Raw genomic sequence first — 57,047 nt, 5'->3', positions numbered from 1 at the left:
AAACTAGAACTTGCGTTTGATAGTCCAAAATTTAAAGAAGCAGTGGGTGATTTGGTAAAAGAAGTTTATAGTGAGAGAAAAAAAGTCAAAAGTGGAATTGATGATATAGAAAAAGAACGCTCAAATTATGCAAAATTAAGAACAACATACGAAAAAGAAAAAAATAAAGGACTTGATATCAAAGGCTACTATAAGATAAAAGACATGATGGAAACAATAGATAAAGAAACTCCAAATTTTAAAAACGCATATCCAAAAATGTATAAAGAAGTAAATCAAACATTGGAAAAAACAAAAGAAAAAATACTTGATAAAACAAAAAATAAAGAAAATGATAGATCAAGGGAGTTATAAATATATGATTGAAAATAAAGAAAGAATAAATCAAGAGCATATAAAAATAGCAAAAGAAGTTGGTTTAAAAGTTGTAGATGGAGAATATATTAACATTGGAAAAAAAGAAAATATTTTCGTTGGAGTAAGTGACGATAAAAACCCAAAAAAAGGTTTTTGGTGGAATATTGACTACAACGGAATAAAGGATTTTGATATTGTTATGGAAAATATATGGCTTAAAGCCGATAAAGAATATTCTATAAAAACAAATGCACCATACGAAAAAAGGTGTGAATTTGTAGAAAAAATGTCTAAATTAAAACACAGAGTAATGGAACTTGAAAAAACAAAGGAAAACGAAATGAACCCAGTAGATAAAAGAAAAATGCTTGAAAAAGAAATAAATAACTATAAACAATCAAATGATAATGATTTTTTACAGCAAAAAGATGCCTATGTAGGACTAAATTATGCATTAGCAAAAGCACATGATTATGACGCCACAAAAGAAAACAAATATATGAATAAAATAAAAGAAATCGAAGAACCACTAAAAAGCATAAGTCAAAGAACAGAGTTTAGTGAAGATGATCCAACTAAAAAGATTTTAACACCAAACAAAGAAGATGAAAAGCTAATGAACTTATTTAAAGAAAACAACTATTCTCTCTATAAGGAAGCAAATCAAGAACTAAAAATGATGAATAAAGAAAAAGATTTTTTTCAAATGGTTCAAAACACTAGCAACATAAATCAACTAGTAAGCTCTTATCATCAATTAGAAAATGGATCAGGCGACACAAGAATGAATCATGCAATAAAAGAAGGTAATGAAATCAATACGCAAAGATTTAAAAAGCACTATCCAAAAGCAACAAAAAAGCTAGAAGAAGCTTACTTAAAATTTCAAAAACAAGAAAAAAATAATGACAAAGGTATAGAATTATGAAAAAAACAGCTATATCAGTAATTGCATCAATTACAATTTTTTTAGGCAATGCAAATGCAAGTGGAATACCAACAATTGATGTTGCTGCAATTGCCCAAGCAGTATTGGGATATACACAAACGCTAAAAGACTATGCAGAGCAGATAAAACAATACGAGCAAATGGTAAAAGATACTCTAAATTTTGAAAAGCAAATGAAAGAATTTGGTGTAGATATGAATGATGTATATGAAATATTAGGCGATGCACAAGAAATGATAAATCAAATGCAAAGCATTTACGATGATGTAAATAATATACCACAAGATGTTATGAAAAATATTGCGAGAGTACAAACTGCTTGTTCCTTTTTGGAAAAAAATAGTAGTTTTTTTGGAATATCTATTAAAAAAAGCTCAGTTACAATAAAAGACAAAGTCAATCGTTGTACATATGCACTAAGAGATGGGGCAAATATAAGCAAAACAATAGAAGAAATTACAACAAAAATGGAAAAAACAATAGATCCAATAGAAAGAGCAAATTTACAAACTCAAATTGATAATATTAAAAACGCTGAAAGATTTTTGCAAGAGCGAGACAATATAAAAAGAACAAATATGCTTCTAAGCTTTGAAGATACATTTAACAATGCAGATAAAACAAATCCATACTCAAGAGCTAAAATGAAAGATGATTTAAAAAAGCTTTCAAAACAGCTAGGAAAGGCAAATAATCAAAAACAAGCCCAAGCACTTACAAACTCAATTTTAATTAAAATTTTAGAGAATTTACAGCAACAATATGAACTAAATATAAATTATACAAGCACCATAGCATCAGGCAGACAAATGAGTAATGATGCAAATTTTAAAAATTTAGATGAAAACAGTTTTAAACAAAAAGTAGTTGAATATAAAAGAAATGATGATTTATTTCAACCTGAAAAAAGAAAATTGCCAAAAGATGAGCTAGGACTACCTAAATTTATGTTTATGAATAAGTAGAAATTTTAAATAATGAAAACGCTTAATTATGAAAAAGCAATAAAAGAAGTAGAAGAGTTAAAAAAACTATCACCCCTTTTAACGCCAATTCAAAAAAAGAAAAATGCTTGAAAATTCCAAAAAAGAATATGAAAACTATATAAACTCAAACAAAACAACAAAACAAAAAGATAAAGAGATGAATTATAAACTAGGCAAAACCTTAGCTGATGTTTTTAATTTTAACGAACAAGAAAGAAATAAATATTTAAATTTAATAATAAAAAACAAAGACGCAGAAGAAAAAGATATAAAATTCTTAAATAAACTTTTTAATGTATCCATAACAACAAATTTAAAGCAAATGGATGCAGAAAAAGAACTTTACGAAGATATTAGAAAAAAATATAACTTTGTAAAAGCATATAACAAAATTAAAAATGCAGATATAAATCATGATAGATTTATACACAGCTATCCAAAACTGCATAAAAAAATAGAAAAAGATTTTATTAAAACTTGGGAACAGCAATCAAATAAAAATAAAACATCTCAAAAGGAGTTAGAAAGATGAAAAAAAATATAATTTTAAAGGCTTTAATGGGCAGTATTGCCCTAGTAAGCTTTACAAATGCTGGAGAATTAACAGGAGATGTAAAACTATCTTGTGAAGCAATTTTATGCTTGAGCAGTAGTGTAAAACCTGGAGAATGTCAGCCATCGCTGGATAGATTTTTTTCAATAAAAGAAAGAAAATGGGAAGATACAATAAATGCAAGAAAATCATTTTTAAAATTATGTCCAACAGATGGTGCGGATCAAAAAGATACTGAATTTAAAAGATTAAGAGATGATATATTAGTCTATATTTCTGAGCCTTGCAATATTGAGTATTTAAATACAAGGGTAGAATATAAGTATAAAATAGAATATGTTGGTGAAAGAATGAGAAAAAGAAAAATTGCAACTCATGCAAGAATTAATCCAAATTTGCCAGAGAGTTGCAAATTACTCAAAACAAGTAAATATACAGATATTAAAGTTAAATATACATGCCCTACAAATTTTTATAATATAGAAGATTGGAATCAAGGCATTACAATGACTATGATAGATAAAAAAACATATGATAATTTGTATACAAAAAATCCAAATTCAGTACAAATGCAAAAAAGTAATTATAAATTTTGTAAACAAAACACATCGAATTTTTGCAAACCAAAATATTATAAAAATGATAAAATAAACAAAAATTGCTGGGTATATGATGAATAATGGAAAATTTAGTAGAACTTCCACTAGATGAAATTTTAAGAAATAATGGCTACTTTGAAAAAAGAGAGAAAAGTAGCCAAAATTACAAAACACTTACAAATGAAAACTCAGATACAATAGTTATATCACGCCAACAAAATGGGCATTATTTATATTTTAATCCAAATGATGATAAGGACAAAGGAAATATTTATAATTTTGCCAAAAATCGTGGAATTAAAGCCTCAGATTTAATAGATACAAATAACATAAATAAAATAAAAGAATTAAAAAGCAGTATTAAACCAATAATAAATTTAAATCGAAATAGTAATAAAATCATAGATAAATATAAGAAAATGAATAATGTAGATAAAAATTCATTTTTTGTAAGTAAAAGAAAATTAAATATTGAACTATTATCAAGGTTTAGCTTTTTAAGACAAGATGAAAAATATAAAAATGTAGTAGTTCCAACTTATACATTAGCATCAATACAAACAAAAAATGGAAATAAAGAGTATTTAAGACAAACTGGGACAATTAGCTATCTTTCTAGCCCAATTACACAAGATCCACAAGGAAAACCATATAATAAGCCAATTAAACAGCTTTGCAATGGAAATAAAGGCTTAGAAGTTTTAAAAGCTGATGATGCAAATAAAAATCCAAAAGAGTTTAAAAATATAGTAGTTTGTGAAAGCATGATAGATACTTTATCATACGCACAAATTAATAACATCAACTTAAAAGAAACCTTGCTTTGTTCAACAAACGGTCAAATTTCACAATCGCAGAAAATAGCCTTAAAAGCACTTCAAAAACTAGCTCCAAATGCTGAATTTTTGCTTGGCTTTGATAATGATGATCGTGGAAAAGAATTTTGCAAAATAGTAGAAGAAATTATACCAAATACAAAAAGAATAACACCAATTTTAAAAGATTTTAGCGATGATTTAGTTATAGGCAAAGAACTAGGACTAGATAATAAAGATATCAATAAAGAAAGCCTTTTAAAGCCAATAAATGACTTTAAAAAAAATGTTGAATATTTACAAAAGAAATATGACATTTTAGAACCATACGCAAAGGATAAAAAAGTAAAAGAATTATTTAGCCAAAATATAGCCAAATTTAAAGAAATAGAGCCAAAAGTAAGATGCATTCAAGGAATGAGAGAATGTTATAAGAGATTAAATATATTAGAAAACAAAATATCAAGAGATTATTCGAAATCAAGATAGGAGAAAAAATAACTAATCAAATAATACTATAAGTGGTTTTTGGACTTTAAGCTCTAATTAAGTTTATAGTATCCTTTGTTTTTCCCCTTTTTGTCGTGGTTTGTAGCTATTTGCAAAATGTCAAAAAATTACAAAATGTGCCGTATCCAAACGGCTTCGGTGTTTCTTTTAAAAGGGAGAAAAAGCAGATTTTAGCTTAATATATGCTTAAATATTATTGTTATTTTTATGTTTTTTATTGTTTTTATATTTATATTTTTTAGTTTATTTAGTTATTTTAATATTGTTTTATTTTAATATTTATTATTTTTTAAGTTTAAAAACGGTATAATTAACTCATAAAAAGAGCGATACACTGCTCAAAATTTTTAAAAAGGATAAAAGATGGGTTACATGAAATACTGCGAACATCAAATGATAAAAAGAGACTTAAATAGTTGTCGCTGGTCGGATGACTTAAATGAAACAAATGCAAACGAAGACATCGTATGTGATTGTGTTGACTTACAAAAATATATCATAGAGTTAGCAGAGCAATTTGGATGCGAAATTAGTAATAAAGAAGAAGTATTAAACAATCTAGACGAATACAAAGAAGAAACAGTATTGGAAATTAGACGATTAGATAATCCTAAATTTTAAAAATAAAAGGATAAAAAAATGAAAAGTATAAAACTGGGAAATAGAAGAATGCGAGTACTAGAACAAAATGGTAATCTAGCCTTTGTTATAGATCAAAGAAGTTGCCAATATATGGTTGTTGAAATCATGCCAAGATTGCATATGAAGTCGTACACACATAAGCCATATTGCAAACATGATGGTTATTCGCCGTGGTATGTAGGTAAGGTAGAAGAAAGAGATGAAGTTAAAGGCTGGCTCGATAGAGCGGTTAAGAATCATTTCATGGGTGATTATCTAAAACAAAAAGAAAAGATAGATTTAATTATTAAAAAACCATTATAAGGATAGCAAAATGCAAATATTACAGGCAAAAGATATAAATTATATAGTTTGTTTTCAAAAATATAGAGACGGGCAATATATAAAAAAAATTTTAGAAATATTAATAGAAGCAACAGATGAAGAATGCTCGGAAAGAGAAATGTATTGGAGAGAAAAGCTTTATGACATATGTGGTAATTTTGAAATTTATACAGAAAATTTAGAATACTATGAATATGAAAAAGGAAAATTAGAATGAGTAGCCCAGACAAAGAAAAAGAACAAAAAGTTTTAAATGAAATAATTAAATTTAGCACAAGGAAGCCCATGATAGATAAAAGCTATAATAAATTTCAAAGAACACATGAAATAATGCAAGAGTTAATCAATTCTCCGTTACCACTTGAAGTGACGGAGCTATCAAATATCAGCAACAAAGAGCTTGTATTTTTAAAAAGCAGTATTGAACTTATGGCTGATTATTTAAATTCTTTAGGCTTTGATTTTATTAATCATAAAGATGAAATTTTAATGCCAATTTATGAAGAGTTTGAAAAAAGACGGAAAAATTATGATTAGATAAATATGTTATAATGCCAAAAGATAACTCAAAAGAAATTTTAAAAGGAGTATAAATGCCGATTTTATCACAAAGACAAATACTTGAATATTTATCTGAAATAAAACCTCAGTTAAAAAAAGATGGAATAAATGGAATTGGTCTTTTTGGAAGTTATGCTGACGGCTATGCAGATGAAAATTCAGATATTGATATAGTGGTTTTAGCAGATAAAGAAAAATTTTTATATAGACTACACGCATTTAAAGCACTTGACTATTTAGACCAATTAAAAAATAAAATTTCAAAACATTTTAATAAGCCAGTTGACATATGTGATTTTTATTCAAAACAAGAAATAGAAAAAAGCAAAATAGTAAAAGGAGCAATATATGTCTAATAAAGTCATTAGAAGATTAAAACTAGCTATTGAAAAAATAGATCAAATAAATGAAATTTGCAAAACAAAGGGCATTTCAGAAGCATTAGAAGATGAGTTACTCACAAAACCAGCCATTATGAAACATTTTGATGTAATACATCAGCAATTTAAGAAAATAGAAGAAGAGGGCAACAAAGAAGCATTAAATGGACTTAAAGAAAAAGATTTAAAAGGAATTAGAGATATTAGAAATTTTTCATCGCACGATTATGATAATATCAATAAAAATATTGTTAAAGATGCCATAGAAAAAGAGCTTCCAAGCCTCAAAGAAGATTTACAAAAAATCGTAAAAGAAAAAGAAAAAACAATATGCAAAGATTTAGAAAAGAAAATAGATTATTTAAACAAGAAACAAAATATTTTAATTTCACAAGCCAAAAGAGATCTTGTTAATAGTATTAAAAAACAATATGCTGAATTGCAAAAAAATGGAATCAATTTAGATAAAAGCTATGTTGAAAAATTTAAAAAAATATCCAAAGATAATTTAATAGAGAGATCAAGGTAATAGCAATTTGCTACAATAAATTTAATATAATCTCAAATTTAAACTCAAGATCCGTTTTTGAACTTTAAGCATTAATTAAGTTTATGATACATTCTGTTTTTCCCCTTTCTGTGGTGCTTTGTGAGTGGTTACCAAGCATCAAAAAATTACAAAATGTCGGTAATGATAATATCTTAACTGTTTTTCTTTAAAAGGGGGAGAGAAAGCGGATTTTAACTTAGAATATGCTTAAATATTATTGTTATATTTATGTTATCTTATCTATTTTATATTTATATTTTTTAGTTTATTTAGTATATTTAATTTTGTTTTATTTTAATATTTATTATTTTTTAAGCTATAAAATAGTATAATTACAATGTAAAAGAAAAAAAGATTACGAATTAAAATAGCATTAAAAATATGCTATAATTTTATAAATTAACTAGAAAGGTTTTTAAAATGCGTAAAATTTTAACATTGAGTTTAATTGCTGTGTTCTTTACGGCTTGTAGCGAAATTAAGATGCCACAGCTTCCGAAAGTACAACAAACACAAAAAAATTCAGAGCCTACAGAAGCAGAGTGTAAAAAAATAATGGCAAAATACAAGAAATTAAGAAACCAAGGATATGTTGGAAATGAGCCGTCTCTCGGAAGAGATTATTCACTTGATGCGAAATATTGCGAAAAGAAATATACATATAGTCCATCAGTTGATGATATGATAGAAAACATTGAAAGACTTGGCAATTAAAAACTAATACAAATAAAAAAGGGTAAACATGCAAACTATAACAATAAATGCGAACATTAATTCAAAAGTGATTGAATCAATAAAAAATATAGTAAGAGCTATAGATCCAAATTCAGAGATATTTTACTCAAAAAATGAACCAAATAGCGAATATGAACTCTCAGAAGCCGATAAGGATGACTTAAGAGAAATCTTAGCACAAAGAGAGCGTGGAGAATTAGAATTTATAAGTCATGATGAATTCAAACAACACAAAAAAGAATTATTTGCAAGGCTTGGTGAGTATGCAAATTAAGTATAATAAAAAATTTGAAAAGAGAACTGATGAAATAGTAAGCTTCATATGGAAAGATAGTCCAGCAAATGCTGTTAAATTCTATGATGGCTTATTAGAAGCCATAGAAAAAATAACTTTCATGCCATACAAACATAGAAAAAGCACAGCCTTTAATAATCAACAAATCCGTGATTTAATTTTTAAAAATTATGTAATACCATTTTATATAGATGAAAAAAGTAACTCAATAGAAATTTTATCAATTTATGGCAGAAATTTACCCTAAAATTTAAAAAAATACACTATAATCAGACGGAGCTTGTATTTAAAGTAGCCTCAAATACAAGCTTCAATCCATTTTTAAACTTTAAGTTTTAATTAATATTTTAAAACAATTAGTTTTATCCCTTTTTATCGTATTTTACTCATATTTATAAAATATCAAAAAATTACAAAATGTCGGATATGGCAAAGGTATTGACTTTTAAATTTTTTAAAAGGGAAAAGTATTTTTTAAAATTAACAATTACTTAAATATTATTTTTATTTTTATATTTTTTTATGCTTTTTATTTTGATATTTTTTAGTATATTTCGTTTATTTAATTTAGTTTTATTTTAATATTTATTGTTTTTTAAATAAAATACAGACAAATGCAAAAGAAAAACTATTCTCTACCACCTCTGCTTTTTTCAATACTATTAAATTTATCTTTTTTAATTGTGTTATTATTTCTATGGTATGAGTTATCTTTTAAAATATCTTTCATAAGGACTTGCTTATTTCTTATCTTTAAAAGCTCATCATCAGGCGTTACATTAAGCACAGCCACACCTTTAAAATACTCTTTAAATAAAAAATTATTTCTATCAATTTTATCAGCCTTTAAAAGCTTATTTTGCACGAAATTAAAGCGGTCTTTAGCAATATCAATAATAAACTCCTTATTATCATTTAAACGCTTTTTATAGCCCTTTTTGTCATCATCACTCAAATTTGAATGCTCCAGCAAATATAAGCTTTTATCTAAAATTTCAAGTTTTTTACCAAGTTTAAAAAGACTATTATTTTTACCAATCATCCTAGAAGCCATCAAACTATCATCAAAGTATTTTATAGCATCATCACCTTGCCTTTTACGGTAAATTGCAATTGCCCTACATGCTTTTTTATAATTTTCAAAGTCAGATTTTGTAGCATTCTTGCCCTTTGGATAGAGTTTATGATAGTTGTATTTAAAATTTTCAAGCAATACAAGAGCCTGTGATCTGTCTTTATAATTAGCCATTTTCATCTCATTAATTTGATTAGTTTTATATGAAATTTTATCAAGTTTATTAATTTCATTTAAAAGAGCTTTATTCTTTTTATAAATTATTTGATTATTTTCTTTTAATTGTTTAGCTAGTTTATAAGATCTTTTATTTTTCTTTTTTACATATTGTAAGAATAACGCCAAAAGCTCGGCATTTTGCTTTTTAAGGATATTTAATTCATCATTCATAGTCTCAATTTTATTTTTAGTAGTTTTATAAATTTCTTTATTTTTATCCTCCATGTTGAAATAATAATCTTGCAATTTATCCTTAGCAGTATAATCATCAACTTCAAGCCTAACACTTGATTTTATCTTTGAAAACTCTAATTTTAAATCTTTTGAAAGTGAGTTTTTATTTTCATATTTAAGTCCTCTAGCTCCCAAAGAAAAAGCAAAATTTGTTCTAGCTTCATCAAAGAAATCTTTAATCTCAGCTTTGGAATTAAAGTGAATTTTTTTATTTGTAAAAATATTTCTCTTATTTAAAACAACATGGACATGTGGATTGTTTTGATGAGTGTGTAAAACAAAAGCGTATTTATGACCTGTAAAATTTGTTCCCAAAGTATCCTTAACAGCATCACATAAAGCATTTAATTTTTTCTCATCATTGCATGGCTCATTAATTGAAAAAATCAAATGCCATGCATCTTTTGAGTTTAAATTTTTGCCAAAATCTTTGCTCCAACCTTTCATTATCTCATCACTGCTTACCTTGTCGCCATTCTCATCAATAGCAAGTCCATCAATAGAATTTTTTAAAGTATAATCAATACATCTTTTAATGGAAGTTTGTGGCAAATTTGAAATCATTTTTATAACTGATTGCTTTGAAAAATTATTTTTTGAAAAAGAAGTCCCAGCTTTTGAAAATCCACCACCACTAAAAGAAACATACTTGTGTTGACTTTTTGTGTATTTAGTTCGTCCAGCTCTAACTAGATGAAAAAAGTAACTCAATAGAAATTTTATCAATTTATGGCAGAAATTTACCCTAAAATTTAAAAAAATAAGCAAAAAAATAAATTTTTTTAATCGGAACATTTTGTCAAAGATATTTTTTTAAAAAAATAAACTCAAACAGCGACACTATAAGCAAAGTAAAAAAATTAAAAAGTAAATGAAAACTTATTTTAAAATTAAATCAAAAATTATAAGTGCGAATACACCGAACTTTTAAAAATTCGTTTTACAAAATGTCGCTTTTGAAAATTTAGTATAGTGCTTGAAATATTAAATTTTTTAAAAAACAAGGACAAAAAATGAAAAAATTTTTTTTACTTTTAACTCTTTTTTTAACAGGTTCATTTGCTGCAGGTGGAGGAGATAATATAGCTAAAAAATTATCAGATGCTGCAAACACTCAAATCACAGAAGTTGGAAAAAGCGTAGCCTCTATTGTTAATACGATTTCAATTACGTTCGGTGGACTTTGGATAGTCATTATGCTTTTAATTGCTTATTTTAATATTGAAGCTTTTAAAAACAATGCAAAACTTTTATTTGGTGCATTGGCAATTATCGGAATAGTTTATGCATTATCTTCATCAATGATGTGAGTTAAAAAATGATTGTGACAGATTGCTATATGGATCTTACCAAAAAAACAAAAATCTTAGGTTTAACTACAACAAGCCTAGGATTAACAATCATTATAGGATTTATTTTTTGGTTCATTATGATTTTATATTCTTTAATCGTAGTTGTATTTTTATATTGCTTTTTTTTCACAATTGAATACTTAGACGAAGATATATATGACATCATTGGCTCAAAAATGAAAATATCTCAAAACAAATTTTATGCTTAGGAAATAAAATGACTCTATTTAAAAATTTTAAAAAACCAAAGCAAGAAAAAAACATCGAGAACAAAAAAGATAAAAAACAAAAGAAAAATAAAAATAGTTTTTTATCTGGAATTAATAAAAAAGCCGATGAAATAATAATGCTAAAAGAACCACAAATTTATACTCTTGCAAAGGAAAATAATATCGCTTGTAAATATGATGAAAATTTTATTATTACAAAAGATGGTAATGTTTGTATTGGAGTAGAATTAAAAGGGACAAGCTATGCAGGAATTAGCTTAGACGATGAGACTGATTATTTGTTAAGCCGTGTAATGTTTTTTACAACACTAAAAAACGATGTGGAAATTAATTTAATTATCAAAAAAAGAAAACAAGAAAATAAAAGCTATGTAGAAAAAGATATAAATCCATATGCAAACGAAATCATAAAAAAATGGGAAATTAATCAAGATATTTATGAAATTAGATATTTTTTATTTATTTCAACAGTCACAAAAAATATAACAGGTATGCTCGAAAGCTTTAAAACGGGCGTAACAAGTGAAAAAAGGGAAGAAAATAAAGATAGTGTAAATTTAACTCAAAAAATGGAGCTTTTAAAAGAAACTCTTCTAAACATAAAAAATCATTTATCAATTTATCAGCCAAGACAAATGGATGGTGATGAAATTTTAAACTTTTATGCAACTTACTCGAATGCACAAGAAACAAATTTGAAATACACAAATGAGTTAATTACAGATTGTTATATTAGTTCAGATGTTGAGTTTAAAAAAGATTATATAGAATTTCATTTAAATGATGGAAGAACGAAGTATGGTAGATTTGTAAGCGTAAAAGCATATGAGACAGAGCAAATAAAATCAATTATTACATCAAATTTAATTAAAAGTAATTACGAATTTATGGTAATGATATATTTAAAGCCATATGAAAAAAGAAAAGCTCTTAAAAAAATTAAAGACACAAAAACATTTTCGGTTGATTTAGTTAAAGCAGAACTTGATCAATTAATGGAGTTAGTCCAAGCAGATAGAGAAAACCTAGTAGAGACAAGCTTTTCAATTTATGCTTTAGCATACGACTTGGATGAATTAGACGAGAAATCAAATAAATTAAAAAATATACTTGAAAATCAAGGCTTAAATGTAGTTAGAGAAACAATTAACCAAAAAGCTTTATATTTTAGCTTTTTTCCAAGTCGTGGAAATTTAAACGCAAGAAAAAAGACATTAAACATAAGCAACCTTGCAACAATTGCTAGTTTTGAAAATGAAGTAACTGGCTTTAATCAAAACGATTGGGGAAATGAAGCAGTAACTACATTTAAACACTTAAACGGAACACCTTTTTTATTTAATTTTCACTGCCAACCAGCAGGTGATCGTCCAAGTGGACACACAATGATCATGGGTGGAACAAGTAGCGGAAAAACAACACTTGCTCAATTTTTAATGACAAATTTATTTAAATATCCAATAGACATATTTGCAATGGATAAGCTTCGTGGTATGCATAATTTTACAAATTATATGGATGGAGAATACCACGACAGTGAAAGTAGCGATTTTAAATTAAATCCATTTAGCTTATCCAATACAAACGAAAATAAAGACTTTTTAAAAATGTGGCTAAGATTTATGGCTGAAGTTAAAAATGATGAACACAAAGCAATAGAAGATATAAGTAGCACAGTAGAAAGAATTTACAACAACAAAGAAGATGATCAAGTAATGTCGTTGAGTGATTTTATAACATCACTTCCAGCAGAAGATGAAGCAAAACTAAAAACTAGATTTGGAAATTTTAAAGACTCAATATTTGATAACAAAGAAGATGCTTTAAATTTTACAAAACAACTATCAGTTTTAAATATGGATGGAATATTAAGTGACAAAAAAGCGTCTGGATTAACAGCCATGTATATATTTCATAAACTCAAAAATCAAGCAAAAAATAACACCCAAAAGCGTGGCTTTTTTTGTTTTATAGATGAATTAAAAGATTACTTACAAGATCCTACAATGCAAGAAAAAATACTAGAAGCCATCCTTGAAGTAAGAAAAATAGGTGGTGTAATGTGCATGGGTTTTCAAAATATTAATTTGTTTAGTGGAATTGAAAGGGGATCATCATTTTTAGATAATATTGCAAATTTTATAATTTATCCAACAAGTAACGATGAAACAATACAACAACTTAATAATTCAATCGGAATAACACCAACAGAAGCTAAATTCTTAAAAGAGACAAACTCAAATGCAAGGCAAGTTCTTTTAATGATGAAACAAAGAAACGAAAGTGCAAAATTAGATATAAATTTATCAAGACTTGGCGATTATATGAAAGTATTTTCATCAAGCTCAGATAAGGTAATGCTTTTAAAACAACTAAAAAAAGATAGTCCAAAACATTGGCGTAAATTTTATATAGAAGATAAAGGAGCTAATAAATGAAAAAAATAGCAGTAATTATGGGAGTTTTAATGATTTTTTTAACTGGATGTGCAGATAAGCCAAAAAAAATAGAAAAAATCAGCCCTTGTGCTTTTAGTAGTTTAATTAAGGTTGGGTAAATGGCATTTGAAGATAAAAAAGTAGATCCAAATTTCATCTTTAAAACAGAAAGAACGATAAAAGCTTATATGTTTTACATAATAATAGTACTTTCAGTGGTTAGTATAAGCTTATCAGTAGCATTGATTTTTTTAACACCTTTAAAAGAAACAAAACCTGTGCTTTTAAAATTTTCAGAAGCTGATGCAAGATTTGTGACGATAGATGATACGGATTTAAATGTTAGAAATAGTGAAGAGCTTTTAAAAAGCATTCTTGCAGGTTATGTAAAAAATAGAGAAATGATAAATAGAATTGATGATATAGAAAGATACAACGAAATAAGAACGCAAAGCAGTCGTCAAGTATGGGAAGCATTTCAAAATTTAGTAGCAAATCCAAATTCAATCTACACAGCAAAAAATTACTTCAGAGATATACAGATTTTAAATGTCTCTCTTTTGAGTAGTAGTGTCGCAACAATTGACTTTCAAGCAGAAATCACAAATGCAGGAAGAACAGAAGTAAGTTATAAAAAATATAGAAGTGCATTGGAATATGACTTTATAACAGATGGAAACACATATGCAGATGTAATGAAAAATCCAACTGGCTTCATTGTAAATAAATATCAAGTTACACAAATACTTGATGAAAAGGTAAAAAATGAAAAATTTAATTAAATTTTCACTAATTGCAATGTTTGCTTTAAATTTAAATGCAAACAATAACGATGCTGGATTAAGCCAAGCACAAATGGATGAAATAAGAGCCATTATGAAGCAAACCCAAGAATTAGCAAACGAGCAACAAGGAATGGGCGAAAGCATATTTAACGATAAAGAAAAAGATATAAACAAAAATATAAGATCGAATTTTAAAATAAATCCACTTGGGATGCGTGGAGAAGAAACACAACCAAATATAGAAAGTTTTCACAATTCACAAGATAGCTTTAATGCAAATATGGAAGTAATAGATTTTAGCAAAGAAGAGCTAGAGCTAATGCAAGGAGCTATGAGAAATCAAGATTTAAAAGCATTACAGAAAAAATTTCACTCAAAAAAATATAGTGGTTATGAAAACACTAAAACAATACCCTACACCCCAAATAAAACACATAAAATAAGAACTCGTCAAGCAATGGCTACAACTTTAATATTTGAAAGCGATATAGATAATTTTATACTAGGAGACCAAAAAGGCTTTAAAATAGCACAAATTCCAAGCAAGGCAAATGCTATAGCCATAATTCCACAATTAATTGGAATAGATACAAGCTTAACCATTTTTACAAATGATGGAAAAATTCATACTTTTTATCTTTTTTCAACAGACTATAAAAATGTAAATGATCCAAGTTTTGTGATAAAAATAGAAGATGAAGAAGCAAAAAAAATAAAACTAGCAAAACAAGAAGCAATCAATAAAGAATATAAAATAATAAAAGATGGCATTGCAGAAGTAAAAGTCAAAAAAAGCGATATTTATAGTGGATACACTCAAAAAGCAAAAGAAGAAAATGAATGGCTTTTATCAGCTGAAATATTTGACGATAAAAAATTTACATATTTTAAATACTCAAAAGATGAAATGCCACAAATTCCAGCAATTTTTGCAGTAATTGATAAACAAGATAGTCCAGTAGAAACAAGAATAGTAGGAGATTACATCATAGCAGAAACTACAAATCCAAAATTTACAATTAAAAGTGGAAATAGTTATGTGTGTGTAAATAGGCAACCAAAACAAGCTGAAATTCAAAGAAGAGAAGAAAGAAAGAATTTAAATATAGAAAACAAAAAAGAAACAATAAAAAACAATAATAAAATAATAAAAAATAAAAAAGAAAAACAAGAACACGAAGCTGTAAAAAAATTAAGGGGAATATAAATGAAAAAAAGGGAAAAAACGCTGATTTTTAGCCTTATTGTATTTTTATCATCTCCCCTTTTTGGTGGTGATATTTTCACAGACGAAGAAATGAAAAATTTACAAAATCAGTCAAATTTGGATCATCTGTTTAATAATTCTAAATTTCCAGTTGATGATTATATTTATAAAGCTGGTAAAAAAGAACCAAAACAAGATGGAGCTAGTATGGTTGAAGTTATTAAAAAACTTGATGAATTTGAAGAAAAAACCAAACCAAATGAGCAAACAAGTAGCCCAGAAGATACTTTAAAAGAACAAGAAAATTTAAAACAAAAAGCAATAGAAAAACAAGAAGTTTTAAAAACACAACAAATAGAATTAAAAAATGAAATTCAAATGGATAATCAAAGAGCTTATGAATATAAAATGAAAAAACTAATCAGAGCTCAAATTTTATCAGATCGTGGAAGTGAAATATCAAGCATTAATCAAAGCTCAAAATTTGGTGTTGATGGCTTTTCAAATCAAAAAAGTATAGATATAAGCACAAATGAACATAGGCTTTATAGAACAATCAGAGCTGGAAGAATGATACCTGCAATTTTAACAACTGCAATCAGTTCAGATTTAAATGGGGTCGTAACAGCTCAAATAGAACAAGATATATACGCAACAATGGGAAAAGCAGTATTAATACCAAGGGGAAGCAAAGCAATAGGATTTTATACAAACGATACAGAAATTGGTCATGAAAGATTGGAAATTATGTGGAGAGAAATTATCACTCCACAAGGTATTAACATAATGCTAACTGATGCTATTGTTGCTGATAATATGGGAATGAATGGGGCAGTTGGTGCAGTCAATAATAAATACTGGGAAAGATACGGCATAGCTTATTCAATATCAACCGTTACAAATGCTTTACTTCTAACAATTGCATCAAAAATGAAAAATTCAAACCAATATGCAACGGAAGTGTATTCAAATGCAAAAAGCGATATAAGTAGCGTAGTTCAAGACATAATCCAACAACAAAGCCAAATAAAACCAACAATTGAAATTCAAAGTGGTAGTAGGATATTTTTAGTGCCAACAAATCATATGTGGTTTGCAAAACCAAAAAATGGCGAAGTGTTAATGCAATATTTTAATGATTAAAAAGGATAAAAAATGGAATATGAAAATATAAAAAATCAAATTAAAGCTGAAATCGAAAATAAAAAAGCAAATGATAAATTACTTGTAAAGATTTCAAACCAGATAAAAATTACAGAAAAAGCACAAGCAAATGTAGACAAGGAAAAAGAAAAACTAGAAAAACTAATGGAAGAAAAGCAAAACTTAGCTAATCAAATCCAAGCAAATTTTACGAAAGAAAACGGTAATGAGTGAAAGTGTAATATTAAATAATATTTTAGGTGTTTTAAAGCCATATTTAACACTAAAAGCAAATGAGATTATTTTTAATAAGCCTTGTGAAATTCACATTGATTATGGAGATCACTGGGAAATAATGCATGACCCAAAACTAGACATTACCTTTTTAAATAACTTTTTAATTGAATTAGCAACAAGAAGAAATCAAAGATTTGATGAAATGCATTGCAGTTTATCGTGTGAGTTACCAAGTCCATATTTAAGATATAGAGTTCAAGCACAGCATAAATCTAGCCTTTTTAACAGTGATATATCTATTTGTATAAGAATACCAAGTAAAGAAATTTTTAAATTAGAAAGTTTTATTTTAAGCGATAAAGTAAAAAATGATGGTTGGAATTATGAAAAGATAAAAGAGCTAATCAGAAAAAAGAAAAATATATTATTAAGCGGTGGAACAGGTAGCGGAAAAACAAGCTTTTTAAACTCTTTAATGGGCGAAATTGACCAAAACGAAAGAGTCGTAACAATTGAAGATAGTCAAGAATTACGAGTAGAAAACATTAATAAAACACAACTTGCAGTTCCAAAAATTGCAACTGAAATTTATAGTTATCAAATAGCAATAGACAATGCTATGAGATTAAGACCTGATAGATTATTCTTAGGAGAAATTGACATCAGAAACACTTTTTCATTTTTAAGAGTAAATAACACAGGACACGCTGGAAATTTAAGCACACTTCATGCAAATAGTCCAAAAGATGCTATTAAAGCTATTAAAACAAATGTGATACTAGGTGGTGGATTAACAAGCGTGGATGATAAAATGTTAAATAGCTTAATTGTAACAGCAATTGATTACATAATTCAAATTGAAAGAGTTAAAAACAAAAGAGTAGTCACTGATATTTTAAATTTAAAAGCACTTGATATGCAAAAGGTTGGATTATGAAGAGAAGACAACATATATATTTAAATGAAACTGACATAAGAGTATTAAACCGAATTGCTAAACAGAAAAAAGAAAGTAAATCATCAGTTGTTAGAAAATTAATAAGCGTAGAGAAATATACAAACACTCTTAAAGAAATTGAAATAAGAAATAGATTAATTGGTGAATTGGTACAAGAACTAAATCATGTAGGAACAAATTTAAATCAAATAGCATATCACTTAAATGCAGATATTACAAACATTAAAGAAGCTAAAAACGATTTAAAAAAAAATATGTGTAAATTACAAACTCAAATTAACGATTTAAAAAAAGAAATAAAAAAATTAGAAATAGACATAGGAGTAAATCATACTAAAACACCAAGTGAGTTTTTAAACAAGGAAGAAAATGGATAAGGAATTTAGTAAAAAAGAGTGGTTGGCAATGTTTATCATCTCTATACTTATGGGTGTAATATTGTATTTGATTATGATTAAAGTAATTTTTAATCCAATTTTAGTCAAAGTTCCAGTAGTAGCACTTCAAATATTGCAAAACATTGGAGAGCCAACACTTAAATTAAAGGCTTATGTTGCTATATTTTTATTAATTGCTCCATTTTTAGTAGTTTTGGCTTGGTGGCTATTTCCATTTTTAAAAGATAATGGAGAATACGGCTCAGCTAGATTTGCAACACCAAGTGATTTTAAAAAAATGAAAATAAATTATGACACAGGTCTAGTTCTAGGATGTTTAGATATTGAGAGCGAAAATCCTAAATTTATAAGAGCTACCCAACCTTTATCAACACTAGTAGTCGCACCCCCTGGTTCAGGTAAAACAGCAGGTATGATTATTCCTAATTTGCTAAGTGTTTCAAATTCATGCTTAGTACTTGATATAAAAGGTGAACTATATCAAAAAACAGCTGGATATAGAGAGAAAAATTTCAATAATGAAGTTCAATTATTCTCCCCTTTTAGCTGGGATAATACACTGTTTTTTAATCCATTTGATAACTCAATTGTAAAAGATATGCAATACATTCATATTAAAAAATTGGCAGAACAAATAGCCTCTACAATTTTTGTAGGCGAAAAAGGGAAAGAAAATGATCACTGGATAATATCAGCAAAAACAATGTTTGTATTCTTTGCCGAATATTTTATGCAAAAAGATAAACATGCAACACTCTCTCAACTTGCAGAAGCTCCAAAAATGGATTACTTTGAATATTTAGATGAAAAATTTGGAGAAGAAGCAATGCTTCCTGAAAACGAAGATGACCCAAGTGAGCCTAGAAAAAGAGATTATGATGCAGACACATTTAAAATTTGGCTAAAACAAACCAGCTTTGATGAAAGTATTGATCCAAGCACAAGAAATCAGGCAAGAGCCTATTCAAAAGCAGCCGAAAATGAGTTTGCAAGTATAAAATCAACTTATGATACATTTATGAAAGTTTTTAGTAATCCGCAAGTAGCAAATGCAACAAGTAAAATGAGCTTTGCATTTGAAGACTTAAGAGAAAAGCGACTCTCAATGTATGTAGTAGTTCAAACAGAAGATATGGAAATTTTAGCTCCTTTAATTAGAATTTTTATAGAAACATTATTTAAAAAGTTAATGAGTGGACAAGAAAACTCAGACCCTGATAAATTTATATATTGCTATTTAGATGAATTTGTAAGATTTGGAAAAATGCCATTTTTATTAGAAGCACCAGCACTATGTAGAAGTTACGGACTATTACCAGTATTTGTGACTCAAAGCTATGAGCAAATTAAAAAATACTACGGAGATGACGACACAAATATAGTTAAAAATAATAGTGGATATCAAATAATTTTTAATATGAATAGTGATAAAGACGCAAAAGATACGAGTGAGCTAATAGGAGATTATACACATATTAAAATCAGTAAAAGTCAAGGAAATATGGACTTATTAAAAAGCAATATTTCAAAAAGTAAAGAAGGTAAAAAATTAGTAACCTCACAAGATCTTAAAAATCAAGATAGTAGCGATGTAATAATTCTAGTAAAAGGCTTTTATAAAATGCCAATTAAAGCAAAAGTTCCTTATTGGTTTAAGATGAAACAATGGGCTGGAGCAGATAAAATAAAATTAGAAGATAAAGAAAAAACTGATGAAAACAAAACAAACAATAAGACAGAAAATACAAATATAAAAGATAGAAATAAAGAAAAAGAAATAAATCAAGAAAAAGATGAAAATTTAAAGCAAGTTCAAACAGAAATAAAAAATGAAGAAGAATTAAAAAAGACAGAGGAAAGGAATCAAAAATATGAGTTATTAAAATCATTAAAAATCAAAGTTGAAAGGGATTAAAAATTATTGTTTTATTATATTAATTTTAGTAAAAAATTATATATTTTATTTCTTATTTTATTAATAAAATTAGTGAATATATAATTTATTTATTTTATATTTTATTATTTTTTAAAGATTTTAATCTAAATTTTAAGAAAAAAATAAGATTTAGATTAGAGTCTTAAAAAGCTCTAAATCTATCCTAAGGAGTAAAAAATGACTTATGCAGAAAAATTAGCACAAGATAAAGCATATAAAGAATATGAAAAACATCTTGCCGAACAATTTGAAACAAGCGAAGATGGTGAGTTTGAAATCAGCGATGAAGAAAGCAAGGAGTGGGATTATTTAAATAAATCCAATCAAAGCTTAGAAGATTTTGATGAAAACGAACCCAACACAGACTCATAGCCCAAAAGTTATGAGTAAACAACAGATATAAGGAATACAAAATGCCAAGAAAAAAAGAAGTTAATGCAGAAATAAAGCAAGAACAAAAAGCAGAAGTAAGAAAAAGCTGGAATGAAATGAGTAATGTGGAGAAAAAAGAGAGTTTTGATAAACATGTCAAATACAAGCTTTTTGAAGCACATAAAACAGCAAAGGCAGACTGGCAAAAGGATATGACCAAAGAACAAGTAGATAATACAATGCCATATAACGCCTCAACTGGAAAAACATACTCAAGAGAAACCAGCATGATGCTAAGAGCTGAAATGGCAATCAAAGGTTATGATAAAGCTCAATTTGTAACAATGGAGCAAGGTAATGCGATGGGTGGAGTTTTAAAGCTTAAACACGACGAAAAAACTGGTGAAGTTCTAAAAACAAAAAGTGGTAAAGATGCAAGAGTTGATGGTGTAAAAATGTTATATATCGCAACTCATGAAATAAGACCAAAACTTGATCAAAACGGCAATGAAGTTAAAGCAGTTGCCAAAGACAAGGATGGAAACGATAGGCTTGATAAAGACGGAAAACCAATCACTTATACAGTAAAAGAAAAAATTCCAATCAAGCCAAGACTTGAAACTAAGACACTTTACCATGTAAGTCAGTTTAATGGGCTTGATGAAAGTAAAATAAAAGAACGAGACCTAACTGCAATACAGAACTACCGGGAAAAAGCAAAAAGTCAACCTTTTGAAATAGAAGTAAATTACGGAAAAACTCTTGGAATTGGTGGAAATTTAGCAAAACAACTAGATAATTTAAGCATTGCACAAATTAAAGGAGTTGATTATTACAATCCAGCACAAAAGCTTGATATGAGCAAAGAACAAGACAAAGCTAAAAAGCAAACCAAAGACAGGGGCATGGAAAGGTAAATTTATGAAACTTAGGATAGATGGGGCGAAAGCCCCAAATTATAAGGATAAAAAATGTTATTTGAATTTTTAAATTTTTTAGGCTTATCAGATAATAAAATAAATAATAAAACAAAAATAAATAGCAAAAATAGTGAAGATACAGAAATAATAAATAGCAATGAAAAATATAATATAGATATAAAAGAATTTACAAATTCAAAGAACGAAAGAATACAAGAAGCAACAGAAATTATACCATTGGGAAATGGTAAAGCCTTAAAAAGAGTAAAAACAAAAATTATAGGCAGGATATAGAAATGGCAAATGAAAAACAAGTAGCAAAAGAGCTTTTACAAGATAGTAATTGGCTAGACAAAATTCAAGGGGTAATGCAAGATAATGTGTTTAGTTTATTTGAAAAATTTTATAATGGAGCTCACGATTTAGTTTATTCATCAGCATCGCTTACAGTAATTTCAATAATTGTAATGTTTTGGCTACTTGATAAATTAAAAAATGGATACCCAACAAATCAAGAACTTTTTAAAGCCATAAAATACATAATTATATTATGCTTTATTTTTGCAACACTTAGCTCATATGGTGCATATGAAGGTGCTTTGTATGTGTTAAATATTCCAGTAAATATGGTTAAAGGTATAGTTGGATCAATGTTTCAAGGTCAAGATTTTGGGGCAATGATAACAGATGCTCTAAATCAAGTCGAAAATATAAGAAAGATGATGTGGGAGTATGGAAAAAATGAATTCTCAAGTGGTGTAAATTTCCTTGGTTTTACAATTAAAAATCCTATAGATGCCCTAACATCAAGAATATTTACTATTTTTGCAATGATACCATTTTGGATATTTTACATAATATTTTTTATTTTACTAGTAGGAATTACAGCAGTTATACTCATATCAACATTTATGGCATATTTGATTTTAAGCACAATGCCTATCATTATCCCTTTTTTAATTTATAGGGGATTTTTACCATATTTATGGAGTTGGTATAAGCTTTATTTATCATATGCTCTTATTGCACCATTATCATTTATAGCTTTAAATTTAGCAATTAATCCAATTATGAAACTTGCAAATTATGAAAACAATATAGGCGATTTATTCGTAAAACAATTCGAATATTTATTAACTGGAACAATTACTTGCATTACAGCATATTACATTATAAAGAAAATTCCAAATTGGATAAATGCAGTTTTAGGAACACAAATGGAAAGTGGAGCAGGTGGAGTAGGTGGAGCATTAATGACAGGAGCTATAGCTGGAAAAACATTCCTTGGTGGACTTACTGCAAAATCAATGGGTAAAAGTTTCTTAGGTGGAGCTATGAGTGGATTAGGAAGAGCAACTGGTGGTTCAGCTGGGGCTAGAATTGCAAGTATTAGTGCAGGAGCAACAGCAAATGCAATGAAAGACATGGGAAAAGGAGTTGGCAAGATTTATGATACATATAAAAAATTTAGAGGTGGGTATGCAGTACCATGAAAAGGAACAGCAAAATGAAAAATAATGGAGATAGATGGATTTTTGAAATTTTAGAAGCTTCAAAGTTCAAAGATATAGAAAGACAAAGAGAAATTCTTGGCGATATAGCACTATATTGCATTAAAAGATTTAAAATTTATATATCGCACCATAAAAGAAATATAAAACATAGTAAACACTTTAAACATGAAATTAAATTTTTCTATGATCTTTGTATTGAAAATATAAAATGTGAAGAATTGCTAAGAAAAATATTTAATAAAGATTTAGAAATTTTAAAAAATATAGATATAAAGGATTAAAAATGACAAATACAATAATCATAATTGAAAGCCCAAACAAATGCGATAAAATCGCAAAAATTACAGGTGCAAAAGTTTATGCAACACAAGGACATTTTAAAGAATTAAGTAAAGAAATTGTAAAAGATTATGAAAATTATGAACCGATATTTGAATTTAAAGAAGCAAAAAAAGGAAAAATTAATGCAATATTTAATGATTGCAAAGGTAAAGATGTAATTGTAGCAACAGACCCTGACCGAGAGGGCTATGGAATCGGTTACATGGTGTATGACACAATCAAAAATATAGCAAATAGTGTAAAAAGGGCAGAATTCCACGAAATAACAGAAAGTGGAATTAAAAAAGGGCTTGAAAAAGCTGTACCATTTGCAAACTCAAATTTAAAAGAATTTGATAGCTTCAAAGCAAGAGCAGTTGGCGATAAGTTGGTGGGCTTTATAATGTCGCCAACTTATATCAATAAATTAAATGATAAAAATTTAAGCGTAGGAAGAGTTCAAACTCCAGCACTTGCCTTGATCGTAAAAAGAGAGTTAGAAATAAAGGAATTTTTAGAAAATCCAGCCTCAAAACAAGTAAGCTACAAATTAAAAGCAAATTTAAAGACAAAAGATGGCGTAGAATTTAGTGCAATTAATGACAATATTTTTACACAAAAAGATGAAGCAGAAGCAAAAATAAAAGATTTAAATGGATCATTAGCAAAAGTTTATCAAATAGAGACAAAACAAAGCGAAATTAAACCATCAGCACCACTAAGAACAAGTCAATTACAAGAAAGTGCAAATAAAAAGCTAGGATTTTCAAGTGATAAAACAATGAGCCTAGCTCAGAAGTTATTTGAAAAAGGATTAATAACATATCATAGAACAGATAGTAATGCATTATCAAACGAATTTATAAACGAAGTAGAGTCAAAATTCAAAGAAAATGAGTGGTATCAAAAAAGAGAATATAAAGCAGGAGCTCAAAGCCAAGCCGAAGCTCACGAAGCTATAAGAATATCGCATGTGCATGAATATAGTAAAATTGATGAAATAGCAAAAAATGAAAATTTATCAGATGATGAAAAAGCATTATATGAGTTAATCTTTTTAAATTCAATTCTAAGTCAAGCCAAAAATGCTATCAATGAAAATACTACATACGACATAGATATTAAAACTCTTAGCTTTAAAACCAAAACAAGTAAATGCGTTTATAAAGGTTTTAAAGGGGCTTTAAAGCAAGAAGATGAAGATAATGAAGATAAAGACAAAGACTTATTAGAAATAACGCTAAATTTACAACAAAACGACGAGTTGCAAATAATAGGATTTGAATTGCAAGAAGTTAAAAAACAAGCTCCACAACACTATAAAGAAAGCAATTTTATCTCCCTTTTAGAAAAAGAAGGTATCGGAAGACCAAGTACATACGCTTCATTTTTACCGATTTTACTAAAAAGAGATTTTATAGAAATACAAACAAAAGGTAAAAATAACAATATTGTAGCCACAAATAAAGGTATGAATTTCATTGAAACAATAAAAAATGATGATGAATGGATCACGCAAAGTGAATTCACAAAACAGATGGAAAGTGTGCTAGATGAAATAAGCAGTGGTAAAGTAAATTATTTAGATTTTATAAAGCCACTACACGAAAAAATGAGTTTTAAAAAGATAAATAGCGGAGAGACTAAACCACCAAGCGAAAAACAGCTTGAATGGGCTAGAAATTTATCAAAAAATTTAAATATAGAACTGCCAAAAGATATTGAAAAAAGCTGGAAAATTTGCTCGGAATTTATAGAAAAGAATAAAGATAAAGATATCAGACCACCAAGTGAAAAGCAAATCGCATTAGCAAAAAAGTTGGCACAAAGTAACAATGTAGAGCTTCCAAAAGATATAGAAAAAAATGTCAAAGTGTGTTCTAAATTTATAGATAAATACATAAAGAAAAAATAAGGAAATAAAATGTCTAATACCAAAGAAACAAAAAATTATACAATGAAAGATATATATTGCGTTCAAGACTATGAAAAGTTAAAAGATGAAAAATTTTTAACACCTTACAGTCCAAAATATCTATTTGACATTATAAATCTAAAAGAAGAAATTAAAAATAAATTAAGCGAGTTAGAAAAAACATTGGACAGATTAAAAAACTTAGAAAAAGGGGGTGTAGAAAAACTATCTGACAATGTAAAAAACTATTTAAGTGATGAAAAAAAAGAATTATTGTTTTATATAGAAATAATAGCACAAAGAACATTGATGAAATAAAGAAATAATATGAAACATAGAACACCAAAAGAAATTTTTAATTTTAGAAGCGTGGAAGATGACAAAGAGTTTTATGATAAAAAATTAAAAAAAATACATAATAATTTTGAAAAAATGCTTACTGAAATTTTTAGAAATAATTTTGAAAATATTCCTAATATAATAAACAACATAGTAACAAAAGAACACAATAATGTAGTTGAAGCACTTATAGAGACAATGAAATATCATGTAGAGTATGAATTGGAATTAAAAGAAAGAATATTTTTTCTCGCTGATTTAACCGAGCTTACTTATGAAAAATATGAAAAACTAGAAAATTTAATAGAAAAATATTTGTACGAAAAAAAACAAGAAAGGAAATAAAATGGGGGTGTTTAAAGATTTTTATAGAGTCTCTGAAGCCAATGACTATTTTATAAACATGTCTATACCTATAATGCAAGAAAAAATATTAAATTTAAAAAATAGTATTCACGAAGAAAATTTAGAAAAATTTATACCAGAAATAAAAAACCACTTATCATTTCAATTAAAGAAAATAAAAAATGAAATAGAAAATGCTGAAAAGCTAATAGAAAAATTAGACTGCATAGAAGAACGCAAATATGAAGAGTGGGAATTATAAAGCATTGAATGAAAAAAGGGAAGAAATGAGTCAAATTTTCAATATTCAAAGCAATAACAACGAAAAGCAAAGCTGGATGGATGACAAAGAAAAAAAGCCAAATATCTATCTCATGAGAGCAAAATACGAAGTTGATGATGAATTTTATACAAGCTTTGATGAAATAAGAGAAGAACTTGAAGACTATAAAATTCACTTTAAAAATAAAATTATGGTATGTCCCTGCAATGATGGAAAGAAAAGCAATTTTTACAGATATTTTGCTCTAAATTTTAAAACTTTAAAATTGAAAAAATTAATCACAACCACATTTAATATAAACGATCCAAAGGCAAAAGGAACGAAGATAGAAATAACAGCTGACAGCATAGAAGAGACAATACTTGAAGGTAGTGGTGATTTTAGAAGCCAAGAAGTAAAAGAAATAATAGCAAATGCAGATGTAATTGTTACAAATCCGCCTTTTTCCCTTTTTAGAGATTTAATAGACATTGTACAAGAAAAAAATAAGAAATTTTTAATAGTTGGAGCAACATACTCAATAACATATAAAAAGATTTTTGAACTTTATAAAAAAGGTAAAATTTGGCTAGGAAATAATCAAGTAAATATATTTACACGACCTGATGGAAGTAAAAAAAGATTTTCAAATGTATCATGGTTTACAAATTTAAAAAGTATGAAAAATTTTGAAGGTATAAGGCTAACTAAAAAATATAAAGGAAATGAGTGTAAGTACCCAGAATATGATAATTATAAAATAATTGAAGTAACAAATTTAAAAAATATTCCAGTTGATTATGACGGAGTAATGGGCATTCCACTAACACTTTTTATAAAACATAATCCAGCCCAATTTAACATACTAGGGTGTGATTTTGAAATTAAAGAAAAATATCCTGAGCTAGTAAAATGGGACTATACAAAAAACAATACAAAATCAGCAATTTTAAATGGAAAAGAACTATTTACAAGAATTATAGTTCAAAAAGCAAACAATATAAAACCAAGAATCGTTTTAAAAAACCAAATTTAAAGGAGAAACAATGAACAATGCAATTTTATGTGGAAATTTAGGAAGTGATTGGGAGATACTACAAAGCCAATATGGAATAGTGGCAAAAAATAGTATAGCAATAACTAAAAAATATACACCAAAAGATAGCAATACTCAAGTAACAAGAACTCAGTGGCTTAAATTAGTTGCTTTCAACAAACAAGGCGAAATATTGGCACAATATACAAAAAAAGGAGATAAGTTACTCGTTCGTGGCGAAATTCAAACAAATGATTATGAAAACAATCAAGGAGAGCCTAGAACAAGCGTAAATATAAAAATAGAAGAATTCACACTTCTAGGATCAAAGAACCAAGAAGAAAAAGAAACAAATTTTAATAATTATTCAGATGGTAATATTGAGAAGATGTATGAAGATGTTTTTTTAGAGCAATCAAATAACTACACCCAAGCTTATCAAAACCAAAACAAAAATAACAAACAACACAATACAACAAAAAATAATCAACAAAATAGCAATAAAATGCAAGGGCAAGGAAATTGGAATAATCAAACACAAGTACAAAACAGCCAAACAAATGGCAACACATCAAACTTCAACAACATCCAATCACAACATCAAAACATAGGTCAAACAGACAATGAAAAAAAGAGAAATTAAGCTATTTAACAGCCCACTTAAAGTATTTATGTGGGTATTTTTTGTAGTAAACTTATTAGGTTTTGGGGTAAATTTTATACTTTATTTTTTTAATAAGCCAAATAGAGTAGAAACTTTGCTAAATGCTGATTTTTTCTTTATAGCTATGGCAATAATATGCTATATAGCTTTTAATCTAATTTTATATCTAATCATAAAAATACATTTTTTATTATCAAAAAAAGAGTAATCAATATGGGGCTAAAATTTAATTTTAATTTTAGCCCATTTTTGAACTTTAAGCTTTAACTAAGATTTTACTATCCTTTGTTTTTCCCCTTTTTGTCGTGGTTTGTAGTTATTTGCAAAATGTCAAAAAATTACAAAATGTGCCGTTACCCATAGGGCTTTTGTATTTTCTTTAAAAAAGGGAGAGAAAGCAGATTTTAGCTTAAAATAAGCTTAAATATTATTGTTATTTTTATGTTTTTTTATTATTTTTATATTTGTATTTTTTATTTTATTTAGTTATTTTAATTTTGTTTTATTTTAATATTTATTATTTTTTAAGTTATAAAATGGTATAATTTGAATTATAAAAAGGATGTTAAACATCCAAAAATAAAAAAGCAAAAGGTGTTGAAATGAACAAATTTAAAAAATACTGCCCAAATGTATGGATAGCAGAATGTGAAGCAGAACATACCAAAGGAGAAATAATAGAATTAACCACCAAATATGGCAAATGTGTAGAATGTGAAGTATATAATTTACTTTATAAAAAAGATAATAAATTTTATTATTCAATTATAAGACTAGATGAAAGTTATGCACAAAGAAGATTAAATAAACACCAAAATGCACAAGTAAGACATGAAAAACTAAGTAAAAAATGGTATGAAAAATCACAAGAAGATAAAGAATTTTTAAGCCTAGGAGAGCCGATCAAAGTAGGACACCACAGCGAACATAGGCATCGCAAATTACTAGAAAGAAATTGGAATAGACTTGAAAATTCAATTAAACACTCAGATATAGCAGAAGCAAGGCAAACAAAAATAGATTACTGGGAAAATAAACTAAAAGAGATAAATCTATCTATGCCAGAGAGCTTGGAGTATTTTACATTAAAACTTGAAAATGCAATAAAGGAACATAATGGGCTAAAAGATGGTTCAATACCAAAAGAGCATAATTACAGCGTAACTTACGCAAATAATGCAGTTAAGGATTTTAGAAAGAAAGTAGAAATAGCAAATAAATTATGGGCTTAGAAACAAATAAAAATAAAAAGGATTAAAAATGGAAAAAATAAATAACATCATAATGGAAAACCCAACAGTTACTTTATTAAATATAGTTATGCTTATTCTTTATACTATAGCTATATCGAAATTAAATAAAGAAATGGAAAATTCTAAAAATGAAGGAATATTTATATTTATGGGAATAATATTAACTATAATATATGGACTAACTGTCTATGTTTCAATTCAATTATAATGAAACACAAATCATAAAAGTGAAAAAGGGGATAAAAAATGACACTAGAGCAAGAGCAACATATAGAAAAACTATTGAAAGAGTGGAGAGATGAAAGACATTTATCCATAGAAAGTCAAAGAGATGGCTTAATGGGTAATTTATGTGAAGAGATGGCTGAATACTATAGAGCAAATGGCACTTATGAGCAGATAGACGCTCTGTGTGATATCTATGTGTTTTGTATGAACTCATTAAATATTAGTTTTATAGATTTAAAAAATATGTTAGAACCTCATTTAAAGGCTCTCACAATAAATGTTGAACATAGATTTTTTATTTTAAGTCAAATTGACAAATATTATAAAGTAAGTAAGAACATTGGAATAAAAAACTCTTATAGTGAAACTGAGTTTAATAAAAATCTATACATATTAATGAGAAGTGTAGAAAATGAAGCCGTAAAATTAGGCTATAACTTTCATGAATGCATGTTAGAAACTGTTAAAGAAATTAGCAGCAGGACAGGTCATTTTGATGAAAACATACACAAATTTGTAAAGTCGAAGAATAAATAAAAGGGAGACAAAATGATTATATCAATTTGTAACGAAAAAGGTGGAAGTGGAAAAAGCACATTAGCTACAAATATAGCCATAAATCAAGGAATAGTTAAAAACAAATTTATGCTATTAATTGATACGGATCCACAAAAATCAATAGCTACATTTCTAAATATAAGAAATGAAGAAAACCATAATAAAGCTTTTGATTTTGCATATAAATACGGCGAAAATTTAAAAGAATTTTTGCAAAACGATAAAGGGGAAAAAGATATATTAATAGACACAGGTGGAAGAGATAGCAGAGAAATGCGAATAGCAATTGCATTAAGCGATATAGTGATAATTCCAACAATTCCAAGCCAGTTTGATGTAAGTGTTTTAGATAAAATGATAAATGTCGTAAAAATGGCAAAAGAGCAAAACAACAAACTCATAGCATATATTGTTATTAACAGGGCATCTCCAAATCCAGTTTTATATAAAAAAATTGAAAGTCTCATAAGCTATATAAACGACATAGAAGAAGATTATATAAAATTAGCAGATACGATTATTTATGAAAGAGAAAGATATAAAATTGCAACACAACTTGGACTTGGAGTAGTTGAAATTAATGATGGCAACAAAGCAGAAAATGAAATAAAAAATTTATGTAATGAAATTTTATAAAATTATGCTTTTATTTTTTAAATTTTAGTATTTTTTTATATTATTTATTATATTTTTAGTTATAATAATTCTATAAAATACTTTTTAAATATTTTTTATTTCATTATTTATTAAGACAAAAGGGAGAAAAAATGAATTTTAAAAAAACAACAAATTCAATTGAAAATTTAGATAGTTTTATTGATGGAGCAGAAACACAAAAAGAATTATCATCTAAAAAAGGAAAAGAGTCATTTGGGGCAAAATTTTCAAAAGAGCTTGGAGTAAAAATAAGAAAAAAATACACAACATACACCTTAGCTAAATTTATAGAAAATTCACTTGTGTCACAAATTCCTTATATTAAAGACGAAGTTTTAGTTTGGATATTCGATCAAGCAAAATGGTACAACACAAGCATGAGTGAGTTTGTAAAATTTAAAATGGGATTAATAGAAGCACCACAGCCAAATGATGAAAAAATAAAAGAACGTATGACAAATTATATTATTTATATAAGCCATGAAAACAAAGAATTAATCCGCAAAATAGCTGACAATTTAGGAGTAAGTATGGCTACATATTCAGAAATTAAGCTCACAGCAACATATGAGTTAAAAGATATTTTTACATTTGATCAAATAATGCAATTCAGAGCAGAAGCTATGAATTTTGATTTAGATTTAGAAGAATACATAGCAATGAGAATAAAGGGATAGAAAATAAATAAAGATTGAAATATTTAAGATTAATTTAAGTTGCCACAAGCCCTAGAAAGCAAAAACTAAATTTAAGTTGATGTAGTATAGGGCTAAATGGCTTTAAACGGCTTGTTCGTTAAGTATAAATTTAAACGAATATCCAGTGATTTCTTTTTTATTGTTTTTTGAAAATTCTTTTTCAAACATAAGCTTTTTAAAGTATTTTTCGTTAAGCTCATTAACTGATGGTTCAATCACTCTACTGTTAATATTCGTTGATTTGTAGTTTTCAGGTACAGACATTAAATTTTCAAAATCTTTTCTAGTAAATTTAACACATTTAAAACCATCTTTATCAGGTTTTAGATTATCGTATTGGTGCAAAAGGCGATAAAGGGTTTTTGCAAATTTACCATTAATTGAAACAAAATCGTAAAGATCAATTTTCATAAAATTTAAAGTTCCAAACAATATATTTAATGCAATTGGATTTACTTTAAAATTTAAAACCTGTTTGTTTCTGAAAGTTTTCATTTCGGTAAAAAATACACCGACTGTAGTAATTTCATCATCATATGTAAGCTCTATTGTTCTATAAATCGCCGCACCATTCATGCCCAAAACCTTATCTCTAAAAATTTTAATTTCATTATTAAATCTAGTTTTATTTATATCTTTTTCATAAAATTTTATTAGTTCAGAGTATGGCATTTCAATAAAGCCTCTATTTTCAGAGTAGCCCATTTGTTTCGCATACCAACAAATTGTAAAAAAAATATCGTAATCTCTAGCTGTGAAATTTACAGGAAATAATATAGAATTCATTTTATTACGAAAAACAAGAGTTCCATTTGGTGTTTTTTTAATTTTTTTTATAGCCTCTATCACAAATTTATCCTCTCTAAAATAGAAAGAAAATTCGCTCATTTTTACCCCTTTTTTATAAAATATGGGTAAATTATAAGATACCTTTATTGTATTGTAACTTAAATTAGCTAAAATAAAAACTTTGAAAGGAATTAATGAAAAAATTTAGGCAAGTTTTAGCAGATATTAACGAACTTATTGTTTTTAAGCACTCAGTTTTTGCTCTGCCATTTATTTTTATAGCTATGATTACGGCTTCAAAACTTGAAAATAACACGATGTGGTTTGGGTGGAGACTACTTATTTTAGGAATTTTATGCGCAGTAAGTGCAAGAAGTTTTGCTATGGCTTTTAATAGATTTATGGACAAAGACATAGATGAACCAAATCCAAGATGTGCAAATAGACCAAGTGTTGATGGAAGAATTGGAAAGACAAATTTACTTATTTTCATAGGAGTAAATGCTTTAATTTTTATAATAGTAGCATATTTTATAAATAGTTTAGCCTTTTATTTATCATTTCCAATTTTACTTTTTTTGGGTGGATATTCAATTTTTAAAAGATTTTCACAAACCGCTCATATAGTGCTTGGATTTTGTCTAGGGCTTGCTCCAATAGCAGGAAGTGTAGCAGTTTTAGGAGCTATTCCTCTTTGGGCGATTTTATTGTGTTTTGGAGTTGCTTTTTGGGTAGCTGGGTTTGACATACTCTACTCACTTCAAGATATGGAATATGATAAAAAAGCTGGTCTTTATAGCATCCCAGCATGTTATGGAAGCAAAGCAGCTATGTTTATTTCAAGTATTTTTCACGCAATTACAATTTTATTTTGGTTACTTTTTTGCATGGCTTCAAATTTGGGATTTTTTGCGTATTTAGGTGTTATAATTTCAGCTATTATTTTGTATAAAGAACATGAGATTGTGAATAAAGACTTTACTAAAATAGACAAAGCATTTTTTACACTAAATGGTTATTTGGGGATAATGTTTTTTTGTTTTATATTTTTAGATTTAAAGATTTAAAATCTTGGCATATTTAAATAAAAGTTTCTTAGCCCACTCACTTACATACAAAAAGTATGCTCGCATTGTGGGACTAAAAAACTTTTGCCTAACTACGCCTATTTTTGAAAATCTATTTTTATAACTTTTAAAATTTTAAAAGAGCGAAGCATAGATTTTCAAAAATAGGCGGTATTATAAAAAACTTTTTGAACTTTCAAGCAAGCGGACTTTGTGTCCGCGACCGAAGACAAGTTTGAAAAGTTTTTTAATAAGCTCGTCAAGCTTTTAAATCTTTTTAAAAAAAGGAGAAAAAATGGATGCTAATAGCATTATTATTTTAGGACTTTGCGTAGTGCTTTTTATAGTGCTAATTTTACTTTATGTAAAAGACAGCCAAACAAATAAAAAATTTGATAGATATGATCATATAGTCAATGATAATATGAATGAAATTTTTATCTTAAAAAAAGAGGTTGCAAAACTAAAAGAAGAACTTGAAATGTTTGATATAGGCATACTTGCTGATGAGCTTGATAAACAAATCGATGATAAGATTGAGCCTGTTATTAAGTCTTTGCAAAACATAGATAAACTTGTTAATAAATAAAATTTATTTGTGTTAAATTTAAAAAAGTCTTTTATAATCCAACAAAAGGACAAAAGATGTTAATAGACGGGCATGGAAGAGTTGTTGATTATTTAAGAGTTTCTGTTACTGAAAGATGTAATTTTAGATGCAAGTATTGTATGCCAGATAAGCCATTTGAATGGGTACCGCATGAAAAAATTTTAAGCTTTGAAGAGTTGTTTTTATTTATAAAAGTTGCGATTGATGAGGGTGTTAAAAAAATAAGAATAACAGGCGGAGAGCCTTTAGTTAGAAAAGATACTGATAAATTTATCAAAATGATAAGTGATTATGCCCCAAATATTGATTTAGCGATGACTACGAATGGATATTTCTTAAAAGATTTTGCTAAAAAACTAAAAGATAGTGGACTAAAAAGAATTAATATGTCCCTTGATACCTTAAACAAAGAAAAAGCTTTTAAATTAACTGGAAAAAACGTCCTTGAAAAAGTTATAAGTGGCTTTGAAGAAGCCCTAAATGTTGGACTTAAAGTTAAATTAAACTGTGTAGCTTTAAAAAATTTTAACGATGATGAGCTTATAAATCTTTTAGAATTTGCTAAAAATCACGGATGCGAAATTAGATTTATCGAATATATGGAAAATATCCATGCAAAAAACTTTTTAAAAAGTCTTAAAAAAGATGAAATTTTAACTATTTTATCAAGCAAATTTAAATTCAAAGAAAGCGTTAAAAAACTAAACTCCCCAGCCACTCTTTTTGAGCTAGAAGATGGATATAAATTTGGAATAATTGACCCACACAAACACGATTTTTGCGATACTTGTAATAGAATTAGACTAAGTGCGGAAGGGCTTTTAATACCTTGTTTGTATTTTGAAGATGCACTAAGCATAAAAGAAGCTGTTAGAAGTGGCGATATTATAAAAGCAAGTGAAATTTTAAGAGAAGTTTTAAAAAACAAGCCTGAAAAAAATAGATGGGAAAACAGCGTAAATCAAAATGAAATTTCAAGTAGAGCTTTTTATAAAACTGGTGGCTAAAATATGAATAATTTTTTTAAATTTAGAGTAAAAAATTAAATGTCTTTAAATCTAGTTGAAGTATTTCACAGTATCCAAGGCGAGGGAAAATATACTGGCACAAATGCTATTTTCTTTCGTTTTGCTGGGTGTAATTTAAAATGTCAAGGCTTTAATGTAGTTAAAATTTCTCCAAAAACAGGAGAAGCTTTAAAAGGATGTGACACAATCAAAGCTGTTTTTACAAGTCATTTTAATTATGAAAAAATTGAATGCACAAAAACTCTTTTATCAAAAATTCCAAAACTAGATTATAAACCAGCCATTGTAATAACAGGCGGTGAGCCACTAATTCACCATAAAAATCCTATTTTTTATGATTTTATTAGCGAAATTTTACATCAAGGCTATGAAGTTCATTTTGAAACTAATGGAACGATTGAGATTGATTTTGATAAATTTCCTCTTTATAAAAACTGCATTTATGCAATTTCCATAAAACTTTCAATCTCAGGCGAAACAAAAGAAAAAAGGCTAAATTTCAAAGCTTTAAATTTATTAAAACAAAACACAAAAGAGTGCTTTTATAAATTTGTAATAAGTCCTAGCTTTAATCCAAATGATGAAATTTGTGAGATATTAAACGCTATTAAAAATGCTAAAAAAAGTGATGTTTTTTGTATGCCATTAGCTAAAAACATAGATGAACTTGAAAAAAATGCTAAATTTGTATTTAATTTCTGTCTTGAAAACGGCTATAATTATACAGATAGAGTTCATATTAGAATATTTAACGACAAAGAGGGTGTATGATAATAAGAAAAATTTATGACTTTGAAAATGCACATATTGTAAGATTTTGCTCTTCAAAACGCTGTAGGACGAGCATTCACGGACACTCATATAGGTGCGAAGTAATGCTTAGTTCAAATTTTTTAGACAGTGCTGGAATGGTATATGATTTTGGATTAATGAAACAAGGCATAAAAGTAATAATTGATAGTTTTGACCATGCTACAACACTTTTTTCAGGCGATAGCGATGAATATAAAAATGACATTAAAAAACACTCAAAAAGATGGGTAGAAATCCCACAAAATCCAAGCGCAGAGCAGTTTTGTAGAGTTTTTTTTATTTTAATTGACAGACTTTTAAGCCTTACAAACATGAACAATAATGAAAAAAATGTTACGCTTTATAGTATTATCGTTCATGAAACAGCCACTGGATATGCACAATGCTTTAGAGATGATGCATACAACGAAAATATGGGAAAAATAGAGCTTAAAGATATAAATTTTAGTCCTGAAATTTTAGCTGATTTAGATGATAAAGAGTTTTTTACAAAACTTAAAAATGGTTCTAAGTTTAATTTTTTAAAAGGTTGCTAAATGATAGAATTTTATGATTTAAGTCTTGCTTTACATAGTTTTTTCTCAAAGTTTTTTATAGCTTTAAGCTTGATTTTTTTGATTTTGATTTTTTCTAACTCACAAAATGGTATTAAATTTCATAAAAGAATAAGATTTTTTATACCACTTTATAGTTTTAGTCTTTCAGCTTTAATTTTTACAGGCATTATAATGTTACCTGTTATTAATTTTCACATAAGCTTTAAGGTTTTTTTGATGATTTTAGCTAGCATTATTTTTCCAGCATTTATTGGCATTAGCTTTAAAGCCTTAAAAAAGGGATATTACACAAAAAGTTATGAAAATTTTAAGAAAAAAGCTAAAATTTTAGTTATCATAATTTTAGCAATTACACTTATTTTGGAGATTTTATAAATGGTTTTTTTATATGATAAAAATGCCGGAGATGAGCTTTTAAAGATAAATGACTTTAAGCATCTAAAAGCTAGACGCGTTCAAACAAGTCAAAGAATTGATATAAGAAATTTAAGAGATAATTATAATTATATTTATGAAATAACAGAAATTTCAAAAAAAGAGATCTCTTTAGAACTTGTTTTTAAACATTCCCTACCAAAAGATGAGCTTTTTTTAAATATTGCATGGGCAGTTGTAGATCCTATAGTTATAGAAAAAACTCTTCCAACTTTAAATGAAATCGGAGTTAAAAAGATATTTTTTGTCTATACTGAGTTCTCACAAAAAAATTTTAAACTCGATTTAGAAAGATTTGAAAGAATTTTGATAAACTCATCACAACAATGTGGGCGAAACTCTATAATAGAGTTTGAAATTTATAGTAGTTTTGATGAGTTTTTAACTAAATTTGATAATATTGCGTTGGTAGATTTTGGTGGCGAAAAAATCCAAAATTTAAATAAAAATAAAATTTATTTTATAGGGCCTGAGGGCGGATTTAGCGAAAATGAAAGATTAAAAGTTAAAGATAGGGTTGGACTAAACTCGCCTTTTATTTTAAAATCAAATAGTGCTGTCGTAGGAATTGCATCAAAAATTTTACTTTAAATTTGATTTTTTATATTTTTTATAGTAAAATGCAGACTTATTCTAAATTCAAAACTAAAAATATAAAAAGGAAAATTTTATGAAAAAAGATATTCATCCAGACTATATGGATTGCACCGTAACTTGTGCTTGTGGAAATGTTTTTGAAACAAAGTCAAACAAAAAAGAGCTAAGAGTTGATATTTGCTCAAAATGTCATCCATTTTTTACAGGAAGCGAAAAGATCGTAGATTCAGCAGGTAGAGTAGATAAATTTAAGAAAAAATACGGTATGAAATAATTGCTTTATTTTATTCCTACACCAATAGGAAATTTATCTGATGTATCCTTGCATATTTTAGAAATTTTAGCCAAATGCGAGGTTATTTTTTGCGAGGATACAAGAGTTACTAAAAAATTTTTAAACTTACTTCAAACCCGCTACTCTTTAAAACTAAAAGATATATCTTTTTACTCACTCCACTCACACAATGAAGATGAAATTTTAAAAAATATTGACTTAGATATTTTTAACAAAATATGTGCATATATGAGCGATGCTGGGATGCCGTGCATTAGCGATCCTGGAAATAACTTAGTTAAATTTGCTCAAAAAAATAAAATTAAATACGAAGTTTTAAGTGGCTCAAATGCCTTAATTTTGGCAGCTGTTGCAAGTGGATTAGTAGAAAAAGAGTTTAGTTTTTTAGGTTTTTTGCCAAACAAAGGCGATGAGAGAAAAGTAGCTATCCAAAATGCTTTAAATTCACCCTATCCAACAATAATTTATGAATCCCCAAAAAGAGTTTTAAATTTAATAAAAAATATTGCAGACCTAGACCCACAAAGAGAAATTTTTATCATAAAAGAAGCAACTAAAAAATTTGAAACAAAATATTTTGATAAAGCTATAAATTTAGCCCAAATTCTAGAAAATGAAAATTTAAACGGTGAGTTTTGCTTAGTGATAGATAAAAGTAAAAATACAAAATTTGAAACCATTTTAGAAAGCGATATTTTAGATCTTGATATACCACCCAAACAAAAATCAAAACTTTTATCAAAAATTACAGGAATAAATCAAAAAGAAATTTATAAAAATTTAATAAAATAAGCTGTTTTTTAAGCCTCTTTTGATATTATTTTAAAATGATAATTTATGGAAAACAGCTATTTTTACATCTGTTAAAAAACCACAAAGATGAGTTTTTAAAGATTTTTCTTGCCAAAGAGTGCGATAAAGCTTTATTTAGGGAGATTTCAAAGCTTAATATAAAAATAGAAAAACTTGACTTTAAAAAAGCTCAAGCCCTAGCAAGGGGTGGCAATCATCAAGGTTTTTTAGCAGAAGTTAAAGATTATAAGTTTAGCGAATTTAAGGATTTAAAATCTAAGAATTTTTTGGCAGTTTTATACAATCTAAGTGATGTTGGAAACATAGGTGCGATAGTTCGCTCAGCTTACGCACTTGGGGTTGATGGTGTAATTATCGTAACCAAAAGTTTAGCAATAGAGGGTATTATTAGATCTAGTAGTGGTGCTGCGTATGAAATACCAATTTGTAAATTCGAAGATGGACTAACTCTATTAAATGAGTTAAAGCAAGTTGGTTTTAAAATTTACGCATCAGATGCAAAAGGTAAAAATTTAAAAGAATTTGCTAGCAAAAAGGTGCTTGTAATGGGAAGCGAAGGTGAGGGAATTCCAAATAAAGCTATTCAAAAATGCGATGAATTAATTGGCATAAAAATGAGAAATAACTGGGATTCTTTAAATGTTAATGCAGCATTTGCAATATTTTGTGACAGGATGACAAATGGACAACAATAAAAACAACGCTTTAGAAAAATTAGAAAGTATTGGAATCAACGAAATAGCCAAAACAACGCATATTGAAGTTGATTATATAAGATGGATTTTACAAAAAGATTTTGACTCATTAAAAGATACGAATGCAAAAGCTTATGTAAAGATACTTGAAAGAGAATATGGGGTTGACTTGCAGCCTTGGCTTGATGAGTTTAACGCAAACAACATAGAAGATTTCACACTAAAAAAAGAGCCTAAGTTTAACAGTCCTTTAAAGCAAGAAGTTGCAATAACAGAGCATAAAAAACTTCCAAAATTTTTATTTTGGCTAGTGTTGCTTGTTATCGTTGTTTGGGTTATTTTTAACTTTAAACTTTATGAAATAGATAAGTTTTTAAATTTTAAAGACAATAAAACCGAAGTTTACTCAACAAATTCTACAATGATAGATGAAACAAACCTAAAACTTGAAAAAACAGGAGTTGAAATTTTAAATCTTGATGATAAAGCACCAGAGCTAAACCTTAAAGGAGCAGATCTTAGCAGCGAAGAAAATTTAGAAGAAGTAGCTGATGAAAATGAGAGTTTAAATGCCCTTGAAAAACTTACTATGCTAAACGAAGATGAGAATTTAAGCAATGAGAATTTAAGTAGTGAGAATTTGACTGATAAAGAGCCTTTAAACGAAAATTTAGCAAAAGATCAAAAACAAGGTATAAACCCAACTGAAAAAATTTGGATAGGCATAATTGATTTAAAAACTGGATCAAAAACTACAAAAACAACAGATAAATTTTTTGAATTTGATCTTAATAAAGATCAGCTTATACTAACAGGACACGGACTTTTTACACTAAACACAAAAGAAAAAGAAGAGAAATTTAATGATAAAAATCCACATAGATTTCTAATAAAAAAAGGTGATGTAAGTGCTATAAGCTATGATGAGTTTTTAAAGCTAAATAAGGGCAAAGCGTGGTAAGAAGTTTAATTTTAACGCTATTTTTTTTAAGCCTAACATTTGGGGCAACACCTAAAGAAATATCACTAAATTTAGGCGGAGATGGCGAGGGTGTGAGTGAGTTTATAGATGAATATCAAAACCCCGATATTAGAAGAATTACAAAAAAACTAATTGATGATAAAATTTTAAGCAACTACTCAAAAAACTCAAAAACCGAGATTGTTTTTAACTCAAACTCAAAAGGTGTTGTTTTATTAAAACTTGTTAGTGATGTTTTAGAAGAGCTTGGATTTAAAAACTATCAAAATTTAGAATTTACAAACAGCAAAAACTCAAGTTATAAAATTCTAATAATGGGCTCAAGAGTTTTAACTCCGGATAAAGTTTATGATGAGTTTAAAAAAAAATCAGCATATATCAAAAACGTATCAAAAAGAAATAATACTTTCATATATGAAGTAAATTTATCAAATTTAAATCTAGCGCCTGAGTTTATATATGACTTGCAAAAACCGCAAAAACCATATTTTTTAAACATAAAAGGTAAAAATGAAATAAATATTATCTCTCAAAGTATGGATGCTTGGCACCCTGAAGTTAGGATTTTTGATAATGAGTTAAACTTATTACAAAGCATTAGAGAAGATGAAACAAAAAAAAGCCTAAACTTAGCTATCCCAAAAGATGCGGCCTATATACAAGTTGGCGATAGCGCTAGCTTAGATAACATAAAAAATGGACTTAAATTTAACCTTAAATAAAAAGGAGAATGTTATGTTTGATGAAATTCGTTTTAATAAAATAGAACGCCTTCCAAATTATGTTTTTGCTCAAATAAATGAAATAAAAATGAAAGCAAGACACGAGGGTAAAGATATAATCGACTTTTCTATGGGAAATCCCGATGGAAGAACTCCACAACACATCATTGATAAATTGTGCGAAAGCGCAAACAAAGACAAAACTCATGGATATTCTGTTTCTCAAGGAATTTATAAATTAAGACTAGCATGTGCTTCTTGGTATAAAAGGAAATTTAATGTCACTCTTGATCCAGATAAAGAAATAGTTGCAACCATGGGAAGTAAAGAGGGATTTGTTCACTTAACAACAGCTATTATAAATCCTGGTGATGTAGCTATAGTGCCTAATCCTGCATACCCTATACATACTCAAGCTTTCATAATAGCTGGTGGAAATGTTGTAAAAATGCCACTGGTTTATGGGGAGGATTTCTTTTTAGATGAAGATAAATTTTTTAAAGACCTAGAGCAAACTTTTGAAGAAAGCATTCCAAAACCAAAATATGTAGTTGTAAATTTTCCTCATAACCCAACAACTGCAGTTGTAAATTTGAGTTTTTACAAACGTCTTGTAAAAATGGCAAAAGAAAAAAGATTTTATATAATTAGTGATATTGCTTATGCTGAACTTTCTTTTGGTGGATATAAAACCCCATCTATACTAGAGGTCGAGGGAGCAAAAGATGTAGCAGTTGAATTTTATACACTATCAAAAACTTATAATATGGCAGGCTGGAGAGTTGGTTTTATGTGTGGAAACCAAAAACTAGTAGCAGCTTTAAAAAAGATAAAATCATGGTTTGACTATGGCATGTTTACACCTATTCAAGTTGCAGCTACAATCGCACTTGATGGAGATCAAAGTTGTATTGATGAGATAAGATTAAAATATGAAAAAAGAAGAGATTTTTTAATAAAATCTTTTGAAAATGCCTCTTGGGAGATTAAAAAACCAGTTGCCTCTATGTTTGTTTGGGCAAAAATTCCAGAAAAATTTTCAAAAATAAAAAGTCTTGAGTTTAGCAAAAAACTGCTTGAAGAGGCAAATGTTGCGGTAAGTCCTGGAAGTGGTTTTGGAAGTGGTGGAGATCAGTTTGTAAGAATTGCTTTAATAGAAAATGAAAACCGAATCAAACAAGCAGCAAAAAATATAAAAAATTTCTTAAAAGGAAATGAATGAACATAGCGATTTTAGGTGTTGGAACAGTTGGAAGTTCTGTTATTAAAATTTTACAAAAAAATAAAGATCTAATAAGCGCAAGAGCTGGAAAAGAGATAATTCCAGTAGTTGGTACAGTTAGAGACTTAAATAAAGATAGAGGCGTTAATATCCCATTAACTGATGATATTAAAAGTGTATTAAATAGAGATGATATAGATATTTATATTGAGCTTATGGGCGGGGTTGAAAAGCCTTTTAGTATAGTTAGTGAAATTTTAAAGAAAAAAAAGCCAGTTGTAACAGCAAACAAAGCTATGCTTGCATATCATAGATACGCTTTACAAAATCTTGCAAAAGATACGCCTTTTGGCTTTGAAGCAAGTGTTGCAGGTGGCATTCCAATTATAAAAGCCCTAAGAGAGGGACTTAGCGCAAATAGAGTTGAAAAAATAGTAGGAATTTTAAATGGAACAAGCAACTATATCTTAACAGATATGATGCAAAATAACTCAAATTTTGAAGATGTTCTTAAAAAAGCTCAAAGTTTGGGTTATGCTGAGGCTGATCCAACTTTTGATGTTGATGGGATTGATGCAGCTCATAAGCTTTTGATTTTAAGCAGTATTGCTTATGGCGTTCATGGCGATCCTGAAGATATTTTAGTTAAAGGTATTAGAAAAATTTCAAATGAAGATATCTTTTTTGCAAAAGAGTTTGACTATACTATAAAGCTTTTAGGAATTTCAAAAATAACTGATGGCAAAGCCGAGCTTAGAGTTCATCCAGCACTGATTAATAAAGATAGGATAATTGCCGAAGTTGATGGAGTGATGAATGCAGTTAGTATAAATTGCGATGCGCTAAATGAAAGTATGTACTATGGTCCAGGTGCTGGAGGAGATGCAACTGCAAGTGCGGTTATTGCAGATCTTATAGACATTGCAAAAGGAAATAAAAACCCAATGCTTGGATACGCTCAAAATTTTAAAAAAATGGAGTTAATCGAGCAAAAAAACATCCAAACAAAATACTACCTAAGGGTAAAAGTCGAAGATAGAACTGGCGTTTTGGCTAGCATTACAAATGTGATGAGTCAAAACAATATCTCAATAGATAGCTTTTTGCAAAAACCAAGAAACAAGGGTGAAAAGCACACCACGCTTTATTTTACAACCCATTTAAGCCTTGAAGCAAACATTAAAAGAGTTATGGGAATTTTAGAAAATTTTGAATTTGTTTTAAATAGACCTTTTATGATAAGGATAGAAGAGTAAATTTGGGATTAAAAGAGTATATTTTTGGATTTAAAAGCGAAGAAAAAGCTATAAATTTTTTAAAAAAACTCAAATTTGAAATAATTGAGCGAAATTTTAAAAGTAAATTTGGTGAAATTGATATCATCGCCAAAAAAGATGATGTTTATCACTTCATAGAAGTAAAAGCTACAAAGGGCGATTACGAAGCGATTTATCGCATAACTCCTCAAAAATTAGATAAAATTTTAAAAACTTTAAATTTTTATCTTTTAAAAAATCCAAAAATTACAAACTACCAAGTTGATGCTTTGGTGTTTAAAAAAGAGAAATTTGAATTCATAGAAAATATTACTATTTGATAATACATATTGTTTTTTGGTTAATAGTTTTTTCGATATAATTTATAATATTAATTTTTCTAAAAGGAGAAAAAATGGCAAAATATATAGAACTTACATCAAAAAATTTCGATGTAGCAAAAGAAGGCGTTAGTTTAGTTGATTTTTGGGCTCCGTGGTGCGGACCTTGTAGAATGCTTGCTCCTGTTATCGATGAGTTAGCAGAAGAATTTGAAGGAAAAGCTAAAATTTGTAAAGTAAATACTGATGAAGAGCAAGACTTAGCAGTTGAATTTGGCATAAGAAGCATTCCAACTTTACTTTTCTTTAAAGATGGCGAGATAAAAGATCAGCTTATTGGCGCTCAGTCAAAACAAGCAATCACTGATAAAATAAACTCACTTTTATAGTAAATTTGAAGCTTTTTAGCTTCAAATTTTATTATTAATCTATTTTTTAAAATAAATTCATAATAAAATTAAAAGGATTAAAATGTTAAATTTAGCTATCATTGGCGGCGGACCAGCAGGTCTTGCAGCAGGACTTTATGCCACAAGAGGCGGACTCAAAGATGTTGTTTTATTTGAACTTGGTATGCCTGGTGGCCAAATCACAGGAAGCTCTGAGATAGAAAATTATCCAGGAGTTGCAACCATAATGGATGGGCTTAGTTTTATGCAGCCTTGGCTTGAGCAATGTTTTAGATTTGGCTTAAAACAAGAGAGTAAAAAAGTTGTAAAAGTTGTAAAAAACAAAGACCAAAGTTTTAGCATTTTTACAGATAGTGGTGATGAATTTAAAGCAAAAGCTATTATCCTAGCAACTGGCTCAGAACCTAGAAAAGCAGGCTTTAAAGGCGAAAATGAGTTTTTTGGAAAAGGTGTTAGTACTTGCGCAACATGCGATGGCTTTTTTTATAAAAATAAAGAAGTTGCTGTTTTAGGCGGTGGTGATACTGCGTTAGAAGAAGCGATTTATTTAACAAACATCGTCTCAAAAGTCTATTTAATACACAGAAGAGAGGGCTTTCGCGCTGCACCAATAACAGTTGAAAAAGCTAAGAAAAATCCAAAAATAGAGTTTGTTTTAAACGCTGTTGTTGATGAAGTTTATGGAGATAAATCAGGCGTTACTGGAGTTAGAGTAAAATTTAATGACGGAAAAACAAAAGAGTTAAAAGTTCCTGGAATTTTTACTTTTGTGGGACTTAATGTTAGAAATAGTATTATTAAAAATGATGATAAATTTATCTGCAACACAAATGAAACTGGACAAGTAGAAGTTGATTTAAAAATGCAAACAAGCATTAAAGGTCTTTTTGCAGCAGGCGATATCAGACAAGATGCCCCAAAGCAAGTTGTCTCAGCAGCTGGAGATGGCGCAGTTGCAGCACTTAGTGCTATGAGTTATATAGAAAACCTACACTAAAACTTAATAATTCAAAGAGTAAATTTACTCTTTGAATTCTACTCACCATAAGAGCTTATTTAGCTTTTATAATTAAAAAATTATATTAAAATCATTAATTTTCACTTTAATTTCACTATTTTTTAATTTAAATTTCATCTTAAAGTTTAATGCTAGATGAAATAATATTATTCTATATCATATTTATATTATTTATGATATAATTCACAAAAAGTTATAAGGAGGGTATATGAAAAAAATTTTACTATTTGTCTTTGCCTGTGCTTTTGCATTTGCAAATGAGATAGTTTATAGCGATGTTGTAAAGTCTCTCTATGCAGATAAAAGCGATAAAAAGGCTATTGGAAGGCTGCTTCCAACGTCACCTGTAGAGATTCTAGAAAAAGATGGTGATATGCTTAAAATCAAGATCGAGGGTTATATCCAAGATGATGTGAGTGAGGCAATATATTTTAGCGAGGGAAAAAGGATCCTAACCGCAGCTTTTGGAAAAAATGCAGCCGTAGATGTTAAGGTCTTAGAAAAAGGTGCTTGGAGCAAAGTAAGCGTTGAAGCCTATACCAATGATAAGGATTTTTATAAAGAATTAAAACCTATCATGGATAGAGCCGCTAGTATCTACACTGAGAGCTGTTCGATGTGTCATGCTCTTCATAGCATCAACGAATACAACGCAAATCAGTGGCCAAGTATTTTAAAATCTATGTTAAGCAGAACTGTAATGGATAAAAAAGATAGATTTTTAGTTTCTCAATATTTACAAAAAACTACTACAAAGGAGTAAAAAATGTCAGTAAATTTATCAAGAAGAAATTCACTTAAAACAATTGGTGCGGCATTTTGTATGCCATTTTTTATGAAAATGAACCTTTTTGCGGCCGAGAATGCTACTAAAAATTTCAAGATTATTAAAGATGGTGAAGTTATAACAGGGGCTCACTGGGGCGTTTTAAAACTTACTATAAAAGACGGTAAAATCGTAAAAAGCGAGCCTTTAAACAAAACTTCAAGCATAAAAAATCCTCTTCAGCACTACACAGCTGATTTGGTTTATGCAAAAGATAGGGTCAAATATCCTTATGTAAGAAAAAGCTATTTAGAAAATCCAGATAGCCCAAAACCTGAACTTAGAGGAAGCGATGAGTGGGTTAGAGTAAGCTATGACAAAGCTATAAAGCTAATTGCAAATGAGCTTAAAAAAACAATAAAAGCAAGCGGAAATACTAGCGTTTTTGCAGGAAGCTATGGCTGGAAAAGTCCTGGAAATATGCAAAATGCAAGAATATTACTTCATAGATTTATGAACCAAATAGGTGGTTTTACAGGAACTTTAGGTGATTATTCAACTGGTGCATCACAAATTATTATGCCACATGTCTTAGGAACAATTGAGGTTTATGAGCAACAAACTTCTTGGCCTTTGGTATTAGAAAATGCCGATGTTGTTGTTATTTGGGGCGCTGATCCATACTCAACCTTAAAAATAGCTTGGACTGTAAGCGATGAGCAAGGTTTAAAATATCTTGAAGAGCTAAAAAATAGTGGAAAAAAGGTTATTTTCATCGATCCTATCAAAAATGCAACTTGCAAATTTTTAAACGCCCAATGGATAGCACCACTACCAAATACCGATGTTGCGATGATGCTTGGTATGATGTATGAACTCTATGAGTCCAAAAAATATGACCAAAAATTTATAGAAACCTACACAACAGGATTTGATAAGTTCTTGCCTTATCTTCTTGGAAAAACAGATAATACTCCAAAAACTCCAAAATGGGCTTCGCAGATTTGTAAAATTGATGAAAAAACCATAAAAGAGTTAGCTCATACACTTTATGACAATAAAACTATGATAATGAGTGGATGGGGTATGCAAAGAGCTCATCATGGCGAGCAACCACATTGGGCACTAGTAACTCTTTGTGCAATGCTTGGACAAATTGGAAAGCCAGGATGTGGATTTGGATTAAGTTATCATTACAGCAACGGTGGAACACCTGATGCAAAAGCTGGAATTGTTGGTGGTATAAGTTCAGGTGCTGCAAATGTTGGAACCGGTCAAAGCTGGCTTCAAAAAGCAACTGATTCAGCATTTCCACTAGCTAGAATTTCAGACGCTCTTTTAAATCCTGGAAAAACAATAGATCACAACGGCAAAAAAATAACCTATCCAAAAATTGACTTTATATACTGGGCAGGCGGAAATCCTTTAGTCCATCATCAAAATACAAACGAACTTGTAAAAGCTTGGAAAAAGCCACGAACTGTTGTAGTAAATGAAATTTACTGGACTCCAACTGCTAGAATGGCAGATATTGTTATGCCTGTAACTACAATCTATGAAAGAGATGATATTTCTATGATTGGTGATTATGCAAATTTAGGAATAACTCCAATGAAACAAGCTGTTGAAAAAATAGGTGAGAGTAAAAATGACTATGAAATTTTTACCGATTTAGCAGCAGAGTTTGGCGTAAAAGACAAATATACAGAAAATAAAAGCGATATTGACTGGATAAAAGAATTTTATGAAAGTGCAAGAGATCAGGCAAAGAAAATGCAACTTGAAGAGCTAAATGGTGTTGTTATGAAGCCATTTGAGGAATTTTGGGCTGATAATAAGCCTATAACTTTCCTTCAAACCCAAGAGGGATTTGAATATAATAGATATGGCGATTTTAGAGAAGATCCTATTTTAGAGCCACTTGGTACACCATCAGGCCTAATTGAAATTTACTCAGAAGTAATTGAGAAGATGAATTATGATGATTGTAAAGCTCATCCAACTTGGTTTGAACCAATTGAATGGCTTGGTATGAAAAATAAACCTGCTGAGTTTCACCTAGTTACCTCTCACCCTGAAGATCGTCTTCACTCTCAGCTAAATAACACAAGTCTTAGAGATGAGTATGCTATCTCAAACTTGGAGCCTATCTGGATAAATAGTGAGGATGCAAAAGCAAAAGGCATCAAAACTGGTGATGCGGTTAGAGTATTTAATGCTAGAGGCGAGGTGTTGGCTGGTGCAAAAGTAACAGATGACATTATAAAAGGTGTTGTTAAGCTATGTGAAGGTGCTTGGTATGATCCACTTGATCCAACAAAGGCAGAAAGTTTGGATAAAAACGGAAGCGCAAATGTCTTAACTATAGATATGCCAACCTCAAAACTTGCAAATGGAAATATCTCTCACACTGGCCTTGTAAATATAGAAAAATTTACAGGCAAAGTTCCTGAGCTTACTATCTTTAAACAACCTAAGATAAAAGCTTAAATTTATCCCCTCAAATTTGAGGGGATTTTATACAAACTATCAAAAATTTCAGTTAAAATTTACCCTATTTTTATAAAATTATTTCACTAGTATCTAAGGAAATATAATGGAAAAAAATTCAATCATAGCTCACATGAATGAGCATCACAGCGATGTTTTAGTTAAACTTTTTAATAAATATTCAAAATTTAATGTAAAAAATGCGAAATTAGTTGATTTTGATGAAAATGGGATTTTTCTAAACTCAGATAATTTAGAAGCAAAAGTGCCTTTTAACACAAGAGTTACAGATGGTGATTTTGTAAGTGCTATTAAAAATTTAGCCGCGAGTTTAAAAGAGGATTTTTCTAAAATTAAAAATGAAATTGATGAGTTTAGAAATTCTTTTAAAAGTGTTGTAATTGCGAGTGTTTATAATGATCAAGCGGTTGCAAGCTACTCACCGCTTATTAAATTTAATGATAATTTTTACATCTACATAAGTGAAATTAGTGAGCATTTTAAAAGCATAAGCACAAATCCTGACAAAATTGAAATTTTATTTTTACAAGATGAAAATGAAGCTGCTTCTATAATACTAAGAAAAAGACTTACCTATAAGACAAATGCAGTTGAAATTCCAAGAAATAGTGATGAGTTTAATGGTGCCATGACAAGTTTTTTAAATCAAACTGGTGGAAAAGGCGGAACAAAACAGATCTCAACTATGCAAGACTTTCATCTTTTTAAATTAGAGTTTAAAAAAGGCAGATTTGTAAAAGGATTTGGCGGTGCGTATGATATAAACGGTGATGAGATAAGCCTTCCACATATAAAAAATCCACATAAATTTTAAAAGGATTTTATAAGTTTTTTACTCTAAATTTGTTATACTCGCTACAAAATTGCAAAAAGGAATGTAATGCTAAAAATAGGAATTTATGGCTCAAATGGTAGAATGGGAAAAATGATACAAGAGTGCTTAAAAGAGTATGAAAATGCAAAAGTCGCGGCTTTATTTGATAAAAATAGTTCAAATTTAGAGGATTTTTTCAAATCATCAGATGTTATAATTGACTTTTCTATGCCAGAAGGAACTAAAACTCTTTTAGAATTTGCTAAAAAAAATCCAAAACCACTTTGCATCGGTACAACCGGACTTAGTAAAGATGAATTAAATCTAATGAAAGAAATTTCAAAAAATATGCCTATTTTATATGCCACAAATATGAGTTTAGGAGTAGCTGTTTTAAACAAACTTGCATTTTTAGCAAGCAAAGCCTTAAGTGAATTTGATGCTGAAATTTTAGAAATGCATCATAGATATAAAAAAGACGCTCCAAGTGGAACAGCCTTAACATTAGCTAAAAATGTCGCAATTGCTAGAAATTTAGACCTTGATAAAGTTAGAGTTAGTGGAAGAGATGGCATAATTGGACAAAGATCAAAAGATGAAATTGCTGTTATGAGTTTAAGAGGTGGAGATATTGTTGGTCGTCACACAGCAGGATTTTATGGAAATGGCGAGTTTATAGAGTTGAACCACACAGCAACATCAAGAGCTACTTTTGCAAACGGAGCCATAAAAGCTGCTATTTGGCTAAGCTCACAAAAAAATGGGCTTTATGATATAAATGATTGTTTAGGACTGTAAAATGTGTGCTATCGTTGGTATAATAAATTCAAAAGATGCTGCAAAAACTGCTTATTATGCACTTTTTGCGATGCAACACCGCGGACAAGAATCAAGCGGAATAAGTGCAAGTTTTAATCACAAAATAAAAACTCATAAGGCTCAAGGCTTGGTTAGCGATATTTTTAATAATGAAATTTTAAACTCCTTACAAGGAAATATCGCAATCGGACATAATAGATACTCAACCGCTGGTAGTAAAGATAGCAAAGATGCACAGCCTATTTGGGCTAATTATTTGCTTGGTGAAATATCAATAGCACATAATGGAAATTTGATAAATAAAGATGAAATTAGGCAAAATTTAATAAAAGAAGGTGCAATATTTCACTCAAATATGGACACTGAAAATATAATTCATTTAATTGCTAGAAGCAAAAAAGAGCACTTGCAAGAGCGAATCATAGAGGCTTTAAATATTATAAAAGGAGCTTACTGCCTTCTTATAATGAGTAGATCAAAAATATTTGCCATAAGAGATAAATATGGAATTAGACCTCTTAGTATAGGAAAATTAAAAGATGGCGGATATATAATTGCAAGTGAGACCTGTGCTTTTGACTTAGTTGGTGCTACTTTTGTGCGTGATGTAAAGCCGGGCGAAATGATTATTTTTGAAGAAGGAAGTGATGATTTTGAAAGTATAATGCTATATGAAGAAAAAACTCCTAGAATTTGTGCTTTTGAATACATATACTTTGCAAGGCCAGATAGCGTTATAGATGGAAAAAATGTTTATGAAGTAAGAAAAAATTTAGGAAAAACTTTGGCTTTAAAAAATAAAATAAAAGCTGATCTAGTAGTTCCTGTGCCAGATAGTGGAGTGCCAGCAGCACTTGGCTTTTCACAAAAAAGTGGAATTACATTTGAAATGGCAATAGTTAGAAACCACTATGTTGGAAGAACTTTTATAGAGCCAACTCAAGAAATGAGAAATTTAAAAGTAAAATTAAAGCTAAATCCTATGAGTGAGGTTTTAAAAGGAAAAAGTATTATTGTAGTTGATGATAGTATCGTTAGAGGAACTACTTCTAAAAAAATAGTTGAGCTTCTAAAACATGCTGGAGCTAAAGAAGTTCATCTTAAAATAGCTGCTCCAAGGATAAAATTTCCTGATGTTTATGGTATAGACACACCTACAAAAAGTGAGTTAATAAGTGCAAATTTAAGTGATGATGAAATTTTAAAATACACAGGGGCTGATAGTTTAGAGTTTTTAGAAATAGATGAGTTAAAAAACGCCATAGGAAATGAAAGAGAGTATTCACTCGTTAGTTTTGATGGAAATTACTTTGTAAAATAAATAATTTAAGAAGTGCAATAAATACTGCACTTCTTAAAGCTTAAGCCTCCAAAATCGCCCCATTACTTGCATTGGTAACTAACTTTTGATACTGTCTTAACCAGCGAGAACTTACTTTTTTGCCCTCATATTTCCACTCTTTTTTTCGTTTTTTTATCTCATCATCGCTTAAACGAACATTTATTGAGTAACTGTCAACATCAATATCTATAATATCGCCATCTTTTAAAAGTCCTATCATTCCGCCCTCTGCTGCTTCTGGGCTTACATGACCAATTGATAGTCCCCTTGTAGCGCCGCTAAATCTACCATCTGTTATAAGTGCCACATCAGCTCCAAGACCTCGGCCCATTATAAGACTTGTTGGACTTAACATCTCTTGCATTCCAGGACCACCTTTTGGACCTTCATAGCGAATTACCACAACATCGCCCTTTTGAACTTTTCCACTTGAAATTCCACTAATTGCCTCATCTTGAGAGTTAAAGCAAATTGCTTTTCCACTAAATTTACGCTCTCCAACAATACCAGCTGCCTTTATAACACACCCTTGCTCTGCCAAATTTCCAAATAAAATCGCCAAACCCCCTACTTTTGAGTAAGGTTTATCAACGCTTTTTATGATATTATAATCAGCTACTTTATGATTTTTAACACGCTCACTCATCATCTCACCAGTTACTGTTAGATTATCAAGCTCAAGCATGCCATTATCTCTTTTTGAAATTTCATTTAAAATAGCAGTTATCCCCCCAGCTCGTGCGATATCTTGCATATGCACACTTGGAAGACTAGGAGCTACTTTTGCAATGTGGGCTATATTTTTACTGATCTCATTTAACTCTTTTATATCAAGTGCGCACCCTGCTTCACGACTAATTGCTAGCATGTGCAAAATTGTATTTGAGCTTCCACCCATCGCCATATCGCAGACAAAAGCATTTCTAATAGCTTTTTTATTTAAGATATTTTTTATTTTAAATTTATCATCAAGTGCGATTTCGCAAATTCTTTTAGCTGCAGCTCTTGCTAGCTCTTCACGCTCAGGAGTTAGCGCTAAAATAGTGCCATTGCCAACCAAAGCTATACCCATTGCCTCGCAAAGCGAATTCATAGAATTTGCTGTAAACATTCCACTACAGCTTCCACCGCTCGGACAGGACTCACACTCAAGCATTTTTAACTTTTTTTCATCGATTTTACCAACCTCATAAGCTCCAACGCCCTCAAACACGCTATTTAAATCAAGTGCTTCCCCGCTATCTTTATCAACTCCAGCAGCCATTGGACCGCCACTTATAAAGACAGTAGGAACATTTACTCTCAAAGCTCCCATTATCATGCCAGGGACTATTTTGTCGCAGTTTGGTATGCAAATAAGCGCGTCAAGTGCGTGAGCATTCATCACAGTTTCTACTGAATTTGCTATCAGTTCACGGCTTGGAAGTGAGTAAAGCATCCCCTCATGTCCCATCGCAATGCCATCATCAACGCCTATACAGTTAAACTCAAAAGGCACACAGCCATTTTTTCTTATCTCATCTTTGATAATTTGACTAAATTTATTTAGATAAAAATGCCCTGGAATTATCTCTATAAAACTATTTGCAACACCGATAAATGGCTTATCAAAATCCTCATCCCTAAGCCCTGTTGCTCTTAAAAGTGAGCGATGAGGGGCTTTTGTATAGCCTTTTTTGATTATATCACTTCTCATAAACCCTCCTAAATTTAATTTTTATATTTTATCAAAAAAACAGTTCAAAAGTTATATTAAGATATTTTTTGGTTAAATTTAAAATAATTTGTTACAATTATCCCTTTACAATAAAAGGTTTAAAAATGAAATGGCGAGATCAAAAATCAAGTAGCAATATAGACGACAGAAGGCTTCAAAAAACTCCTGCTAGTATGGTAAATTTACAGGTTTTAATACCACTTATCAGATGGCTTTTAGGGACAAAATTTGGAAGAGTTGTGTTACTAATGGGCGTTATAGCTATGTTTTTAGGATATAACCCACTTGCTTTAATTTCTGGTGGTGGGGTTCAAAATGCACAAATTTCAAAAGATGATGATAAATATGCACAATTTATAGGAGTTGTTTTAGCACAAACTGAAAATGTATGGAATAAACAATTTCAAATAATAGGAAAAAACTATAAAGAACCAAAACTTGTGCTTTTTAGAGGCGCGGTTCAAAGTGGATGTGGATTTGCGAACTCGCAAGTTGGACCATTTTACTGTCCGGCCGATCAAAAAATTTATATTGATTTAAGTTTTTTTGATGAATTAGCCAATAGACATAACGCTCCAGGAGATTTTGCAAATGCTTATGTTTTAGCTCATGAAGTAGGTCATCATGTGCAAAATTTACTAGGAATTTTATCTCAAACAAATAGAGAAAAACAAGGAAAAAATGAAAAAAATCAAAATGCCATACAAGTAAAAGTTGAACTTGGGGCTGATTGTTTAGCTGGGGTTTGGGCACATTATCTTGATGATATTTTAGAAGATGGGGATATAGATGAAGCCTTAAACGCAGCAAGTATGATAGGCGATGACACGCTTCAAAAACAAGCCAGAGGATATGTTGTGCCTGATTCTTTTACTCACGGCTCAGCCATGCAAAGAAAAAATGCTTTTTACAAAGGCTATAAAAGTGGCAGCATATCAATATGTAAATTTTAAAATTTTTTTATTATGTTTTTAAAATATCATTTAGTTTAATATATTAATCTTACTTTAAATATATATGTAGATAAAAGATAATTTAGCTAGCTTTTATTTATTTTAAGATAATATTTATCTTTAAAAATTTAAAAGGAATATCAATGATTAAAAAAAATATTATTTTTTATTTAACTTTTATAATTGTAACTAATTCTTTTTCTAATAATCTAAAAGAGTTTGGTTTATTATTAGAAGAATCTTACAAGTTAATTGGTTTAGAAGAAGTAAGAAAAAATAATGAAAATTTAGAAAACGATGAAAAAATTACAGGAAAAGACATTGGCGTAGGAATAGTAGATAGTCCTATTAACTATAATCATCCAAGCTTATATGATGGAAATAGAATCAAACCTAGTGTTAACTTAAATTTTCCATGGAATTTAAAACACAGTGAGCATGGGACACATGTCGCAGGAATTGCAGTTGGTGCCAAAGTTAGCGAGAATGAGCCTTACGGCGTAGCACACGAAGCAACTCTTTATGGAATAGGGATAAATAGCAATAGAAATGGCCAGATGATTTTTCCAGATAAAGATGAGTCTAATTATTTGTTAAACAAACTAGATGTAAGAGTTATAAATAATAGTTGGGGAAGTTTAGCATATCCACTTATAAATAAACAAATAAGAAACTATCTAATTACTGATTATAGTAAAGATGGTTTTGTGGGTTATAGCAATATAATAAAAGACGCGAACCCCATGTCAAGAGAACTTGCCAAGCTAGCAAAAGAGAAAAAAGTTATAAGTGTTTTTGCAAGTGGAAACGGCGGAGTAATAGCCCCTGCAAGAGACAGCACACTTCCTAGCTATGATGAAAGCATAAGAGCTTGGTTAAATGTTGGAAATCAAAATGCTTTTAATACCATTAAAGAAAAAGATGGAAGTATCACCTTAATAGGCGAACATGATATAGTTTTTAAAACAGACGATTTCGAATTTAAAACAAAAGATACCTCTTTATCAAGCTCGAATTCATTTAAAGGAGCAACCAACTACTCTTTACTTGCTCCTGGATATCAAATTTTATCTGCAAATGCCGATTATAAAAAAGAATATGAATATGGTGACAAAATTAATGAAAATGAAAAATTTATTCCTATGACAGGAACATCTATGGCAGCTCCTATGGTAACTGGTGCAGCTGCTTTAGTAGCTCAAAAATATAAATTTTTAGATGGTGAGCAAATAGCCGATGTATTGCTTACAACTGCAAATAAAAAGCTAAATTTACCAGATGTTGTGGTAAAAGCAATAGAAAATGGCGATGCAGGATACTATGTTATTTATTTAAATAAAAAAATTCCTAGAAATTTGAATGGCGATATAGACGAAGAAGAGATAAAAAAAGATTTAGATAAATTAAAAATTCCTAAAAGCATGTCTGAAATAACAATTTCTAAAATTTTAGGTCACATTAAAGATTTTAGAACAAAAAAAATTTCTGAAGAATATGTAGTTCAACTAACACAAGAAGAATATGCCGGCCAAGGTGTTTTAGATGTAGAAAAAGCATTAAAAGGTTTGTCTATTTTAGATCTTAATAGGCTAAATAATAAAGATATAGAAGAATTTCAAGGTAAAAACACAGCATTTTATACTATAAACACAAAGGGTTTAAGCGGAATATTTTCAAATGACATCTCCCAGCAAACTTGGCTTGACAACAGACACTTGCTTGGAACAGATGAAAACGGCAAACCTTTAGCTATAAATATACTAGATAAAAAATATAGAAATATAAATAAAATAGGTCTTAAAAAAGAAGGGCTTGGGACTATTACATTAAGTGGACAAAATAGTTACGAAGGTCCAACTAGAGCAGTAGGTGGTACTTTGGAACTAAAAGGAAGCAATAGTAAAAAAGCTAGCATTAAAGGCGATGCTTACGCAGAAAATAAAGCTAAATTTATAGTTGATAACGCAGTCGTAAAACAAAATGCATACACTGATAATGGAACTTTAGAAGTAAAAAACAATAACGAAATTTTAGGCAAAACTTACGCTCAAAACAGTGGAATTATAAATTTGATCAAAAATTCTTTCCTTAAAACAGGCGAAGTTATCCTAGAAACTGGAAATATTATAAGTGATAATGATAAAACAGATATCAAAGCTACCGTAGAAACGAACAATTTTACAGCAAAACAAGGTAAAAATAATATACAAAATGTAAATCTAGATATCAAATCAAACGCTATAAATAGCGCAAAATCAACACTTAATATACTTGGTAATGTGTTTTTTAATTTTCCAGCAGCAACTTCTAGCTTTAATAACTTTGGAAATTTAAATATAAAAGATAAATTAGAAATAAAATCAAAAACTGATTTTAAAAACAATAAAAATAGTACTTTAAGCTTAGATACAAAAGATGCTATTTTTCACACTCTTGGAAGTTTTATAAATGAGGGAAAGTTAAATTTTAAAACAAATGCAGTAAATGATTTAGGTCTTATAATAGCTGGCGAAAAAGCTATCCTAAAAAACACTGAAAAATTAAATGTAAGCTTGGTATCTCCTGCAAATATCGACATTATAAATCAAAAATATCAAGATGGATTAGGTATAGAAATAGTAAGAACAGGTGAGGGCATTGACACAAATATAGCTAAAAATCTTATAACTTTAAATGAGCAAGATAGTGAACTTTTAGAACTATCAACCGAAAAAACTGGTGATGAAAAATCACTTTATTTTGTTATGAATACAAAAAAAGAACATCAAAATAAAACCGTTCAAAACCTTATAAAATCTATAAATGATAGCAAAAAACCAGATATAACAATTCCAAATAATAAAATAGTTGGTAAAAAGTCACGCCCAGGAACTGAACCAGGAACTGAACCAGGAACTGAACCAGGAACTGAACCAGGAACTGAAC

Annotated in this window: 68 protein-coding genes (1 of these 68 running past the window's edge); 65 read left to right on the top strand and 3 right to left on the bottom strand. The window is 28.8% G+C overall.

Annotation, left to right across the window (positions count from 1 at the left end; translation table 11 throughout):
* From HMPREF9309_RS02610 to HMPREF9309_RS02540, 15 genes are all read left to right on the top strand, one after another.
* Positions 1-354, top strand: partial view of a hypothetical protein gene (locus tag HMPREF9309_RS02610; RefSeq protein WP_016646379.1) — the final stretch only. 774 nt of this gene lie to the left of the window's left edge; 354 of the gene's 1,128 nt are visible here — the last part of the coding sequence; its start codon lies beyond the left edge, outside the window; it ends in the stop codon at positions 352-354.
* A gap of 4 nt (positions 355-358) precedes the next feature.
* Positions 359-1,285, top strand: coding sequence for a hypothetical protein (locus HMPREF9309_RS02605; RefSeq protein ID WP_016646378.1), 927 nt, complete (start codon positions 359-361; stop codon positions 1,283-1,285).
* Positions 1,282-2,271 carry a type IV secretion system protein gene (locus tag HMPREF9309_RS02600; protein ID WP_016646377.1) on the top strand — a complete coding sequence of 330 codons (990 nt, stop codon included), beginning with the start codon at positions 1,282-1,284 and terminating at the stop codon, positions 2,269-2,271. The genes HMPREF9309_RS02605 and HMPREF9309_RS02600 overlap by 4 nt, the downstream gene beginning before the upstream one ends.
* 103 nt (positions 2,272-2,374) lie before the next feature.
* A complete protein-coding gene (locus HMPREF9309_RS02595) occupies positions 2,375-2,824 on the top strand; it encodes a hypothetical protein (RefSeq protein ID WP_016646376.1) in 450 nt (149 codons plus the stop codon).
* A complete protein-coding gene (locus tag HMPREF9309_RS02590) occupies positions 2,821-3,525 on the top strand; it encodes a TrbM/KikA/MpfK family conjugal transfer protein (protein ID WP_016646375.1) in 705 nt (234 codons plus the stop codon). Before HMPREF9309_RS02595 ends, HMPREF9309_RS02590 begins: the two co-directional genes overlap by 4 nt.
* Positions 3,525-4,748 carry a toprim domain-containing protein gene (locus HMPREF9309_RS02585; protein WP_016646374.1) on the top strand — a complete coding sequence of 408 codons (1,224 nt, stop codon included), beginning with the start codon at positions 3,525-3,527 and terminating at the stop codon, positions 4,746-4,748. The genes HMPREF9309_RS02590 and HMPREF9309_RS02585 overlap by 1 nt, the downstream gene beginning before the upstream one ends.
* A 384-nt stretch (positions 4,749-5,132) precedes the next feature.
* Positions 5,133-5,390 carry a hypothetical protein gene (locus HMPREF9309_RS02580; protein ID WP_016646373.1) on the top strand — a complete coding sequence of 86 codons (258 nt, stop codon included), beginning with the start codon at positions 5,133-5,135 and terminating at the stop codon, positions 5,388-5,390.
* A gap of 48 nt (positions 5,391-5,438) precedes the next feature.
* On the top strand, positions 5,439-5,714 hold the full coding sequence (locus HMPREF9309_RS02575) for a hypothetical protein (protein ID WP_155827308.1): 276 nt from the start codon (positions 5,439-5,441) through the stop codon (positions 5,712-5,714).
* 10 nt (positions 5,715-5,724) lie between these two features.
* Positions 5,725-5,952: a hypothetical protein gene (locus tag HMPREF9309_RS02570; RefSeq protein WP_016646371.1), complete on the top strand. Its 228-nt coding sequence runs from the start codon at positions 5,725-5,727 to the stop codon at positions 5,950-5,952.
* Complete coding sequence (locus HMPREF9309_RS02565) at positions 5,949-6,272, top strand: hypothetical protein (protein WP_016646370.1); 324 nt, start codon at positions 5,949-5,951, stop codon at positions 6,270-6,272. Before HMPREF9309_RS02570 ends, HMPREF9309_RS02565 begins: the two co-directional genes overlap by 4 nt.
* Positions 6,273-6,328: 56 nt before the next feature.
* Positions 6,329-6,652: a nucleotidyltransferase family protein gene (locus HMPREF9309_RS02560; RefSeq protein WP_016646369.1), complete on the top strand. Its 324-nt coding sequence runs from the start codon at positions 6,329-6,331 to the stop codon at positions 6,650-6,652.
* The gene (locus HMPREF9309_RS02555) at positions 6,645-7,205 is read left to right on the top strand and encodes a HepT-like ribonuclease domain-containing protein (RefSeq protein WP_016646368.1); all 561 of its coding nucleotides are present in this window, start codon (positions 6,645-6,647) and stop codon (positions 7,203-7,205) included. The genes HMPREF9309_RS02560 and HMPREF9309_RS02555 overlap by 8 nt, the downstream gene beginning before the upstream one ends.
* Before the next feature lie 504 nt (positions 7,206-7,709).
* Positions 7,710-7,940 (top strand): hypothetical protein, encoded by a 231-nt coding sequence (locus HMPREF9309_RS02550; RefSeq protein ID WP_147568306.1) that lies wholly within the window; start codon positions 7,710-7,712, stop codon positions 7,938-7,940.
* A 28-nt stretch (positions 7,941-7,968) separates the two neighbouring features.
* Positions 7,969-8,235: a hypothetical protein gene (locus HMPREF9309_RS02545; protein ID WP_016646366.1), complete on the top strand. Its 267-nt coding sequence runs from the start codon at positions 7,969-7,971 to the stop codon at positions 8,233-8,235.
* Positions 8,225-8,503 (top strand): type II toxin-antitoxin system RelE/ParE family toxin, encoded by a 279-nt coding sequence (locus HMPREF9309_RS02540; protein ID WP_016646365.1) that lies wholly within the window; start codon positions 8,225-8,227, stop codon positions 8,501-8,503. The genes HMPREF9309_RS02545 and HMPREF9309_RS02540 overlap by 11 nt, the downstream gene beginning before the upstream one ends.
* Positions 8,504-8,884: 381 nt before the next feature.
* On the opposite strand, the gene HMPREF9309_RS02535 is transcribed toward HMPREF9309_RS02540, so the two are convergent.
* Positions 8,885-10,495: a relaxase/mobilization nuclease domain-containing protein gene (locus HMPREF9309_RS02535; RefSeq protein WP_016646364.1), complete on the bottom strand. Its 1,611-nt coding sequence runs from the start codon at positions 10,493-10,495 to the stop codon at positions 8,885-8,887.
* Positions 10,496-10,797: 302 nt separating this feature from the next.
* On the opposite strand from HMPREF9309_RS02535, the gene HMPREF9309_RS02530 reads away from it, so the two are divergent.
* The 26 genes from HMPREF9309_RS02530 (at position 10,798) to HMPREF9309_RS02400 (ending at position 31,529) form a co-directional block, all read left to right on the top strand.
* A complete protein-coding gene (locus HMPREF9309_RS02530) occupies positions 10,798-11,094 on the top strand; it encodes a hypothetical protein (protein WP_016646363.1) in 297 nt (98 codons plus the stop codon).
* A gap of 259 nt (positions 11,095-11,353) precedes the next feature.
* Complete coding sequence (locus HMPREF9309_RS02520) at positions 11,354-13,804, top strand: VirB4 family type IV secretion/conjugal transfer ATPase (RefSeq protein WP_016646361.1); 2,451 nt, start codon at positions 11,354-11,356, stop codon at positions 13,802-13,804.
* Positions 13,801-13,923, top strand: coding sequence for a hypothetical protein (locus tag HMPREF9309_RS09205; protein ID WP_016646360.1), 123 nt, complete (start codon positions 13,801-13,803; stop codon positions 13,921-13,923). Before HMPREF9309_RS02520 ends, HMPREF9309_RS09205 begins: the two co-directional genes overlap by 4 nt.
* Positions 13,924-14,586: a VirB8 family type IV secretion system protein gene (locus HMPREF9309_RS02515; protein ID WP_016646359.1), complete on the top strand. Its 663-nt coding sequence runs from the start codon at positions 13,924-13,926 to the stop codon at positions 14,584-14,586.
* Complete coding sequence (locus tag HMPREF9309_RS02510; protein ID WP_016646358.1) at positions 14,570-15,796, top strand: TrbG/VirB9 family P-type conjugative transfer protein; 1,227 nt, start codon at positions 14,570-14,572, stop codon at positions 15,794-15,796. The genes HMPREF9309_RS02515 and HMPREF9309_RS02510 overlap by 17 nt, the downstream gene beginning before the upstream one ends.
* Complete coding sequence (locus HMPREF9309_RS02505) at positions 15,797-16,939, top strand: DNA type IV secretion system protein ComB10 (protein ID WP_016646357.1); 1,143 nt, start codon at positions 15,797-15,799, stop codon at positions 16,937-16,939.
* Positions 16,940-16,951: 12 nt separating this feature from the next.
* Entirely contained in the window at positions 16,952-17,173 is a 222-nt protein-coding gene (locus HMPREF9309_RS02500; RefSeq protein WP_016646356.1) for a hypothetical protein, read from the top strand.
* Positions 17,166-18,113, top strand: a complete 948-nt coding sequence (locus HMPREF9309_RS02495; protein ID WP_016646355.1) for an ATPase, T2SS/T4P/T4SS family — start codon at positions 17,166-17,168, stop codon at positions 18,111-18,113. Before HMPREF9309_RS02500 ends, HMPREF9309_RS02495 begins: the two co-directional genes overlap by 8 nt.
* Positions 18,110-18,511: a hypothetical protein gene (locus HMPREF9309_RS02490; protein WP_016646354.1), complete on the top strand. Its 402-nt coding sequence runs from the start codon at positions 18,110-18,112 to the stop codon at positions 18,509-18,511. Before HMPREF9309_RS02495 ends, HMPREF9309_RS02490 begins: the two co-directional genes overlap by 4 nt.
* Entirely contained in the window at positions 18,504-20,447 is a 1,944-nt protein-coding gene (locus tag HMPREF9309_RS02485; RefSeq protein ID WP_016646353.1) for a type IV secretory system conjugative DNA transfer family protein, read from the top strand. The genes HMPREF9309_RS02490 and HMPREF9309_RS02485 overlap by 8 nt, the downstream gene beginning before the upstream one ends.
* Before the next feature lie 198 nt (positions 20,448-20,645).
* Positions 20,646-20,840: a hypothetical protein gene (locus HMPREF9309_RS02480; RefSeq protein WP_016646352.1), complete on the top strand. Its 195-nt coding sequence runs from the start codon at positions 20,646-20,648 to the stop codon at positions 20,838-20,840.
* A gap of 41 nt (positions 20,841-20,881) precedes the next feature.
* Positions 20,882-21,757: an ArdC-like ssDNA-binding domain-containing protein gene (locus tag HMPREF9309_RS02475; protein ID WP_016646351.1), complete on the top strand. Its 876-nt coding sequence runs from the start codon at positions 20,882-20,884 to the stop codon at positions 21,755-21,757.
* 54 nt (positions 21,758-21,811) lie between these two features.
* Positions 21,812-22,054: a hypothetical protein gene (locus tag HMPREF9309_RS02470; protein WP_016646350.1), complete on the top strand. Its 243-nt coding sequence runs from the start codon at positions 21,812-21,814 to the stop codon at positions 22,052-22,054.
* Between the two features lie 2 nt (positions 22,055-22,056).
* Positions 22,057-23,253, top strand: a complete 1,197-nt coding sequence (locus HMPREF9309_RS02465; RefSeq protein ID WP_016646349.1) for a type IV secretion system protein — start codon at positions 22,057-22,059, stop codon at positions 23,251-23,253.
* A gap of 14 nt (positions 23,254-23,267) precedes the next feature.
* Positions 23,268-23,555: a hypothetical protein gene (locus tag HMPREF9309_RS02460; RefSeq protein ID WP_016646348.1), complete on the top strand. Its 288-nt coding sequence runs from the start codon at positions 23,268-23,270 to the stop codon at positions 23,553-23,555.
* Between the two features lie 2 nt (positions 23,556-23,557).
* Positions 23,558-25,510 (top strand): type IA DNA topoisomerase, encoded by a 1,953-nt coding sequence (locus HMPREF9309_RS02455; RefSeq protein WP_016646347.1) that lies wholly within the window; start codon positions 23,558-23,560, stop codon positions 25,508-25,510.
* Between the two features lie 9 nt (positions 25,511-25,519).
* Positions 25,520-25,828, top strand: coding sequence for a hypothetical protein (locus HMPREF9309_RS02450; protein WP_016646346.1), 309 nt, complete (start codon positions 25,520-25,522; stop codon positions 25,826-25,828).
* 9 nt (positions 25,829-25,837) lie between these two features.
* Positions 25,838-26,194 carry a hypothetical protein gene (locus HMPREF9309_RS02445; protein ID WP_016646345.1) on the top strand — a complete coding sequence of 119 codons (357 nt, stop codon included), beginning with the start codon at positions 25,838-25,840 and terminating at the stop codon, positions 26,192-26,194.
* Position 26,195: 1 nt separating this feature from the next.
* Entirely contained in the window at positions 26,196-26,456 is a 261-nt protein-coding gene (locus tag HMPREF9309_RS02440; protein ID WP_016646344.1) for a hypothetical protein, read from the top strand.
* Positions 26,457-26,481: 25 nt separating this feature from the next.
* A complete protein-coding gene (locus HMPREF9309_RS02435; RefSeq protein WP_034907650.1) occupies positions 26,482-27,492 on the top strand; it encodes an adenine-specific methyltransferase EcoRI family protein in 1,011 nt (336 codons plus the stop codon).
* Positions 27,493-27,502: 10 nt separating this feature from the next.
* Positions 27,503-28,135 carry a single-stranded DNA-binding protein gene (locus tag HMPREF9309_RS08745; protein ID WP_016646342.1) on the top strand — a complete coding sequence of 211 codons (633 nt, stop codon included), beginning with the start codon at positions 27,503-27,505 and terminating at the stop codon, positions 28,133-28,135.
* A gap of 623 nt (positions 28,136-28,758) precedes the next feature.
* Positions 28,759-29,388 (top strand): DUF3560 domain-containing protein, encoded by a 630-nt coding sequence (locus HMPREF9309_RS02420; RefSeq protein ID WP_016646340.1) that lies wholly within the window; start codon positions 28,759-28,761, stop codon positions 29,386-29,388.
* A gap of 28 nt (positions 29,389-29,416) precedes the next feature.
* Positions 29,417-29,617, top strand: coding sequence for a hypothetical protein (locus HMPREF9309_RS02415; protein ID WP_016646339.1), 201 nt, complete (start codon positions 29,417-29,419; stop codon positions 29,615-29,617).
* 38 nt (positions 29,618-29,655) lie between these two features.
* The gene (locus HMPREF9309_RS02410; RefSeq protein WP_016646337.1) at positions 29,656-30,174 is read left to right on the top strand and encodes a hypothetical protein; all 519 of its coding nucleotides are present in this window, start codon (positions 29,656-29,658) and stop codon (positions 30,172-30,174) included.
* A gap of 12 nt (positions 30,175-30,186) precedes the next feature.
* Positions 30,187-30,831: an AAA family ATPase gene (locus tag HMPREF9309_RS02405; protein ID WP_016646336.1), complete on the top strand. Its 645-nt coding sequence runs from the start codon at positions 30,187-30,189 to the stop codon at positions 30,829-30,831.
* Positions 30,832-30,962: 131 nt separating this feature from the next.
* Positions 30,963-31,529: a hypothetical protein gene (locus HMPREF9309_RS02400; RefSeq protein ID WP_016646335.1), complete on the top strand. Its 567-nt coding sequence runs from the start codon at positions 30,963-30,965 to the stop codon at positions 31,527-31,529.
* A 102-nt stretch (positions 31,530-31,631) separates the two neighbouring features.
* On the opposite strand, the gene HMPREF9309_RS02395 is transcribed toward HMPREF9309_RS02400, so the two are convergent.
* Entirely contained in the window at positions 31,632-32,438 is an 807-nt protein-coding gene (locus HMPREF9309_RS02395; RefSeq protein WP_016646334.1) for a replication initiation protein, read from the bottom strand.
* A gap of 95 nt (positions 32,439-32,533) precedes the next feature.
* On the opposite strand from HMPREF9309_RS02395, the gene mqnP reads away from it, so the two are divergent.
* From mqnP to purF, 22 genes are all read left to right on the top strand, one after another.
* The gene (mqnP, locus tag HMPREF9309_RS02390; protein WP_016646333.1) at positions 32,534-33,406 is read left to right on the top strand and encodes a menaquinone biosynthesis prenyltransferase MqnP; all 873 of its coding nucleotides are present in this window, start codon (positions 32,534-32,536) and stop codon (positions 33,404-33,406) included.
* 295 nt (positions 33,407-33,701) lie between these two features.
* Positions 33,702-33,995 carry a hypothetical protein gene (locus tag HMPREF9309_RS02385; RefSeq protein WP_016646332.1) on the top strand — a complete coding sequence of 98 codons (294 nt, stop codon included), beginning with the start codon at positions 33,702-33,704 and terminating at the stop codon, positions 33,993-33,995.
* 56 nt (positions 33,996-34,051) lie between these two features.
* Positions 34,052-35,023, top strand: coding sequence for a GTP 3',8-cyclase MoaA (gene moaA / locus HMPREF9309_RS02380; RefSeq protein ID WP_016646331.1), 972 nt, complete (start codon positions 34,052-34,054; stop codon positions 35,021-35,023).
* A 39-nt stretch (positions 35,024-35,062) separates the two neighbouring features.
* A complete protein-coding gene (locus HMPREF9309_RS02375; RefSeq protein ID WP_016646330.1) occupies positions 35,063-35,815 on the top strand; it encodes a 7-carboxy-7-deazaguanine synthase QueE in 753 nt (250 codons plus the stop codon).
* Positions 35,812-36,393 carry a 6-pyruvoyl trahydropterin synthase family protein gene (locus tag HMPREF9309_RS02370; RefSeq protein WP_016646329.1) on the top strand — a complete coding sequence of 194 codons (582 nt, stop codon included), beginning with the start codon at positions 35,812-35,814 and terminating at the stop codon, positions 36,391-36,393. The genes HMPREF9309_RS02375 and HMPREF9309_RS02370 overlap by 4 nt, the downstream gene beginning before the upstream one ends.
* Entirely contained in the window at positions 36,394-36,789 is a 396-nt protein-coding gene (locus tag HMPREF9309_RS02365; protein WP_016646328.1) for a hypothetical protein, read from the top strand.
* Entirely contained in the window at positions 36,790-37,440 is a 651-nt protein-coding gene (locus tag HMPREF9309_RS02360) for a 16S rRNA (uracil(1498)-N(3))-methyltransferase (RefSeq protein ID WP_016646327.1), read from the top strand.
* Positions 37,441-37,519: 79 nt separating this feature from the next.
* Complete coding sequence (gene rpmE / locus HMPREF9309_RS02355; RefSeq protein WP_016646326.1) at positions 37,520-37,720, top strand: 50S ribosomal protein L31; 201 nt, start codon at positions 37,520-37,522, stop codon at positions 37,718-37,720.
* Positions 37,721-38,533: a 16S rRNA (cytidine(1402)-2'-O)-methyltransferase gene (gene rsmI, locus HMPREF9309_RS02350; protein ID WP_016646325.1), complete on the top strand. Its 813-nt coding sequence runs from the start codon at positions 37,721-37,723 to the stop codon at positions 38,531-38,533.
* A gap of 35 nt (positions 38,534-38,568) precedes the next feature.
* Positions 38,569-39,249 carry a 23S rRNA (guanosine(2251)-2'-O)-methyltransferase RlmB gene (gene rlmB / locus HMPREF9309_RS02345; protein WP_016646324.1) on the top strand — a complete coding sequence of 227 codons (681 nt, stop codon included), beginning with the start codon at positions 38,569-38,571 and terminating at the stop codon, positions 39,247-39,249.
* Positions 39,236-40,210 (top strand): hypothetical protein, encoded by a 975-nt coding sequence (locus HMPREF9309_RS02340; protein ID WP_016646323.1) that lies wholly within the window; start codon positions 39,236-39,238, stop codon positions 40,208-40,210. The genes rlmB and HMPREF9309_RS02340 overlap by 14 nt, the downstream gene beginning before the upstream one ends.
* Entirely contained in the window at positions 40,204-40,953 is a 750-nt protein-coding gene (locus HMPREF9309_RS02335) for a hypothetical protein (RefSeq protein WP_016646322.1), read from the top strand. Before HMPREF9309_RS02340 ends, HMPREF9309_RS02335 begins: the two co-directional genes overlap by 7 nt.
* A gap of 13 nt (positions 40,954-40,966) precedes the next feature.
* On the top strand, positions 40,967-42,175 hold the full coding sequence (locus HMPREF9309_RS02330) for an LL-diaminopimelate aminotransferase (protein WP_016646321.1): 1,209 nt from the start codon (positions 40,967-40,969) through the stop codon (positions 42,173-42,175).
* Positions 42,172-43,431: a homoserine dehydrogenase gene (locus HMPREF9309_RS02325; RefSeq protein ID WP_016646320.1), complete on the top strand. Its 1,260-nt coding sequence runs from the start codon at positions 42,172-42,174 to the stop codon at positions 43,429-43,431. The genes HMPREF9309_RS02330 and HMPREF9309_RS02325 overlap by 4 nt, the downstream gene beginning before the upstream one ends.
* A 2-nt stretch (positions 43,432-43,433) precedes the next feature.
* Positions 43,434-43,772 carry a YraN family protein gene (locus tag HMPREF9309_RS02320; protein WP_016646319.1) on the top strand — a complete coding sequence of 113 codons (339 nt, stop codon included), beginning with the start codon at positions 43,434-43,436 and terminating at the stop codon, positions 43,770-43,772.
* A 74-nt stretch (positions 43,773-43,846) separates the two neighbouring features.
* Entirely contained in the window at positions 43,847-44,161 is a 315-nt protein-coding gene (trxA, locus tag HMPREF9309_RS02315; protein ID WP_016646318.1) for a thioredoxin, read from the top strand.
* Between the two features lie 82 nt (positions 44,162-44,243).
* The gene (gene trxB, locus HMPREF9309_RS02310; protein WP_016646317.1) at positions 44,244-45,179 is read left to right on the top strand and encodes a thioredoxin-disulfide reductase; all 936 of its coding nucleotides are present in this window, start codon (positions 44,244-44,246) and stop codon (positions 45,177-45,179) included.
* A 229-nt stretch (positions 45,180-45,408) separates the two neighbouring features.
* The gene (locus tag HMPREF9309_RS02305) at positions 45,409-45,963 is read left to right on the top strand and encodes a hypothetical protein (protein ID WP_016646316.1); all 555 of its coding nucleotides are present in this window, start codon (positions 45,409-45,411) and stop codon (positions 45,961-45,963) included.
* A gap of 3 nt (positions 45,964-45,966) precedes the next feature.
* Positions 45,967-48,456 (top strand): molybdopterin guanine dinucleotide-containing S/N-oxide reductase, encoded by a 2,490-nt coding sequence (locus HMPREF9309_RS02300; protein WP_016646315.1) that lies wholly within the window; start codon positions 45,967-45,969, stop codon positions 48,454-48,456.
* 106 nt (positions 48,457-48,562) lie between these two features.
* Positions 48,563-49,291 (top strand): HugZ family heme oxygenase, encoded by a 729-nt coding sequence (locus HMPREF9309_RS02295; protein ID WP_016646314.1) that lies wholly within the window; start codon positions 48,563-48,565, stop codon positions 49,289-49,291.
* Positions 49,292-49,357: 66 nt separating this feature from the next.
* Complete coding sequence (gene dapB / locus HMPREF9309_RS02290; protein WP_016646313.1) at positions 49,358-50,089, top strand: 4-hydroxy-tetrahydrodipicolinate reductase; 732 nt, start codon at positions 49,358-49,360, stop codon at positions 50,087-50,089.
* A 1-nt stretch (position 50,090) separates the two neighbouring features.
* Positions 50,091-51,431 carry an amidophosphoribosyltransferase gene (gene purF, locus HMPREF9309_RS02285; RefSeq protein WP_016646312.1) on the top strand — a complete coding sequence of 447 codons (1,341 nt, stop codon included), beginning with the start codon at positions 50,091-50,093 and terminating at the stop codon, positions 51,429-51,431.
* Between the two features lie 40 nt (positions 51,432-51,471).
* On the opposite strand, the gene ilvD is transcribed toward purF, so the two are convergent.
* Positions 51,472-53,148 (bottom strand): dihydroxy-acid dehydratase, encoded by a 1,677-nt coding sequence (ilvD, locus tag HMPREF9309_RS02280; protein ID WP_016646311.1) that lies wholly within the window; start codon positions 53,146-53,148, stop codon positions 51,472-51,474.
* A 125-nt stretch (positions 53,149-53,273) separates the two neighbouring features.
* On the opposite strand from ilvD, the gene ypfJ reads away from it, so the two are divergent.
* A complete protein-coding gene (gene ypfJ / locus HMPREF9309_RS02275; RefSeq protein WP_016646310.1) occupies positions 53,274-54,122 on the top strand; it encodes a KPN_02809 family neutral zinc metallopeptidase in 849 nt (282 codons plus the stop codon).
* A gap of 143 nt (positions 54,123-54,265) precedes the next feature.
* On the top strand, positions 54,266-57,047 hold a 2,782-nt coding region (locus HMPREF9309_RS09025; RefSeq protein WP_016646309.1), incomplete at its 3' end, for a S8 family serine peptidase.

Origin of the sequence: Campylobacter ureolyticus ACS-301-V-Sch3b (genome assembly GCF_000413435.1) — a bacterium.
Lineage (GTDB): Bacteria > Campylobacterota > Campylobacteria > Campylobacterales > Campylobacteraceae > Campylobacter_B > Campylobacter_B ureolyticus_A.
The sequence above is the reverse complement of the archived record's forward strand: the minus strand, read 5'-3'. Positions and strand labels throughout refer to the sequence as shown.

Excerpts from the sequence above, each read along its gene's own strand:
- trxA (WP_016646318.1), top strand. The coding sequence starts at position 43,847 with ATGGCAAAATATATAGAACTTACATCAAAAAATTTCGATGTAGCAAAA.
- HMPREF9309_RS02580 (WP_016646373.1), top strand. The coding sequence starts at position 5,133 with ATGGGTTACATGAAATACTGCGAACATCAAATGATAAAAAGAGACTTA.
- HMPREF9309_RS02560 (WP_016646369.1), top strand. The coding sequence starts at position 6,329 with ATGCCGATTTTATCACAAAGACAAATACTTGAATATTTATCTGAAATA.
- HMPREF9309_RS02565 (WP_016646370.1), top strand. The coding sequence starts at position 5,949 with ATGAGTAGCCCAGACAAAGAAAAAGAACAAAAAGTTTTAAATGAAATA.
- HMPREF9309_RS02505 (WP_016646357.1), top strand. The coding sequence starts at position 15,797 with ATGAAAAAAAGGGAAAAAACGCTGATTTTTAGCCTTATTGTATTTTTA.
- HMPREF9309_RS02360 (WP_016646327.1), top strand. The coding sequence starts at position 36,790 with ATGGTTTTTTTATATGATAAAAATGCCGGAGATGAGCTTTTAAAGATA.
- HMPREF9309_RS02325 (WP_016646320.1), top strand. The coding sequence starts at position 42,172 with ATGAACATAGCGATTTTAGGTGTTGGAACAGTTGGAAGTTCTGTTATT.
- HMPREF9309_RS02405 (WP_016646336.1), top strand. The coding sequence starts at position 30,187 with ATGATTATATCAATTTGTAACGAAAAAGGTGGAAGTGGAAAAAGCACA.
- HMPREF9309_RS02450 (WP_016646346.1), top strand. The coding sequence starts at position 25,520 with ATGTCTAATACCAAAGAAACAAAAAATTATACAATGAAAGATATATAT.
- HMPREF9309_RS02465 (WP_016646349.1), top strand. The coding sequence starts at position 22,057 with ATGGCAAATGAAAAACAAGTAGCAAAAGAGCTTTTACAAGATAGTAAT.
- HMPREF9309_RS02365 (WP_016646328.1), top strand. The coding sequence starts at position 36,394 with ATGATAGAATTTTATGATTTAAGTCTTGCTTTACATAGTTTTTTCTCA.
- HMPREF9309_RS02515 (WP_016646359.1), top strand. The coding sequence starts at position 13,924 with ATGGCATTTGAAGATAAAAAAGTAGATCCAAATTTCATCTTTAAAACA.
- HMPREF9309_RS02375 (WP_016646330.1), top strand. The coding sequence starts at position 35,063 with ATGTCTTTAAATCTAGTTGAAGTATTTCACAGTATCCAAGGCGAGGGA.
- HMPREF9309_RS02410 (WP_016646337.1), top strand. The coding sequence starts at position 29,656 with ATGACACTAGAGCAAGAGCAACATATAGAAAAACTATTGAAAGAGTGG.
- purF (WP_016646312.1), top strand. The coding sequence starts at position 50,091 with ATGTGTGCTATCGTTGGTATAATAAATTCAAAAGATGCTGCAAAAACT.
- HMPREF9309_RS02575 (WP_155827308.1), top strand. The coding sequence starts at position 5,439 with ATGCGAGTACTAGAACAAAATGGTAATCTAGCCTTTGTTATAGATCAA.
- HMPREF9309_RS02490 (WP_016646354.1), top strand. The coding sequence starts at position 18,110 with ATGAAGAGAAGACAACATATATATTTAAATGAAACTGACATAAGAGTA.
- HMPREF9309_RS02545 (WP_016646366.1), top strand. The coding sequence starts at position 7,969 with ATGCAAACTATAACAATAAATGCGAACATTAATTCAAAAGTGATTGAA.
- HMPREF9309_RS02455 (WP_016646347.1), top strand. The coding sequence starts at position 23,558 with ATGACAAATACAATAATCATAATTGAAAGCCCAAACAAATGCGATAAA.
- HMPREF9309_RS02605 (WP_016646378.1), top strand. The coding sequence starts at position 359 with ATGATTGAAAATAAAGAAAGAATAAATCAAGAGCATATAAAAATAGCA.
- HMPREF9309_RS02590 (WP_016646375.1), top strand. The coding sequence starts at position 2,821 with ATGAAAAAAAATATAATTTTAAAGGCTTTAATGGGCAGTATTGCCCTA.
- HMPREF9309_RS02440 (WP_016646344.1), top strand. The coding sequence starts at position 26,196 with ATGGGGGTGTTTAAAGATTTTTATAGAGTCTCTGAAGCCAATGACTAT.
- dapB (WP_016646313.1), top strand. The coding sequence starts at position 49,358 with ATGCTAAAAATAGGAATTTATGGCTCAAATGGTAGAATGGGAAAAATG.
- moaA (WP_016646331.1), top strand. The coding sequence starts at position 34,052 with ATGTTAATAGACGGGCATGGAAGAGTTGTTGATTATTTAAGAGTTTCT.
- HMPREF9309_RS02295 (WP_016646314.1), top strand. The coding sequence starts at position 48,563 with ATGGAAAAAAATTCAATCATAGCTCACATGAATGAGCATCACAGCGAT.
- HMPREF9309_RS02595 (WP_016646376.1), top strand. The coding sequence starts at position 2,375 with ATGCTTGAAAATTCCAAAAAAGAATATGAAAACTATATAAACTCAAAC.
- HMPREF9309_RS02300 (WP_016646315.1), top strand. The coding sequence starts at position 45,967 with ATGTCAGTAAATTTATCAAGAAGAAATTCACTTAAAACAATTGGTGCG.
- ypfJ (WP_016646310.1), top strand. The coding sequence starts at position 53,274 with ATGAAATGGCGAGATCAAAAATCAAGTAGCAATATAGACGACAGAAGG.
- HMPREF9309_RS02510 (WP_016646358.1), top strand. The coding sequence starts at position 14,570 with ATGAAAAATTTAATTAAATTTTCACTAATTGCAATGTTTGCTTTAAAT.
- HMPREF9309_RS02370 (WP_016646329.1), top strand. The coding sequence starts at position 35,812 with ATGATAATAAGAAAAATTTATGACTTTGAAAATGCACATATTGTAAGA.
- HMPREF9309_RS08745 (WP_016646342.1), top strand. The coding sequence starts at position 27,503 with ATGAACAATGCAATTTTATGTGGAAATTTAGGAAGTGATTGGGAGATA.
- rlmB (WP_016646324.1), top strand. The coding sequence starts at position 38,569 with ATGATAATTTATGGAAAACAGCTATTTTTACATCTGTTAAAAAACCAC.
- HMPREF9309_RS02470 (WP_016646350.1), top strand. The coding sequence starts at position 21,812 with ATGTTATTTGAATTTTTAAATTTTTTAGGCTTATCAGATAATAAAATA.
- trxB (WP_016646317.1), top strand. The coding sequence starts at position 44,244 with ATGTTAAATTTAGCTATCATTGGCGGCGGACCAGCAGGTCTTGCAGCA.
- HMPREF9309_RS02340 (WP_016646323.1), top strand. The coding sequence starts at position 39,236 with ATGGACAACAATAAAAACAACGCTTTAGAAAAATTAGAAAGTATTGGA.
- HMPREF9309_RS02445 (WP_016646345.1), top strand. The coding sequence starts at position 25,838 with ATGAAACATAGAACACCAAAAGAAATTTTTAATTTTAGAAGCGTGGAA.
- HMPREF9309_RS02395 (WP_016646334.1), bottom strand. The coding sequence starts at position 32,438 with ATGAGCGAATTTTCTTTCTATTTTAGAGAGGATAAATTTGTGATAGAG.
- HMPREF9309_RS02305 (WP_016646316.1), top strand. The coding sequence starts at position 45,409 with ATGAAAAAAATTTTACTATTTGTCTTTGCCTGTGCTTTTGCATTTGCA.
- mqnP (WP_016646333.1), top strand. The coding sequence starts at position 32,534 with ATGAAAAAATTTAGGCAAGTTTTAGCAGATATTAACGAACTTATTGTT.
- HMPREF9309_RS02475 (WP_016646351.1), top strand. The coding sequence starts at position 20,882 with ATGCCAAGAAAAAAAGAAGTTAATGCAGAAATAAAGCAAGAACAAAAA.
- HMPREF9309_RS02500 (WP_016646356.1), top strand. The coding sequence starts at position 16,952 with ATGGAATATGAAAATATAAAAAATCAAATTAAAGCTGAAATCGAAAAT.
- HMPREF9309_RS02400 (WP_016646335.1), top strand. The coding sequence starts at position 30,963 with ATGAATTTTAAAAAAACAACAAATTCAATTGAAAATTTAGATAGTTTT.
- HMPREF9309_RS02435 (WP_034907650.1), top strand. The coding sequence starts at position 26,482 with ATGAGTCAAATTTTCAATATTCAAAGCAATAACAACGAAAAGCAAAGC.
- HMPREF9309_RS02460 (WP_016646348.1), top strand. The coding sequence starts at position 23,268 with ATGAAAAATAATGGAGATAGATGGATTTTTGAAATTTTAGAAGCTTCA.
- HMPREF9309_RS02330 (WP_016646321.1), top strand. The coding sequence starts at position 40,967 with ATGTTTGATGAAATTCGTTTTAATAAAATAGAACGCCTTCCAAATTAT.
- HMPREF9309_RS02600 (WP_016646377.1), top strand. The coding sequence starts at position 1,282 with ATGAAAAAAACAGCTATATCAGTAATTGCATCAATTACAATTTTTTTA.
- ilvD (WP_016646311.1), bottom strand. The coding sequence starts at position 53,148 with ATGAGAAGTGATATAATCAAAAAAGGCTATACAAAAGCCCCTCATCGC.
- HMPREF9309_RS02480 (WP_016646352.1), top strand. The coding sequence starts at position 20,646 with ATGACTTATGCAGAAAAATTAGCACAAGATAAAGCATATAAAGAATAT.
- HMPREF9309_RS02495 (WP_016646355.1), top strand. The coding sequence starts at position 17,166 with ATGAGTGAAAGTGTAATATTAAATAATATTTTAGGTGTTTTAAAGCCA.
- HMPREF9309_RS02520 (WP_016646361.1), top strand. The coding sequence starts at position 11,354 with ATGACTCTATTTAAAAATTTTAAAAAACCAAAGCAAGAAAAAAACATC.
- HMPREF9309_RS02385 (WP_016646332.1), top strand. The coding sequence starts at position 33,702 with ATGGATGCTAATAGCATTATTATTTTAGGACTTTGCGTAGTGCTTTTT.
- HMPREF9309_RS09205 (WP_016646360.1), top strand. The coding sequence starts at position 13,801 with ATGAAAAAAATAGCAGTAATTATGGGAGTTTTAATGATTTTTTTAACT.
- HMPREF9309_RS02415 (WP_016646339.1), top strand. The coding sequence starts at position 29,417 with ATGGAAAAAATAAATAACATCATAATGGAAAACCCAACAGTTACTTTA.
- HMPREF9309_RS02555 (WP_016646368.1), top strand. The coding sequence starts at position 6,645 with ATGTCTAATAAAGTCATTAGAAGATTAAAACTAGCTATTGAAAAAATA.
- HMPREF9309_RS02570 (WP_016646371.1), top strand. The coding sequence starts at position 5,725 with ATGCAAATATTACAGGCAAAAGATATAAATTATATAGTTTGTTTTCAA.
- HMPREF9309_RS02485 (WP_016646353.1), top strand. The coding sequence starts at position 18,504 with ATGGATAAGGAATTTAGTAAAAAAGAGTGGTTGGCAATGTTTATCATC.
- HMPREF9309_RS02420 (WP_016646340.1), top strand. The coding sequence starts at position 28,759 with ATGAACAAATTTAAAAAATACTGCCCAAATGTATGGATAGCAGAATGT.
- HMPREF9309_RS02540 (WP_016646365.1), top strand. The coding sequence starts at position 8,225 with ATGCAAATTAAGTATAATAAAAAATTTGAAAAGAGAACTGATGAAATA.
- HMPREF9309_RS02585 (WP_016646374.1), top strand. The coding sequence starts at position 3,525 with ATGGAAAATTTAGTAGAACTTCCACTAGATGAAATTTTAAGAAATAAT.
- rpmE (WP_016646326.1), top strand. The coding sequence starts at position 37,520 with ATGAAAAAAGATATTCATCCAGACTATATGGATTGCACCGTAACTTGT.
- HMPREF9309_RS02530 (WP_016646363.1), top strand. The coding sequence starts at position 10,798 with ATGAAAAAATTTTTTTTACTTTTAACTCTTTTTTTAACAGGTTCATTT.
- HMPREF9309_RS02550 (WP_147568306.1), top strand. The coding sequence starts at position 7,710 with ATGCCACAGCTTCCGAAAGTACAACAAACACAAAAAAATTCAGAGCCT.